The sequence below is a fragment of the Priestia megaterium genome, assembly GCF_023824195.1.
GTDB lineage: Bacteria > Bacillota > Bacilli > Bacillales > Bacillaceae_H > Priestia > Priestia megaterium_D.
On the sequence record NZ_CP085442.1, the window covers coordinates 3,857,833 to 3,914,662 of the forward strand.

The window sequence follows — 56,830 nt, forward strand, 5'->3', positions numbered from 1 at the left end:
TCAGTATGTGAGTGAACTTCATTAAAAACAAATTAAGCCATAACGAAATCATTCCAATTTAAAGTCGAACAAATGGAATAAAGGGACTCGTATGGATTGCTTGAGACACCGCTTCCGCTGTTGATTTCCGTGCCAGACTTCGCTTTCCGCGGGCGACGGTGAGCCTCCCCGTCGCGTACGCTCCTGCGGGGTCTCACCTGTTCCGCTTTTCCCGCTGGAGCCTTCGTCTTGCCCTTCAATCAACAGCTAGAAGCAACTAAACATACGAAACCTATATTTACCCTACCAATAAAAAAATCCGAATGCGTTTGATTCTCCCTCAAGAATCAAACGCATTCGGATCTTCCTTCAACTAAATAATTTTTGTCCCAGCCTCTTTATTCACAAAGGGGAAATTCAAGTGAAAAACACGTTTCTTTTCCTTTTATGCTAGACACACTCACTTTTCCCTTCATATAATGAATAATACTGAAAGATACCATCGTTCCAAGCCCCGTACCTTTTTCTTTTGTTGTAAAATACGGTTCTCCTAACCGGTTGATTTGTTCTTGCGTCATACCGCAGCCTGTATCGATAATATCCACAATAACAACCCCGCCTTCTTTTGCTACTTTAACGGTTAACGTGCCTCCATTTTGCATGGCTTCAATACTATTTTTAAATAAATTGATTAGGCACTGCTGAAGCTTTCTTCTTTCTCCCATTACGAAGAACTTCACTTCTTCATCAAAGGTAAAATCAATAGCGACTCCATTCATATTTGCAAGAGGCGTCATAATATGGGTGACGTGATGAATCTCTTCTGAAATATTCATTTTTTCATTTCGTTCCGGAGCAGAATTGGCAAACAGCAAGTAATCATCAATGATTTCTTTTGCACGATCTAGTTCATTAATCGCAATGGAAATGTAGCGTTTTTTAGCAGGTTCTTTTTCATCTTCTTGCAGCATTTGCATAAATCCTCTGCTTGCAGTTAGAGGATTTCGCACCTCATGAGAGATGCTGGCGGCCAAATGACTGACAATTTCTAGTTTTTCTGCTTTCATCAGGCGCTGCAGCACTAATAAATTTGCCCGTATCGCTTCCCAGAGTATGGTAATCACAAACATGCCTGCTACATCTAAAATCGCGAATTGAACCCACACGCTAATAGGAATGCTTGTTACGTGCAAGACAAAAATAGATACAAGCATAGCTAATAAAGAACCGACTACACTAAGACAGGTGCTCACGATAATTCTATTTTTTAATGAGAAATGTAAAAAGTATTTTGTTATGAAAAATAAAGGAATGGATAAAATCGGAAGAGCAATTAATGTTGATAAAAACCCTACATCGTACCCGCCAATTAGCAAGCGCAGCAGTAAAATAAAGACAAAAAGCAAGCTTCCTAGCGGCCAGCCTCCATATAACGTTCCTAAAATATAAGGAATTCTTCGTAAATCCATTCGATAGTCATCCGGGACATAAGCTCCGTTAACCGGAAACAAAAGGCAAAAGGTAATGGCTAAAATCGGAAATACCGCGATATAACGATCTTTCCACCAATGAATTTTTTTAGCATACTTGATTAAATAAAACATCTGCACTAAAAACAGCGCCAATAAAATAAATAAAAAATTAATTAACAAATCTTTCGTGACAAAACTCATGCATTCACCGGTCTTTCAAATGAGATAAAAATAAACTCTTTTATTGCATTTACATTTGTAACACAAATTAGAGCGTAATCATAGATAAATAAACGTATTCTATTTACTTTTTTATAACTTCCTATGACTTTATCGTCCGTTCCCTAAAATAGTGAAGGATAAGAAAACCTTTTCAACTTCACTAAAAATATTCAGAATTTTATTTACATATGAGCTACAATGCTCTATAATCAGATCAATGTACTTGGTTTTGAGAGTAGGAGGACGAAATATGGAACTATCAATTACCTTAATGGGATTATTCGTTGGAACCCTTGTAGGCTTAACGGGGGTTGGAGGTGCCGCTTTATTAACACCTTTACTGATTGTACTCGGCATTAACCCTTCCATTGCCGTAGGAACAGATCTTGTCTACAATTCTATCACAAAATTATTCGGAGTCGCTCAGCACTACAAACAGCGAACCATTAACTTTAAATTAGCAAAATATTTAGCCTTCGGAAGTATTCCGAGCGCCGTGCTGGCTATTGTCACACTTCATGCATTCCCATCTTTTCACGAGCATCAAGAAACGATTATTAAGCACGCTCTTGGATATGTCATGACGCTGGTTGCCATTTCAATTATCTTTCGCGTCTTTTTTGATAAATTAATTCGCCCAAATCGGTTTCAGGAAATGGACTTAGATCAGAAAAAAGGATTAACAATCGGAATTGGCGTAGTCTTTGGATTCATTGTCGGACTAACATCGATTGGTTCGGGCTCATTATTTGCGATTGCGATGCTGTACTTATTTAAGCTAAAAACATCTGAGCTGGTTGGAACTGATATTGCACATGCGTTTCTTCTCGTTACGGTGGCTGGTATTTTAAATGCAAGCTTTGGAAGCGTGGATTACATGTTGACTGCTAACCTATTAACTGGATCTATTCCAGGTGTGTTACTCGGAAGCCGTTTATCAACGAAAGTGCCTTCAAGACCGCTTCAAGCCATCATGGCAACCATCATTCTAATTAGCGGAATTAAATTAATTTAACAAATAAAAGCACATGCCTTTGCATGTGCTTTTTATTAGTTTCTTTAAATATCTACATTAAAAATAATAATGTTTTAAACCACTTCCCTGCTCTTCTTATACACTTCAACTAATATTTTTATTGAATTTTAGTCAAAGAGACCAATGACACCTCAAACAACCTTACGTTAAAATGTAAAAAAACATAACATCTATTGTGATATTTAAAAAAATTGTAGGACGAAGGGAGAACACATGACAAAAACAGCGGCAAAAAGTAAGAAAAAACCTTTTTATAAAGGTCTTTTCTTTCAAATTATGATGGCAATTGTGCTTGGCATAGCCGTAGGATATCTATGGCCAAGCTTTGGAAATGCTGTGAAACCGATTGGAGACGGTTTTATTAAGCTTATCAAAATGCTGATTGCTCCTCTTATTTTTGGAGTAGTTGTTGTTGGAATTGCCAAGGTTGGAAACATTAAAACAGTTGGGCGTATCGGTGGAAAAACCATTCTCTACTTCGAAATTGTCACAACATTCGCTCTATTAATCGGTCTATTAGTAGCAAACGTAATGAATCCCGGCACCGGTATGAATGTTGATCCTTCAAGCTTAAGCACAAGCGAAGTGGACGCGAAGACAAACGGCTCCGAACTTCCGAGTGAAGGTGATTTTTTTCTTAATATGATTCCAGACAGTGCAGTTGGTGCTTTTTCAAGCAACTCTATGCTTCAAGTGCTTTTAATTTCTTGTTTGTTTGGCATCGCGCTTGTCCATATAGGCGGAAAAACAGCAGAGACCCTTTTAAATGTATTGGAAAAAGTAAATGATGTGTTGTTTAAAATTATGGGATACATTATGAAATTAACGGCTCTTGCCACGTTTAGCGCCATGGCATTTGCAGTTAGTCAGTACGGTCTTGGAACACTTGCTGCATTTGGAAAGCTATTTATCGCTATGACAATTGCTTGTCTAGCATTTGTTCTTGTTTTAGCTGCTATTTTACGAATCTATTTAAAATTAAGTTTATGGAAAGTCATTCTATATATACGAGAAGAAATTATGCTGGCATTTGCTACGGGTTCCACTGAAGCCGTTATGCCGCAGCTCATGGATAAATTCGAACAAGCAGGATGCAACAAAGCAGTCGTTGGCCTTGTTGTGCCTACTGGCTATTCGTTTAATCTAGACGGTGCTTCCATTTACTTGTCTCTTGCCCTCGTCTTTTTAGCACAAGCAACGGGCATAGACTTGAGCCTCACTGATCAGATTTTAATGCTTGGTGTCCTGCTTCTTACATCTAAAGGAATGGCTGGCATTCCAGGCTCAGCCTTTGTTGCTCTCTCTGCGACCGCAGCAGCAACCGGATCCATTCCGGTAGCAGCCGTTGCTCTGATGCTCGCTCCTGATCGCTTTATGGGTAATTACCGGACTACAGTTAATATTATTGGTTATGCGGTAGCTGCTTTTATTATCGCAAGATGGGAAAATTTATTAGACCTACAAAAAGCAAATGATGTGCTGGATGGAAAAATTGCGTATCAGCCCAAAAATGCTGAAATTTCTCTCCCAGAGAGTATTCCAGCAGCCAATGAAAAAGCATTTTAATAAAAAAATTTCCTGCCCGAGACAAGTCTATTTTGCTTGTTTTTCGGGCAGGAATTTAATTGTTACGTGAAAGGCCTTTTGCTGAAACTTATTTTCTTCCAGTATTTTATATACCATTTGTTTAATAGTTTCTTGCGTTTTGGCATCAGATGAAACGGAAGGCTCCATATACACATCCAGCTCTACTCTGTCTTTTGAGTAAAGGGAAGAATTCACGCCTCTTGATTCATAGCCCGCTTCAGTTAAACCGCTGCTGATTTTATGCCAAATATCCAGTTTGTCCATTTGTTTAATAACAGGCTTTGCTTCTTCGTACACTTGTGCTTGCTGAGTCTTGGAAACTTCTTCTTTTTTAGTAAAAACTGCATACCCTGAACCTACTACTAAAAACGTCATAATAGCAAATGCTCGCATCCTTTTCATTTTCTCACCTCATTTAGAGATATAGATTATAAATATGCGAATAATTGCTGCAGTATGACGGCTTGTATATCTACTTCTTTTCCACTATACTCAGCAGTCGTTTAGAACCGACGTGCACTTCTTCTATCATACTGTCAAAAAGCTCTTGCACCGTTGGGATACTATCAATCAGTCCAACGACTTGGCCTGCCCATCCATAGCCTTCATCGATTTTATTTTCATAAATATACCGGCAGTTTGCCCCTCCGCTAATGACGTCTTTTAACTCTTCGTACCTCTCTCCTTGCTGCTCACGCTCAATAATATCAAGAGTGTAATGAGACTTCAATACGCGTCCAGGCGCTCCGAACGAACGTTTAATAACCACAGTATCGGTTTCTTTTGCTTCTACAATAGCTTGTTTATACGCATCGTGGGCATCTACACATTCTTTTGTCGCGATAAAACGCGTTCCCATTTCAATCCCTTCAGCGCCTAATGATAACGCTGCCAATAATCCTTGTCCGTTTCCAATCCCTCCGCTTGCAAGGACCGGAATTGACACAGCCGCAGCTACTCGAGGAATTAACACCATTGTGCCGAGATCCTCACGTCCGATATGTCCTCCTGCTTCTTGCCCCACTGCCATGACGGCATCTGCTCCTAACTTCTCAGCTTTCTGAGCTTGACGCACGTTGGCTACCAGCACGAGCGTTTTAATTCCCGTTCCTTTTAATCTCTCAAAAATAGGTGCGGGATTTGCTCCTGTTATGGAAACAACCGGAACGCCTTCTTCTACTGCTACGTCGAGAAGTTCTTTATAAGAACCTTCTGTTTGACCTCCAACAGCAAAATTAACGCCAAAAGGACGCTCAGTTAAAGAACGTACTTTCTTAATTTCAGCTCGAAGTTTCTCAGGTGTTCGGAGCGTCATAGCTGTAATTTGTCCAAGCCCTCCTGCATTTGAGACAGCAGCAGCAAGTTCTGCGTACGCTAAATACGCCAGACCTCCTTGTACAATTGGATATTGAATTTCTAATAAATCTGTTACCCGTGTTTTCATCTATGTATCCCCTCTCCTTTTATTTTCTTATTTATGAATACTTATTCATAATCATAACAAGAAAATAACGGATTTCCTACGAAAAAATTCCAACATTTCTGTTTGCTTCAACTTTTGATAGGGTACACATTTTGTAATGATTATTAATTGAAGGTCAAGGAGGAAGACAGGTATGACAAAAAAGCACCCTGTAAATGAAAAAAGCAAGCAAGAACAGCTCGAGCAGTTTAAAACAGATGATCGAAACCAAGCGCTCACAACCAATCAAGGGTTAAAGCTTTCCGAAGATGAATTTTCTTTAAAAGCGGGTGAACGTGGTCCAACCCTTATGGAAGACTTTCATTTCCGTGAAAAAATGACGCATTTTGACCACGAGCGCATTCCTGAACGCATCGTTCATGCGCGCGGCTTCGCTGCTCACGGAGAATTTGAACTGTATGACTCTCTCAGTGAATATACAAAAGCTAAATTTTTACAGAATCCGTCTGTAAAAACACCTGTATTTGTCCGTTTCTCTACTGTAGCAGGTTCTAAAGGTTCAGCTGAAACGGTGCGCGACGCCCGTGGTTTTGCAACAAAATTTTATACAGAAGAAGGAAACTATGACTTAGTTGGAAATAACATTCCCGTGTTCTTTATCCAAGATGCGATTAAATTCCCGGATTTAATTCACGCTGTTAAGCCTGAGCCACACAACGAAATGCCGCAGGCGGCTTCAGCACATGATACGTTTTGGGATTTTGTCGCCAATAACCAAGAGTCTGCTCACATGGTCATGTGGTCAATGTCAGACCGTGCAATTCCACGCAGCTTGCGTATGATGGAAGGCTTCGGCGTACATACTTTTCGCTTAGTTAATGCAGAAGGAAAAGCTCATTTTGTCAAATTCCACTGGAAGCCTGTGCTCGGAACGCATTCCCTTGTTTGGGACGAAGCTCAAACCATTTCTGGGAAAGACCCTGATTTTCATCGCCGCGATTTATGGGAGTCGATTGAAAACGGAGATTATCCTGAATATGAGCTAGGGCTTCAAATCATAGCTGAGGAAGATGAATTTAAGTTCGACTTTGACATTCTCGATCCAACTAAGCTTTGGCCAGAAGAAGACATTCCCGTCAAATTGGTTGGAAAAATGACCTTAAATCGAAATGTAGACAACGTATTTGCCGAAACGGAACAAGTCGCATTCCATCCGGGGCATGTGGTACCGGGAATTGATTTTTCCAATGATCCTCTCTTACAAGGGAGATTGTTTTCATACACGGATACCCAGCTTATTCGTCTGGGCGGTCCGAATTTTCATGAACTTCCAATCAACCGTCCAGTATGCCCGTTTCATAACAATCAACGAGACGGCTACGGACGTCAAACGATTAACAAAGGGCCTGTCAGCTATCACAGAAACTCTCTTGCAGCCAATACGCCGGCTCCTGTCCCAGAGTCAGAGGGCGGTTATGCTCACTATCAAGAAAAAGTGGAAGGAAGAAAAGTTCGAAGCCGAAGCGAAAGTTTTAAAGACCACTTTTCACAGGCAACGCTATTTTGGAATAGCATGAGCGACCCTGAAAAAGAGCATATTATCAGTGCTTTCAGCTTTGAGCTTGGAAAAGTGAAAAGCAAGTCTGTTCAGCAGCAGGTCGTTGATATGTTTGCCAACGTCAGTACAGTGCTAGCTAAACAAGTAGCACAAGCGATTGGTGCAACGCCTCCATCAGGAGAAGACGCGCCAGTGACCAAGTCATCTCCGGCTCTTAGTCAGGAACAGACGATTAAAAAGCCGAATACGCGTAAAGTAGCTGTCATTCTAGCTAATGACTTTAGCAGTGACCTACCACAAGTGTTAAACAGTTTAAAACAACAGGGCATTCAGCCTGAAATTGTAAGCACAACCCTCCAAAACGTAAAAGGAACAGACGGGTTAGAACTTGAAGTACAGCACACGTTCTTAACAAGTGATTCTGTCTTATTCGATGCGGTTTATGTTGTCGGAAGTTCGTCAGCTGATGAGAAGTTTCGTAAAGAAGCACTGACGTTTGCTCAAGAAGCATTCGAGCATTTTAAACCAATTGGCGCGACAGATGAAGGTGTTAAGTGGCTGAAAGCTTCTGGCTTAGATAGTAGTCCCGGTGTCGTAACTGGAGAAACTACACGCTTTACAGATGAGTTTATTGAAGCTATTTCAGCTCACCGCCACTGGAATCGTCACGTTATATAAATAAAAAAAGCCTTTGAAATCAATGATTTCAAAGGCTTTTTTTATTAAACTGATTTTCTAAATGCCATAACGTGCAAATCTTTTACCGGATAAAAATCGTTATCAGGAAAGCGAACGTAACCTCTTTTAGTGTACAGCTTAATGGCATGTTCCATTGAATTATCTGTATGTAAACCTAAATAAGAACACCCTAGCTCCCGAGATTTTTTTTCACACGCTTCAAGAAGCGCATTGGCGACTCCTTTTCGGCGATGAGACGGAGCAACTGCCAGCAGACGAATTTCAGCCCATGGAAATGGCTTTAACAACCCTCCATATACATCCGTATTCGGCGGATAAAACAAAACGCTTCCTGCCATTTCTCCATCGATTTCAGCTACAATGCACTCAAATTTCTTTTCTTCACTCAAGGTATGTAAAATTCCCTTTCGATATCTTTTCCAGTGTGCTTCTGATTTTACAGCTGCATATTGCTCATAGGCAGCAAGCGTCACTGTTTCAATAGATGATGTTTCTTCTTCTCTAGCTTTTCGAACGATCAATTTTTTCTCCTCCATTTACCTTCTTCGTTAATTCTTATTGTCTATGGTGAACCATGTTTATGCAACACATTTGCATCTTAAAACAGCTTCCTTTGCATATATTTAATCCGTTCATTATGGTTTCTAAAGCGGTCTTTGTGCTGAAACTCTGCTTGTCTTCATATACATATAAAGAGATTCATAGACAAGGATGAGACAGCATGTATAAAAAATTGATTGCAATTGGAATTGGCAGTGTGTTTGTTAGTATCGGAATTAACGTTTTTATTCTTCCGCTTCAGCTTGTAACAGGAGGCATTACGGGAATTAGCTTAATCATTAATTATTTACTTGGCTATAAAGTAGGTGTGATGATTTTTTGCTTAAACTTGCCGATTTACCTTCTCGCCTTGGGTTTTAACCGCTCTTATTTTTTAAATGCTATCTATGGCATGGTTCTCTCAGCCGTTATGATTGATTTGCTGTTTCCGCTTCACGGGATTTTTCACCTTCCCATTATCTTAAGCGCTTGCCTTGGAGGTGTTTTTAACGGAATCGGAACCGGCATCATGCTCCGGCAGCACGCAAGTCAAGGCGGGGTCGACTTATTTTCTCTGATACTTGCGAAATGGTTATCTTTAAACCCCGGCATCATCATTTTAGTGATTGACGCATCTATTATTATTTCAGGTATTTTACTGCTTCAAAACGATACAGCTATTTATTCATTATTCATTGTTGTATGCTCCGGTATAGTGACCAGTTTAATTACATCATTCAAACGCATCATCGTCTATGTATAAGGAAAAAGCCTCGAGACATGCGTCTCGAGGCTTTTCTTTATTTGTCATTTAAGAATTCTTGCAGCGCCTCTTTATTTTTATCTAAATCAATATCAAGCACCATACCAACACCGCTATACGTTTTGTTTTCAAATGATCCGTCTAACGGCAGTCGCAGGCTTTGAACATCTTTCATGTTTCCTGTTACCACATCTTTAGCCAGAAGCATCATGCTTTTTGTATCTAAATTTGTATCGATGTAAGGATCCATTACGCCGAGAAGCTTCGGTATTTTAAACACGCTGTTTAGGCTTGCTACTTCATCTTTAAGCTTTAAAACGACTTCTTGCTGGCGCTGAACGCGTCCAAAATCACTCATGTTATCATGGCGAAAACGTACGTAGCCAAGCAGCTGTTCACCGTGTAAAACTTGGGTACCTTTGTGAAGCGTCATACCAATTCCCGAAGACATATCGTGAGGCACGGTTACTTCAATGCCATCAGGCGCAATCGTATCTACAATTTTTGAAAAACCTTCGAAGTCCACAACTGCATAATAGTTAATATCGATATCAAAATTTTGTTTAATCGTTTGACGCAGCAGCTCAGGACCTCCGAACGCGTAAGCAGCATTCAGCTTTTGCTTGCCGTGTCCTGGAATATCCACGTACATATCCCTCATAAGGGAAACAATTTTCGGGTGCTTGCTTTTAGAATCGTAGTGAGCAATTAAAATAGAGTCTGTACGAGAATGCTTTTCCCCGCGCGAGTCACTTCCTAACAGCAGCATATTTACTTCTCCGTTATTTGGGAGACTGCCTTGAAACTGTTCAAATGTCGTGCCGTCATCCGCAAATTGACCATCACTTGCCATCGATAGCCCTTGCTTATATTGGAAATAGCTGTATATGCCCCCAACGATAATAAAAAGGAACAACAAAGCAAAGAACACTCTGCCCCATCGAACTCTTCTTCTTCTTTTGCGTCTTGTTCGCTCCACGTTTCTGTCACCAGCTTTCTTTTTCAATGAAGTTCTCATAAAACAAGCAAGTAGCTAAGCTTTTAAAAAGCTCCTCTACTTGCTTGTTTGGATTGTATGGTGTGAAAGCTTACATTACTTTTCTGTTTCTTGGTCTTTTCCATACATGTATTTTGATGGATCGACCGGTTTAAAGTCATCTAATTTATTAAATCGTAATAAATCACCGTATAACACTTTATCAGAAAGTTCTAGCTCTCTTCCAACTTTCTTTTTATAAGCTTTCGCTTCGTCTGTTACTGTGATTCTTTCTCCTGTGTTTGTATCGTAATACTTGCCGTCAATTGACGTGTATTTCGGAGAAACATAATCACCATTTCTAAATGCTACTACCTGATCATGGTCTTTTGATAATAAATCTGTACCGAATTGAACATACTCTTTACTATCAATTCCCACTAAGTGAAGAAGCGTAGGTACTACGTCAATTTCACCGCCGTACGTATGGTTCACTCCACCTTTTACACCTGGTACGTGAAGGAAGAACGGTACGCGTTGAAGCTGAGCATTTTTATATGGCGTAATTTTCTCGCCAAGAACTTTTTCCATTGCTTTGTTATGATTTTCAGAAATACCATAGTGGTCGCCGTAAATCATAATAACTGAGTTGTCATATAAGCCTGAAGCTTTTAGCTCTGTAAAGAATTCTTGCAGTGATTCATCCAAATAACGAGCCGTTTGGAAATAACGGTCTACCGTTCCATCTCCTGTGTTTGCCGGCTCAATGCTAGCATCGCCTTTATCAAGGACAAATGGGAAATGGTTTGTTAATGTAATCATATGCGCATAGAACGGCTGCTTCAATGACTGTAGCATTGGCATAGATTCTTTGAAGAATGGCTTATCTTTTAATCCATAGTTTACTTTGTTATCACCAGTCATATTGTAATAACTTGCGTCAAAGAATTTATCCACACCGAACTGCTTATAAATTTCATTACGGTTCCAGAACGTTTTATAGTCTCCGTGTAAAACGGCACTTGTATAGCCACCCTCTTGATCTAAGATCGCTGGTGCTGCTTGGTACGTGTTGCGGCCTTTTAAGCTAAATGCTGATCCTTGAGGCAAGCCATATAATGACGTATCCATCATAAGCTCTGCATCAGCTGTTTTACCTTGTCCTGTTTGATGGAAGAAGTTATCAAAATACATAAATTCATTTCCATTTGCTAATGAATTTAAAAACGGCGTTACTTCTTGCCCGTTTAACTTATAGTTAATCAGGAATGACTGAAATGATTCTAGATGAATTTTAATAATGTTTTTCCCTTTTGCTTTACCGGCATACTCAATATTTGGAGCTGCATAGTGACTTGTACTGAAGTTTTTCACTGTTGTTAAGTCATCACTGCTTGCGAATGCTCGTTGCTTTGAGTTTTTAAACGTTTGAACTGCATCATACACCGTGTAGTTGTATGCTCCTAAATATTTCACTAGGTAGTTGCGATCAAATGTTCTTGTTAATAATTCAGGGCGATCTTTTTCAGCATAGTGCAAGTTAATTGCAAAAGCGATAGCTCCTGCCGCTAGTACCATGAACGTATAACGGAATTTAAGACGTGCTTTTGGCCATTCGATTTTTCTAACAAACAATAGCGCAATCAGTAAAATGATATCTACAAAGTAAAAAATATCGTGAGCTTTTACTAAATCAGCGATACTGCCTCCCATATGACCCACATTGCTTGTTTGCGTTAAAGTAGGCAATGTCACAAAGTCATTGAAGAATCGATAATATAAAATATTGCTGTACAAAATGACCGTCATGATTGTACTAAGAATAAGCGTCCAAACGATGGATCTTTTTCCTTTTGCAAACAATGCTAACCCTAAAAAGATCAAAGTTGAACTAATTGGATTAATAAACAATAACGTTTTTTGCATTGAGTCACTTATATCTAAGTTGAACTCCACTTTGTAAGACATGTAAGACTTGATCCACATGAATAAAACCGCTATAAAAAAGTAAAACAACGGCTTTGAAAATAGTTTTTTCATTTTCAAATTCCTTTCACTAAAAAGTAGAGATTTCATGTTCAGCTAACCTCAGGAAAGTCCCCTACATTAAATCGTAACGGTTACGTCCTGCAAAAGATTACCTGAAAATGATTCAATTTGTCAAACAATATCATCTTCATCTCTTTTTTTAGTCATCTACAAAATTTACATTTTAACTTGTAATCTCTTATTTTTTATCGTGATGTTAATATTACACAATTGTTAATTTGTAAATTTTGTTCTCCCTATATTGCATACATATTAATTTACCACATTTCTGCTCTGCAATAAAAGTATTTTTATTTTATTGATCATAATATTTCACTTACTGAATGAAAAGGTACTATTGTACTGGACAGTATTCTTCGCTTACTGTTAGGACTAGTAAAAATGGACTTATCTATGCTTAGTCTTCATCTTCATCAACAGCTATGCGGTCTCCTTGTGCAAAGGGCTGTGAAATAACAAGAAACTCAATCTCTTCGCTCGAACGATTCATCATTTGATGAAGAATAGACGGAAGCACTTCTATTCCTTCATGTGCTTTTACATCATAAATAATTCCGTCTACTTCTAGAGCAGCTGTTCCTTTTAGCACAAAGAAAAATTGCTGTGCTCTCGTGTGATAATGCCTTACCTCTTTTGTATGAGGAGGCATGCGCTCATGAATAATACTTACGTCTTTATTTTTCACTAGGTGCCACCCGTCGCATTTTCCTCCCCACACGTAATGTTCTGCGTTTTGCTTACTAACTTTCATGACAGCTCCCCTTTTCTAATGAACGAGCACCAACAAATTAAATGGAAAATTCTATATGTTTTTTTGAACCTTACTATTGGAAATGTTTTTTTCAGATTCTGGTTTTCGCTTTAAGGTAAACAGCATTCCTAAAAAGATCAAAACGATGCCTGCAAGCTGAAGAAACGTCGGGCGGAAGCCTGTGAATGCTGTATCTAATAAAATAGCAACAGCTGGATCTAAAAACACCAGAACTGAAATTACCTGAGTTTTTAAATAGCGCAGGCTGTCAAAAAACAAATAATACACTAAACCAGTATGTACAAAGCCCGTTACTAAAATTGCTGTCCAGTTGGCCGTTGTTAGGAAATGAAAATCACTAAAATGAACAAACGGCAACAGTAGAAAAATTCCTAAAAAAGTCTGAAGAAATGTAACAGCATAAGCACTCATATGAATAATTCCTTTTCCAAGCAGCGTCGTGCATGCATAAAACAAAGCGGCTAAAAGCGCCCAAAGTATTCCTGAAGACATGAAGCCCTCAATCGTAAGTTGCTCCACTCCAATAATTAGAAGTGTTCCTATAAAACAGATTGAGATAGACATAACGCCAAGAACCGTTATTTTCTCCTTAAACATCAAGCTCCCCAGAAGCAATACTAAAACGGGTGCAAGGTGATAAATAGAAATGGCAACCGTAACGGACATCATTTCAAATGCTTTAAATAAAAACACCCAGTTAAACACTAGAAATACCCCGCACAGTAAAATCTGCTTTATCTCTTTGATATTCCACTTTTCCCTTTTGTACTCCCCCGTTATGAACCAGCACATTCCAAGAAAAAGCGTTGCACAAATACAGCGAACAAATACTAAATCAAAGGAAGGCAGTCCAGTTTGTGTGGAGAAAAATCCAATTGAACCAAAAATACTCATTGAAACCATCATTTTCACCATTGGACCTGCTTTCATTTTTCCACCTCACTTTCAGAAAACTATTACTATTCAAACATAAAGAAGTCCATTTGTAAATTAATGGTTCAAAAGCACGATTCCATAAAAAAGCAAAAAAGCGTAAAGACATGGGGGCAGTCCCATCGTCTTTGCGCTTTTCTGTCTTTCTTTTAATCTTCAACCGGGAACCAGCCTGGCGTGTTAATAACAGCTTGCCAAAGCGGGTCAGGAATCACAAGCTTTTCCTGATCGTTTTTGCTTAATGTTGTTACAATTTCATTTTCGCGGCCTTCTTTGACTTTTTGAACCCAGTCTGGATCCATAATTAATTCGCGGCCAATCGCAAGCAGTGGAATCCCCGTTTCAAGAGCTGCTACTGCTTCGTCTGCTGTATGAATAGAACCTACGCCCATCACAGGCACGCGGCTTCCTACTCGCTCTTGAATAATTTCAATACGTGAACGAGTATCTTCTACGCCTCGGCGCGGTTTTGACCAGAATTCCATTAGTGACACGTGAAGGTAATCAAGGTCTTTTTCTGCTAGTGCATCAACTAATTTCAATGTGTCAGCCATTGTAATTCCAGGTGTTTCAGGCTCTTCTGGAGAGAAGCGGTAGCCTACTAAAAATGGCTCTTTTGCATGTTTAGAAACGGCTTGCTTTACTTCGTCTACGATTGCTAGCGGGAATGTTAAGCGTTTTTCTACGCTGCCACCCCATTTATCTTCACGGCGATTAGAATGCGGAGAAAAGAACTGCTGAATTAAATAGTTATTTGCTCCGTGGATTTCAACTCCGTCAAACCCTGCTTCAATGGCACGACGCGTCATTTCACCAAAATCGTGAATAATGTCTTCGATTTCTTCATTTGTTAACTCTCGAGGCACCGGTGCTCCTTCTTGTTCTGCAGCAACAGCGCTTGCGCTAACAACCTCTCCATTTGGAACCAGTTCAGGCGGGCACATGCGGCCTCCGTGGAAAATTTGAAGAACTGCTTTTGCTCCTTGATCTTTAATTGCTGTTGCTAAACGGCGCAGGCTAGGAATCATTTCATCGCTGTCTGCAGCAAACTCTCCGTGAAATCCTTTGCCGTTCGGCGTCCCGTATGTACATGCTGTAATAACCATGCTGACACCTTTTGAACGTCGCACATAGTAGTCAACTTCTGCGTTTGACACCGTTCCATCTTCATTTGATGAAAAGTTTGTCATAGGTGCAAGAATAATACGGTTATCTAATTTGATGCCATTTGAAAAAGCAAATGGCTGTAAAAGCGGCTCATACTTTTTATTTGTCATTTTATTTCCCTCCAAAAATGATACGGTCAAAAATATTAGCATATTATAGGTAGAAACTGTTTTCCTTCCTATAACATGTGTAATTTAAAACTGTAACTTTAAAATATACTGTGATTTTAATCTGTACAGTTTTGCCTGTCAAAGAATAAGACTTTCTCATATAAAAAAGCACTCATATACTGAGTGCCTTTTTATCATTGCGAAAGAGGTTCCTGATTATACATGAATGCTTTCACTTTTACATATTGAGCTTCTAACTCTTGAAGTGTCAGTTCGTATAAGTGCCGATTTCCTTTTTTATAAATACCAAAATTCAATAGCGCATTAATAAACCAATTTTTCTTATGTTCCGTTTCAGGCTGTGTGTGTTGTTTCACGATTTCCACCACCTAAGTTTATCTCATATTAATTTTGCAAAGCGTTTGCTTTTACATAAATGATTTTACTTCTGTACGATGAAAAAACAGTGAAATAGATAGCTTTTTTATTTAAATTTCCGCAGCCGGACCCGCCATTTTTTTACGTCTTTTCACTTCCGTTAATATTTTTTCAATATAATAAATAACAATAATAAAAACCGACATAATAGCAAAATAAGTACCGATTACAACAAAAGGATTCGGACTTTCAAAACCGCCTTCTTTTCCTTTCATTCCTCTTTCCGGACCTCCGCCATCGTGATCAAAGTTCGGAGGTTCGTGACCAGCAGATGCCGTCGCAGAAGATTTGTTCTCGCTAAATGAATGGCGATCAAAATCCGGCTTTCCACCGCCTTTTTGCGGCATATCTGATGAACTTAAATTTAGTACTCTCGCTACTCCTCCAAGCTTTCCAAGAAAACCCGTCTCATTTATTTCGTATATGCCAACGACTAACAGTGCAACGGTTGCTAGCTTAGCTACTATGCTCAAGCTTTTCTTTGACTTTTTGAATTTCGTCATGTTTTTACATACATTTATGACCCATTGCCAATGAAGACCTATGTGAGCGGCTACTAAAATTAACACTAAAAATGATACCGAAATATGCGAAACCTTAAACCACTGTTCATTCCCAACATTAATATTTGGAAATACTACTCTTGAAATAAAAATACCGCTTATCATAATAAATGACATCGTAATCAACAGCATGATATTTAAAAAGTAACCGAACTTTGTTCTGCGCGGAAGCTTGCGGTCAAATAATTTAACCGTAACTTTCTTTACCCACTGCCAGTTTAGTAGCACGTGGGTAAAAAAGGCGGCGGCAATCGCTAGCCCCACAATTTCATGAAACGTTAACCCTCCCAATACTTGTTTGTTGAAAAATAAAACAAACGTAACGGCCATTAAAAGATCCAGTCCAAACCGGACGTACATCATCTTTTTCACTCTATTCATTCTCCTCACCTATGTATTTGTCAAAACAACCTCTCTTTCATATTTCTTAATGTAATCAGAGTTGGTGAAAATTAGGTGAAACGACTGATTTTTTTACCAAAATAACCAGTCCTGAGTTCTATAAAAAACAGAGTTCAATCATTTTTACTTTTTAGAAAATAGCTGTTGACAAAGAAAAAAGAAGCACGTATAGTAATGGTTATTCATCAAGAACTTTCAGATTTTAATCAAAAACACAGCGATTGGGAGTAGTAGAAGCTTATTATTCGGTCAAGAGAGCTACGGGTTGGTGCAACGTAGTCCAATAATACTTTGAACTCGCCCAGGAGTGGTAATTCAGAAAGAATGCAGAAGTATTCTCTAAGTTTTAACGTCTAACCTTCGTTATCAGGTTTTAAGCAGGGTTCTTTAAGAGCCAACAAGAGTGGTACCGCGGTCAGCTAAAGCTTATCGTCTCTTCTCTCATTTGATAATGAGGTAGGAGACGATAAGCTTTTTTTATTTTATAAAAAAGTGGAGGGAAAAGTCATGAAGAAGGACAACCAAGGTTTGCAGCGAACAATGACTTCACGTCACATTATGATGATGGCGCTAGGTGGAGCCATTGGCGCTGGTTTATTTAAAGGAAGCAGCTCAGCTATTGATATGGCAGGACCATCAGTTATCATTGCTTATTTAATTGGCGGAATTATTTTACTATTCATTATGCAAGGTCTTGCTGAAATGGCGGTTCGAAACAGTGACGCACGAACGTTTCGTGATTTAGTTCAGTCGATTTTAGGAAGCTATCCCGCTTATTTTTTAGACTGGATTTACTGGAAAATGTGGGTGTTAAACATTGCCGCTGAAGCCGTTGTAGCAGCTATTTTTATTCAGTACTGGCTTCCTGATTATCCAATTTGGATGCTTGCTTTAGGCGTATCCGTTATTGTCACAGTTATTAACTTGCTTTCAGTTAAAGCATTTGCTGAAACGGAATACTGGTTAGCATTAATTAAAATTACGGTCATTGTAATCTTTATCATCGCTGGACTTCTGTTACTATTTGTATCATTTGGTCACCATACCGCAGCGGGTTTTTCAAATTTAAGCGATCACGGCGGTTTCTTTCCAAAAGGACCAACTGGGTTAATTACGGCGATGCTAGTTGTCATCTACTCTTACGGTGGAACTGAAATCATCGGGGTGACGCTAGCTGAAACAAAAAACCCTGAAAAAGTAGTACCAAAAGCCGTGCGCAGCACATTAACACGCATCATTGCTTTTTATCTGTTCCCGTTTTTTATCATCGTGAGCTTGATCCCTTGGAATGAAGTAAACGGCGTTTCTCAAAGTCCTTTTGTGATGGTATTTAAAATGATTGGAATTCCCGGAGCAGATCATATTATGAATGCTGTGATCTTGTTAGCCGTTATTTCTTCAATGAACTCAGGACTTTACGGTTCATCACGTATTTTGTATACCCAAGCAGTAGACGGTCGAGTGCCGAAGATATTTTCGAAACTTTCTGTTAACAAAGTTCCCGTCTATGCAATCTTAATGTGTACATCATCCCTTTATGTGGGCGTGTTGATTTCCTTATTTGCAGGAAGTAAAACATTTGATTATTTGATGGGATCCTTAGGATATACCGTGTTGTTTATTTGGTTGATTATTGCGATCGCACACTTAAAGTCCCGCAAAGTTCAGCCAGAAGCATCGAGCAGCTACTCTGTTAAATGGTTTCCTTATACGACGTGGGCTGCCCTAATTGCACTAAGCGCTATTTTAATTGGTGTTATCTGTACAACCTCCGTTGTTATTACGACTATTACACTAGCTATCTATTTATTTATTACAGCTACCTATATCTTTAAAGGCCGATTTTATCGATCATCAGCAGTCAAGCACGCTAAATAAAAAAACGCCTCCTCTGATGACTCAAAGGAGGCGTTTTTTTATTTAAAATGTTAAGTACCAATAGCCAAGTGCAAAGCCGATATAGTTACCAATAATATAGCCAAGCGTTCCCACTACCAAAATAGGACCAACCAAACTTCCCCATCCTTTAGCAATCGCCATTGCACTTGCTGTCGTAGGTCCCCCTACCGTTGCATTGCTCGCCAGTAAAATATGCTCTAAATCAATTTTAAATATTTTTCCTAAAAGCAGTCCCACTATTAAATTACTCATTAAAAAAAGCTTTCCACTCTAAAAGTGAAAAGCTTTTTTTCATTTACGAATTAGAACCGGAATCTGCTGCTGAATCTGCTGCAAAGGAGCGCTTGTTTTCTCTGTTAACGAACGCAAGATTCCGCCTTCTATCAGACAGTTAATTACAACTGCGAGCTCTCCTGCTTGCTTCTCTTGAAATCCGCTCTCTATCATTTTCTCTCTAAAAAGTCTTTCCCAATCTTGAAACGCTGCATAGCAGACTTCGCGAAGCTGCTCATTAATAAGCGCCGTTTCTCCAGCCAGCAGCCCAACAGGCATACCAGCAATACTTTCTTCGTGTTCAAACTGCTTGGACAATTCTTCAATAAAATACTGAATAGCCTGCGCTGCATCAGAAGATTGATTTAAGCTTTCTTTAATTTGAACTTGGACGTATTTATTCGTATATTGAACAGCGTGAATCGCCAGTTCTTCTTTCCCTTTTGGGAAATAATAATAAAGAGACCCTTTTGGCGACCCACTCTCTTTAATAATTTGATTTAATCCTGTTGCATGATAGCCTTGCAGCTGAAAAAGCCGCGATGCTGTTTCTAAAATCTTATCGCGCGCATTTGCTTTCTTCACAAAGACGATGCCTCCCCTATATAATAAGTGGTTTCTATAACACTATTTATCATATAAGGAAATGAAATTTTTGTCAAAATAAAGTGAATATTTTACCATTTATTTTTTCTATCTTTCATTCCTTATGACCTAATAATTGTTTTTCTTACTTCTTCCGCTAACGGTTGAAGAGGCGTAATAATACGGTCGCTTACCTCCGCCGCCGCTTCTACCATCGAGAGCTGCGCCACTGAAACAACAGTGTTATGCTCTTTTATTAGCTCATGTAAGACATGTTTCACCTTCTGTTTATACTTCTCTAGGTTTCCAGTCATTACTAGTTCAAAAGCACCTTCTATCACAACAGGGCGAACCTTTATCTTTACATTTTGATAAAATGCAAATTCGTCTAGACGCTTCATTGTTCCTTCTACGGTCTCCGGATTTGTAAATACGATAAGCTGCGGTTCTTCTATTTCACATATTCGGCGAAAATAAGGCTCATCGATTTTAATAATTGGAACATCGCTTGTAAATGCTTCTGGTAAAAGAGCAATGTAATTCGTACACGTAAGTAAAATGGCATCCGCTGAACATTCCTCCATCCACTTTAACTGCTTCTCTACTTCTGCAGCTGCTGACTCCGCTGCAAACTTAGGGTCGGTTGTTACCCGATGTACAAGTCCAGGGTCTACGAAATGCATACAGTTCGCAAACGGCAGCGCTTTTTCTATATAAGAGATGTTCGAATGATGAGCGTGCAGGCAAGCAATTTTCTTCATAGTTCTCCCCCCGTATGATGGTCTTTGAAATACTGAATTAAAAATTCCTGGAACTTCTTCGCAACAGGAGTTAAATATTTATCCTTGTTCCACGCAATCCCAATTACCCTTGAAGCTGTGTCTTCTTTGAGCTTTATTTTTTTAATGCCTCGCAAGTCCACTCCCTTTATTTCAGGAAGCAAAGCAACCCCTAAATGAGCCGCTACAAAACCAATCACCGTCAAAAATTCTTCTCCTTCAAACGTAATATTTGGCACAATTTCGGCTTCTTCAAACAGCTGATCAAAAATTGTTCGGCTTCCGTATCCTTTTTTTAACGCGATAAACGATTCATGAGCCAACTCTGAAATCGAAAGCACTTGCCTTGAGGCAAAAGAATGCGTATCAGGGACATACGCGTACAGCTCGTCTTTCCATAAATATTCCCACTGAATTCCTGCCCTAGATTCCGTTACGGAAGACATACAAAAATCAATTTCCCCCGTTTGAAGCTGATCGAGCATGATGTTCGTGGCGTTCTCAAAAATTTGAAATTGAACGTTCGGATACTCTTGTAAAAAAGCATGAACTAGTTTTGGGACAGACGAAGCGCCTAATGATTTTAAAAAAGCAAACGAAATACTGCCGCGGTGAGGGTGGATCAAATCTGAAAGCTCACGTTTAGCTTCTTCCATTTCGTTTAATACTTTAGCCGTTCGTTCGTAAAAAAGCCGTCCGTATCGATTTAAAATGACTTGTCTTCCTTTTCGTTCAAATAGCGGCACGCCAAGCTCTGATTCTAATTTAGAAATTGAGCGGCTGAGCGTAGGCTGTGCGATTGATAATTGTTCCGCAGCCTTTGTGAAATGTTCCGTTTGAGCTACAACATTAAAATATTCGAGCTGCTGCCATTCCATTTTTTCACATCCTTTACTCATTACATAATACTATCAATTTCATATAAATTATACATTGGACGTCATAAAAAATTCATGTTTAAATGAAGAACGTAGCACTTGCCGAAAATGTTATGTGTCTGCATAGAATAAGTGTTGAAAGAAGGAATTAGTTTATGGATGTTTCAATTGTTTTAACAATGTTAGCCGTCGGACTGATCTTAGGGTTTGTCGGAGCAGGCGGATCAGGTTTTATTATTTCAATTTTAACGCTGCTGTACGGCGTATCTGTACACGTTGCACTCGCAACGGCTCTTACCGCAATGATTTTCTCTTCTTTATCTGGCGCAGTCAGTCATTACCGCGAAGGTAACGTATCTTTAAAATCCGGTATCTCTGTTGGTATCCTCGGTGCATTAGGCGCTTGGATTGGGTCTAACCTTTCATCCTTTATCCCAGAAGGCGAGCTAAAATGGCTCACAGCCGGTATGCTTTTATTATCTGGCGTTTTACTTTGGCTGCGAATGTTTTTATTTTCCCGTCAGCAAAAAGAACGTACGATTCCAACAGGAGCTAAATTTGTCGTTTATTCTTTACTAATTGGCTTAATTACTGGTGCGCTGTCAGGAATGTTTGGAATTGGATCAACTCCATTTATCCAGCTTGGCCTTATGATGGTGTTAGGCTTGTCTATTCGCCAGTCGGCTGGAACGACTATGCTCGTTATTATTCCCATTGCCATCGGCGGAGGAATGGGCTATTATCAGCAGGGTTTTTTAGATATTCCGCTGTTGATCCAAGTAGTAGTCGGCACAATGGTCGGTTCATATATTGGAGCAAAGTTTACAAATCGCGTACCTGCTCCCGTATTAAAAACGTCCCTTGTAGCGCTGCCTATTTTCTCTAGCTTCCTACTTGTTATATAAGAAAAAAGCTTGAACTCTTGTTCAAGCTTTTTTTATGTCCATCTGATAAACAAACTGCTTTCCTTGGCTTCCAAAAATATGCCGGTTTGTATCCACAAAGCCGCTTCGGATGTACAGGTGCTGCGCGGTCGTGTTTTTATAGTTCACCCCTAGCACCACTTCATTTTTAGTCGGAAAGTGATGGTTGATAAAAGCAGGAAGAAATTTCAATGACTTTTTGCCAACTCCCTTTCCTTGATAATCAGGATGAATGGAATACGACCGTATTAAAAGCGCGCCGGAGCTTTTGGTATATTCTTTAACGGCTTCCCCTGCGTCGAGCACGAAAAAGCCGGCTAGTTTGTTTTCTGCCAAAATCAAAACGGGCGTTCTGTCCTTTTCCTGCTCACACTTAGCTAAGGATTCAGCGGGAAGTGCCGTATAAATAAGCTGCTCTTCAGGCAGCGTATAGCTATGTATAGATGACTCGTAGGCTTCACTATAAAACGTTAGTGCTACGTTTACTGTATTATCCATTCTATACCTTACTCCTTTTTCCATAGTATAACATGCACAAAAAAAGCCGCATAAAGCGGCTTTTCCTTTATCTAGCGTCGGATACAACGGTAAAGCGTTCGTTTACATGCTCTCCTCGCTCAATTTCATCAATGACTGCAATGGCATAATCAGCATAGCTGACATGGCTGTTTCCTTCTGAGTTTAAAATAACATGATCTTTCCCTGTTTTATAAGCATCCGTTCGTTTTCCTGAAGGATTAAAAAATGCTGCTGGGCTAATAAACGTCCAATTAATATCGCTTGTACTTTCTAAGTCTTTTAAATTTTGGGTTTGATTGTCAGCTGTCGCTTTGTATTCTTTTGGAAAATCAGGCGTATCCGCTAGACGCGTCGTTTTCTCTTCATCAACAAACAAACTGCCTGCTCCTCCTACAACAAGAAGACGAACGTCCGGAGCTTGTTTAAATACATGAATTAACGACTGCCCCGCTTCTACATGCAAATGTTCTTTTCCTTCAGGAGCTCCAAACGCATTCACTACTGCATCGAAACCTTCAATATCGTTTGCCGTAATATCAAAGATGTCTTTTTCCAATGTACGAACATCTTTTTCTTCTACTTTGCTCGCATCACGTACAATTGCCGTTACGTCATGCCCCCGATTTAAAGCTTCTTTCACGATAAAACTTCCTGCTTTTCCTGTAGCACCTACGACTCCAATTTTCATTTTAAAACCTCCAGTAAAATTCTCTATATTTAGGTATTAGCCTCTTTTTGCTCTGCTAAAACACGGCGAAACGGTTTAAGTAAGATAGTGAACGAATAAAGAGATTGAGACATAACGAAATCACTCCAATCTAAAGACGAACAAATGGGATAAATGAGTTAGTATGATCGTTTGTTACACCGTGGTTGATTTCCGTGCAAGGCTTCGCTTTCCGCAGGCGGCCGCTGAGCCTCCTCGTCGCTTGTGCTCCTGCGGGGTCTCACCCATTACGCTTTTCCCGCAGGAGTCTTTGCCTTGCCCTCCAATCAACCGCTAGAAGTACCTACATACACGAAACCTACGTCCTCCATCACCATAAAAAGATCCGAACGTGTTGGATTCTCAACTAAGAATCTCCATTCATCGTTCGGACCTTCCTTCAACTAAAATACGTTTGTCCCAGTCTCTTTTGAAAAAAATAAATGAGTGCTTATTCAATTTCAATAAATAACACGTGAGCCATAGAGTGAATGGATTTAATCAATTCTACTTTATTCCCTTTCTTTTTTGCCTTTCCTTTTATCTCTACAAAATAGAGCAGCTCACCTTGATGATGATCTCGGTGAATTTCGTAAGATGAAATCATAATATTTTCTCTTTCAATCTTATCAAGCAGCTCATAAATATCCTCTTGATTTGCTGCACGAAACTTAATTAAAATGGAATGAGTAGAAAGAGATGTAAACATTACGTTCAATATTTCTAAGCCAATCAGCACTAATATAGTTGCGCTAATGCCGACTGTATACATACCCGCCCCAATGGTTAAACCAATTCCCGACGTGGCCCATACGCCTGCGGCTGTTGTAAGCCCTCTAATATGCTGCTTTTGAATAATAATCATACCTGCTCCTAAAAAACCAATACCGCTTACTACTTGTGCTGCAACCCGGCTCGGATCAAGGGCCATATGATCTTGATGAAGCACATCTGAAAAGCCATATTTTGAAATTAGCAGAATCAGCGTGCTACCGACAGCAACTAAAAAATGAGTTCGAAAGCCCGCTTCTTTTGCTCTAAATTCTCTTTCTAATCCAACCAAAGCTCCTAACAGACCTGATAGGGCTAGACGACTAATAAAAGCTGCGGTCATTTTTCCTCCCTCCTTTCTCTTCATCTTCATTTTTTCATAAATGCACCTATTAACTATTTCTATTTTTGTTATAATTTACTATAACTAATTTTTGAAGTGGAGGCTAATCAAAGTGGATAAAGTTATCGATTATTACAGCAGGTTTGATGAGTGGGGGAGATTAGAACGCGAGCCTATTGAGTTTCAAGTAAACTGGCATTTTATAAAAAAACACCTTCCTCCTAGCGGACATATTTTAGATAACGGTGCCGGACCGGGAAGATATGCCTTAAAACTAGCAGAAAACGGCTACGAATTAACTCTAACTGATTTGACGCCTCATTTAGTTGAAACAGCTAAAGAAAAGGCTTTAGAACGGCAAGTATACAATGCATTTCGTGATTTTCACGTGGCAGATGCTCGGAACCTTCAATGTTGCCTGGATGAACAATTTCATGCGGCACTGATGCTTGGACCAATGTATCATTTGCAGAAGAAACAAGATCGCATTCAAGCTGTCCGAGAGCTGTATCGAGTCACAAAGCCAGGCGGAACTGTCTTTATTTCGTTTATGCCTCGTGTTCAGCACGTCATTTCTTCTTTAACGTCCCCGGAGCGTTTAAAACCAAACAACACGGCAAAAGCGCTTCATGATTTCTATGAATCTGGCTGTTTTGATCATGCCGAAGAAGGACGGTTTACTCACGCTTATTACACTAAAATTGAAGATGTTATTCCTTTTTTAAAGGAGCATGGCTTTCAATGCGTCGAGCTAATTGCCTCCAACGTCGCTTCATCCGTTAACTCAGAGGAATGGACGTACTGGCAGAAAACGTCTCCTGAAGAAATGAACAGCATCGTTCAGCTGCTTATTAAGCACGCATCGAGTCCTCATCACCTTGGACTGTCTTCTCATTTACTTTATATCGGGCGAAAAAATTAATAATCACCTCTACCTATCATAGGATAGATAGAGGTGATTATTAATGAACCGTTTATTCAAATGGAGTACGAGCATTTTGCTATGTTTGATGTACTGCTTTGTGATTCCCCTTCCCTCTTATGCAAGCGGTGACTCTTACTCTTCCTATGCAGAACTGCAGCAGCACGAGATTCTCCATCAAGACTACGATATTCGCTACGAACAGCGCTTTAGCTATTTATCCATTATGGCCATTCACGGCGGAGGAATTGAACCAGGTACATCAGAAGTTGCCAAAGAACTCGCCGATCGCTTTTCCGCTTCTTATTATTTATTCGAAGGCATCAAATCAAGCAACAACGGAGTTCTGCACATAACCTCAGAAAACTTTGACGAACCCACTGCTAGAGGAATGGCTCAGCAAAGCATGTCCGTTTTGACGATTCACGGCTATAGCGGCAGCCAGCCTATCGTATATGTAGGCGGAAAAAATCAGCTTTATAAAGAGCTGGTGAAGCAAGCGCTGCGCAAAAACGGCTTTACAGTCCGTGACGCTCTTTCTGACATAGCTGGAACAAGCGAACAAAATATTGTAAATGATAATCTGCTAAAATCCGGAGTGCAGCTTGAACTTACAGCCGAACTAAGAAAATCTTTTTTTATAAACCACGACTGGTCGAGAAACAACCGCATGAATGTAACGCCGCTTTTTCATACATTCGTATCTTCCTTACAAGAAGCCTCTTCTTCCTATCAAACTTTTCTTTACCTACAGATTCACTAATTTTCACAAGCTTTCGATTTTCAGACAAAAAAACCAGCGCAGTCTGTGTAATCAAACGCGCTGGTTCTTATCTATTTCTCTTGCTAAAATAGACCGTTTAAAGCCTTTTTGTTTAAAGAACTCTTTAATTTCACTTGGACTTTGATAAGAAAGACGGACTCGATAGTAGTTGATATACTCAATCCAAACAAACGCATAAAGGCCAAGAAAAAACGCTAACCCTTTTAATCCATAGCGTATGCAGTGATAGATAAATACACCTAGACCGATCGCGAGAAGGATTTTATTTACTTTCTTAAAAAATAGAAACAGCTGAATGTAGCTGGAAGGCAAATGAGAATCTTTTTTTTGGCTCAGCCGCTTCCATTTCCAAAACCAGTACAGGCTTCCTTGAAGCAGTATAAACTCAAGAAAGATAAAGACATACAGAGTAGAGAAGATTGTTAAATAAAAAGCAAGATGCGGAAACGCTTTTATATACCATATCCACAGTACGGCGAACAGTAAAGCTGACGTCAGCTCTCCCGTCCACAAACCGAATAGCTTTTTTTTGACTTTCATACAGATACCTCCACCCTATTCTTAGTGGACGAACCAAGCTTTAAACAGCGAGTCTACGCCCGTTTTTATCTCTTCGTCAGACAGTCCCGCAAATCCAAGCAATACATAAGGCGTCTTGTTTTCATCGGTACTATGATAATAAATCGACGTTGGATAAACCGTTACCTCTTGCTTGGCAGCTGCTTCAATTAGTTTCTGTTCACTCATGCCGTTTTTTACCTTCAGAAGAATATGCAAGCCAGAATGTTCTCCAATAACATCTACACGTTCTCCCATAATAGTAGTCAAGCAATCTAGCAGCAGCGCTTGTTTTTTGCGGTATGTTGTTCTCATTTTATTCAAGTGACGCTCCCAGTGTCCTTCTTTCATAAACAGAAAAAGCGTATACTGATGAAGTCTTGAAACAGGCTGTTTAAAAAGTCCACAGTGCTTCACATAGCTTGCAAGAAGCCGATTTGGCAGCACGGCATAACTTATTCGAAGAGAAGGCATCAGCGATTTTGAAAACGTACCTGTATAAATAACGCGATCGTCCCGGTCAAGTCCTTGAAGTGCCGGAATGGGTTTTCCTTTATAGCGAAATTCTCCGTCATAATCATCTTCTATAATATAGCCGTTCGTTTCCTTCGCCCATTCTAATAATTCAAGCCTTCTTGCAATCGGCATGACCATACCAATAGGAAATTGATGAGACGGGGTAATATACACCGCATCCGCTCCGCTTTCTTTCAGTTCCTTCACTTTCAAGCCAGAATCATCAAGAGAAATAGGGACAACCGACATACCTTGTTTTTGAAAAACGTGCCTCGTTCGGTGAAAGCCTGGGTTTTCGAACCCAATTATTTTTTCTTTCCCCAGAATGACAGAAAGCAGCCACATGAGATACTGCGTACCTGCCCCTATCAGAATCTGCTCTGGTGTACAGCGCACTCCTCTTGAATGGTAAAGGTACGCTGCAATTTCTTGGCGAAGAAGCAGTTCTCCCTGCGGATGTCCGCTATAAAAAAGCTGGCTTTCCTCATGATAAATAGCTTGCACCGTTAGCTTTTTCCACGTGTTATACGGAAATTTTTCTACATCTATCTTTCCATGGCTAAAATCAATGGCAGCCGTTTTCCGTTCTTCTTGCGGCAAAGAGAAATAGGCGGGAGGCTGTTCTTGAAGCACTACTTCATTTTTTATCTCTTTTACAAACGCTCCTTTTCTAGCTAGTACCTCGATATAGCCCTCTGCTTCTAACTGTATATAAGCTGCTTCAATTGTATTTTGGCTAATGCTTAAATGAAGAGCCAGCTTTCGTTTAGAAGGCAGTTTTTCATGAGGCGGAATGGTACCTTTTTGAATTTGTTTCTTTATGTAGATATAAAGCTGCATGTATAAGGGATCTGCTTTTCTTTTATCAAGCAAAGGCATTAACTCTAACATGGTGTTCTTTCCTTTCTAACTGATACTATCAAATTTACTATTTCTGACACTTACTTTCAGTTCAGTTTCTTCCTATACTGGACTATATCTTATAACTTAAGGAGATGACACAATGACCATCACTTATAAAACCAACGTCGCAATCCGTGCCCAACAAGCCGCTGAAGTGTTTGTACATTCAGGTATTAAACGTCCTGCACAAGATCTTAATCGTATTCAAAGAATGCTTGATCACGCTTCTCTTACCATTACCGCTTGGAGCGACAGCGAACTCATTGGCATAGCCAGAGCGTTAACAGATTTTAGCTACTGCTGCTATTTATCAGATTTAGCGGTCGTAAAAGACTATCAAAACCAAGGAATTGGTACACAGCTCATCAAGCATGTTCAATCAGAAATCGGCGAAGAAACCGCGCTGATTTTACTTTCCGCTCCTTCTGCTATGAACTACTATCCAAAAGTCGGCTTTCATCAAATTGATAACGGATTTAAAATTGACAGAATTCGATAGAAGCGAAGAAATGAGCTTCTCCTTTCTTTTTATCCAATAACTCATGAGTTCTCCTTTATAATTAAATAGTACAGAATAAATAGAATATTTTCTACATTATTTATACGTACCAATGATCCCTTAAAATAAACTAAGCCTTCGCGTATAAACTGATGATAAAAAAAGACCTCTTTCCAAGAAAGAGGTCTCTTCATTTATTTCACTAGCTTTTGCTCAGCTGCAGCTGAACCTTGACTTCGTTTGTGGAATCCTTTTGCATAGTACGCGATAATAAGACCGATAAACCATAATGGTCCGATGACAACTGCAATTCTAGTATCTGGATTATATGCCATGAGAACCACCACCAGCGCTAGAAACGCAAGTGACACATAAGATGTTAACGGAAATAAAGGCATTTTATATTTCAGCTTTGCCTCTTCGCCTTTTTTTAACTTTTTGCGATACTTAATTTGAGAAAGCAAAATAATTCCCCATGTCCAAATCGCACCGAATGTTGCAATGCTTGTTACCCACGTAAATACTTTTGCAGGCACAATGTAGTTTAACGCTACTCCCACTAATAAAGCACCCGCTGATGCTAAAACAGCTTTTCCCGGTACGCCGCCTTTTGTAAGCTGGCCGTATCCTTTTGGCGCTTCTCCGTGCTCTGCTAAGTTAAACAGCATACGGCCTGTACTAAAAATACCGCTGTTACAAGAAGAAAGAGCTGCTGTTAGCACGACAAAGTTAATGATACCAGCCGCCGCTGGAATGCCGATTTTTTCAAATGTTAATACAAACGGGCTTCCCTGTGAACCAATTTCTTGCCACGGATAAATCGACATAATGACAAATAATGCACCAACGTAGAAAATAAGAATACGCCAAAAGACAGAATCAATTGCTCTTGCTAGAGATTTTTCCGGATTTTTCACTTCTCCCGCGGTAACGCCGATCATTTCAATTCCTAAATACGCAAACATGACCATTTGAAGGGACAGCAAAATACCTTTGAATCCGTTCGGGAACAGTCCGCCGTTGTCCCACAAGTTTTTAATACCAGTCGCAACGCCGCCGTTGCCGATTCCAAACACAATCATTAATAATCCAACGGCAATCATTAACACAATCGCTAAAATTTTAATAAGTGCAAACCAAAATTCCAGTTCACCATATGCCTTAACAGCTAAGAAGTTAACCGTTGTCATGATAACAAGCGCCGATAACGCCCAAATCCAGTTTGGTACATCCGGATACCAATACCCCATATAAATACCAACGGCTGTAATTTCAGCCATACATGTTACAACCCATAAAAACCAGTAGTTCCAACCTGTTAAATAACCAGCAAGCGGCCCTAAATAGTCGCGCGCGTACTTACTGAATGAACCTGCAACAGGTTTTTGAATCGCCATTTCTCCAAGTGCTCTCATAATAAAAAACATAATCATTCCGCTAAATCCGTACGCCAATAATATTCCTGGCCCTGCTAATTTAATAGCAGATGCAGATCCAAGAAACAGCCCTACCCCTATGGCTGCTCCTAAGGACATCAGCGTCACATGTCTTTCTTCTAACCCGCGTTTCAATTCTTTCCCCTGAGTTTTCCCCTGCATAAACGTCTCCCCTTTTTCCAATCTGTCAAAACGAGATGAACACAGCCTTTTTGTTAGCGCTTTCATATGAGTTTGTGCTAAAAGACAGCTAGGCTGTATATTTGTATTCTATCACCTTTCTCTCACTTTTCTTTTGTCGAAAAACAAAAAAATTATCTTATCATTTTGTTTAAATGTACAATTAGACGTAGACACTGCTATTTTAATATGTATTTATTATTGCACCTAAGTAATAGTATTTTAAAAAAATAGAAAAACGCCGACTCAACTCCGTCAGCGCATCGTTCATTTTATGCTTTTTATAAAAACTAGCATTTATCTCGCGGGTTCAAAAGTTTTACAGCCAGGTTCTTCCGTTTCAGAAACATGGTGACTACTTTCAGGACTCACAACGTAAATGGACTCTGCACTGCATTTATTTCCAGATTTCCAATACATGCACTCATTCACTTCACATAATACACCTTGGGCCACTGTTATCCCTCCTTTGCTTGTCTTATCTATTTACTACCCGAAATATAACGATTCTAACATTTTCACGCAAAAAAACCGCTTGTTTATCAAGCGGATCTTTTTATTGCGTGTGTTCAACATACTGTTTTTTAGCTAAATATAACTCACGGCTCAGCGTGATCCGCCGTTCTCTCAAGTGCCTTAATTTAGCCTGAAATTGTTCGTTAGTTGGCTCTTCTTGAATCAAGCGATACGTAAAAGAAATATCTTCATTTAACTGTTTAAAATCTTCCCATATCTCTTGAACTAGGGCGGATTGTTTTTCTTCAAATGAACGATTTTGCTGCGTTTTTAGCGCGGCTAAGATTTCCTGCTGCCACGTTTCGTCTTTTATTTCTTTTGCTAATAAGTATAGATCTAAATAATCATCAATGCATAAAGCCGTTTGTATATTGTTCAATGTCATCACCTTTTCTATACGAAATGTTTCTTCCTAAGAAGAGGGTTTCATCATAGAAAAAGATTCCTCTCCTTATCTGTCAGAGCTAGGCTATGCTGGAATTAGCACCATTCAATAATTGTGGTTGCTGAGGCTTCAAAGGGCCAGTCCCTCCACCTCTCTAGATAAGAATATTTCGTTTTTAAATTATTTCTGACTATTCTAATATGTTTTATAGGTTATGTCAATAGCTTTTCAATAAAAAGAAAAAAGAAGTAAAATATGGTATGCTTTCATAAAGGATGGTGAGCACATGAAACGATATATGTTATCTGCTTTTTTGGGAAGCTTGCTGCTGCTTCTCAGCATTGCCTTTTCATCTACTTTCCATATTGCAATTGTCAAAACAACCGGAAGCATTGGAGGGATTATTTTAGCAGCGGCGGCTTTGATTATGAACGCGCTTGAAGATCCCCCCTCCTCCGATAATACAGGTGGAGGAGCCGTTGAAGTACTAGATAAAGGCGCCGTTTGGGCTACTTATTTACTTTTACTTTCATTACCAAACCTCATCGCATGTATAACATCTTATGTTTTATGGACTCGCTGACATTCACCAACGTTACGGACGTTTTACCACCTGCAGGCTCATTGATATTTGTTTATCTACAAATCCAAGTTCACGATACACATGCTGTGCAAAATTCCCAGCATGAACGCTGAGTCTGATTTCAGGATATCCTTTGATAGACAATTCATTGATTGCTTTTTGCATTAACGGCTTGGCTAGACCTTGCCCGCGGTATTCTGTTACAACATATAACTCGTAGATAAAGCCAATTTCTGCTTTTGAAAAAAAGTCGGCAGATGGACCGACAAGAACCCAGCCTGCGAGTTTATTTTCTTGTCTAGATACTAAATAATAACACCCTTTTTTAAGGGCATCATCAATTAGTTCATTTACGCGTTCAGTTGACGGTTGAAACTGATGCGTTGTTCCTTCAAACAGCGCATCAGCAGATTTCATCCGAATTTCCTGTATTTCTTCTTTAGTAGCTTTTGCAATCATTACGGATCTCTCCTTTCGTGTTCGTTTTCTACATGCACAAATGAATTCCTGCAAAAAAAGATCTGGGACATAACTACATCAATCCACTCGAAAGATGAACAAATGGGATACATGATCTCGTATGGATCGCTTGTTATACCGCTGTCGATTTCCGTGCAAGACTTCACTTTCCACGGGCGGGCGGTGAGCCTCCTCGTCGCTTGCGCTCCTGCGGGGTCTCATCCCTTCCGCTTCTCCCGCAGGAGTCTTCGCCTTGCCCTCCAATCAACTGCTAGAAGCCACTACATACATGAAATCTACGTTCGGATTTCCCTTCAATAAAACTACTTTTGCCCCAACCTCTTTTATTTAAATTCAAAATGCTCTTGATGATTACCTTGTTTGTCCGTCCAGTTAATCATGATGTCTAAGCTTGCTGCTTTTCCAGGAACAGCAAAATTCGCATAGCGAAAACGCTGACCGCTTTTGCTTAAATTAGACCTTTCAACAGGAGAAAACAAGCTGTATTTCGCCTTATTTTTTCCTTCGTGCCGAAAAGCTTGAACCTGCACGCGCTCTACGTCTTTTCCAATATTTTCAACGGTTAATCCATATGTATGATAGACGTTATTTTTCCACTTTAGCTGATTATCTCCCGTCATGCTCGCTTTTGTCAGTTCAACCGACCATTGTTCAGATGATTTCTTCATTGGAAGCTTCTCAATCGAAAGAGCGCTGACATGAATGGCTGCAAAAGCAAGCCAAACAAAACAAAAAGTGCTGACTGTATAAAATAGTCTTTTCATAGATTTTGATCTCCTTAGAAATTTTAGTAGTAGCATCTCCTGTTCACTTAAAAATTATGATAAACGCCTTAACAAAAAAAGCCTCTCCATTTAGGAGAAGCTTCTTAAATTAATGCATAAGCAAATCTTTTTGTTTGTCTAATGAGTGTTTTGTATATAAATCTCTTTCAATCGCATATTTAGGACGCTGTTTCACTTCGTTGAAAATCTTGCCAATGTATTCTCCGACAAGACCCACTCCCATTAGCTGCAGGCCGCCTACAAGCCAAATCGATAAAATAAGAGACGTCCAGCCGATTTGCGTATGATCTAAATATTTTTGAATCAGCGCATAAATACCAAACGCAATACTAAAGAGAAAAGAAGCTCCTCCAAGCAGCGTCAATAAGCGTATCGGCGCTACGCTAAAAGATGTAATCCCATCAAATGCAAAAGCGAGCATTTTCTTTAGCGGATATTTTGATTCGCCCGCCGTCCGTTCTTTGCGGTCATATGTGACTTCCGTGGAGCGAAATCCTACTAACGGTACAAGGCCTCGTAAAAAAACGTTTCCTTCTTTATATTTCATGAGTTCGCCAAGAGCACGTTTGCTCATGAGACGAAAATCAGCGTGATTTTGAACGAGCTGAATTCCCAGCTTATTCATAAAACGGTAAAACCCTACTGCCGTAGTTCGTTTAAAAAATGTATCGGTTTCTCTGCTGTCTCGAACACCATATACGACTTCATACCCGAGCCAATATTTCTCTACAAAAGTACGAATAACGTTGATATCATCTTGCAAATCTGCGTCAATGGAAATGACGCAGTCAGATTGCTTATGGGCTGCTTCTAGTCCTGCCAGCAAAGCATTTTGATGTCCTACATTTCGCGCTAGCTTTAACCCTTTTACAAATAAATTACTGCAGCTTTCTTTTTCAATAAGCGACCACGTGCTGTCTTTGCTTCCATCGTCTACAAATAGAATGGTACTTTCACTTGATACAAGACGTTCATTTATCAGTTCTTTTACTACAGTAGTTAATTGAAAAGATGTTTCTGTGAATACTTCTTCTTCGTTGTAACATGGAACAACAATCGTTAAAATAGGTCTGTTCATGTTATTGCCCCCTTACTTTGCTTCATATACATACACTTTCCAAGCGGACTGTTTATCGTTAAACGCTTTTAAAAAGTGCAAACCGTCCCCTTCAGCATTTTCGATTGGCACAGCTGAAAAGATATAGCGACCGCCCATTTTTTTAAATTGGCTGATATTAAGCTGCAAATGACGGATTTTTTTCGTTGAGTCTTTTCGGTAATCATATTTTTTCCCTAGCTGGCTAACAAACACATAGCAGCGGTTGCCCCAGTGATCATAGTAGCTTTCTAACTTTTTATTCTTATCAAGCTCTTTGGCAATGATTTTGCGAAACTCATGTTTATACGTTAACGGATAGAAGTTGTTATACGTATCTAGCGTATAAAAGCCGTTATACTGAGCAATTGATGGATGAAGCCCAATGCTTGCTACCCGATAAGATGATTTAGGTTTTCCTATATATCTGCTGATTTCATCGAATTGATGGACAGCATAAAATTCTTTAAACGACGGCTCGTGATTGTAGCGATAATAAAGCTCAGGGTTCGCTATAAATAACACAAGCAGCTGTAAAACCAAACACACCCACACAAACTTTTTCCACGTCTTGCCCCGTTTCCATAAAACATAGCCGCCAACTGCAAACATCAAATAAATAATGAGCGGGCGTAAAAAATGAAATCTAGCAAAGTTAAACGTATTTAAAAGCTGAAATTTTTCTTTTAGCGGCTCCCATCCTTTATAAAACCAAAACGCATACCAAATCGACAGTAGTAGATTAAGAATAAATAACTGCAAAAACGTTTTTTCAAGCTTTCCCTTCTGATTCCGAGCGACAATCCACAGTACAATAAAAGAAAGCGGTAAAATTACAAAGGTATGAAGCGTCATTACATGTGTATGCCCAAGCGTATAGTTCTTTAAAGCAAGGCGAATGGAATGTCCGAAACTTAGAGTAGAGCTTAAAAATTCATTTCGACTCGTCGGGGCCTCCGGAAATAAAAGAGAATCAACAAGCCGGTATTCAATGAGCAGAAAGACAGCGGTCATCGCTGCAATACTGCTTAAAAAAGGAATATTCCACGCTCGTTTTTTAACTGCATCTCTTAGCCATAGCAGCCCCATCGCCGCTAAAAAGAAGAAAAAACCTAGCACAAAACTCGCGTAAAACGGAAGCAATAAAAGAGTAAGCCATTCCTTCCACGTTCCTTCACGGTTTCGAATGGTTAAAAACGCCCACAGTGCCAGCGGTTGTCCTAATGTACTCAGCATGCCCGAAGGCCAAAAAGGAGTAAGTGCAAAAGCAAGTGATACAAGCACTCGAATCGCATAAGCATCCTCGCTTTTGAGAAAATGCTTTTTTAATAATAAGTACATTCCAATTAAAGCAAATACGCGCGTGATCGTTTGACTCAGGCTGTACGCAAGCATGGTCGGGAATAAACCATACAGCCACTGAATACCGCTAAATTCTGTTCCAAACGTATTCCTCGGCAATCCGTTAATAATTTGAGGTAATACGGCATGACTGGAGCCAAACAGCTCTCCGCTTCGATGCAGAACTTTATACCACGTAATATTTGAGTCTAAATTATCGTGCACGCGTATATGTGAATTTTCCCCGAGCAAAAACATAGGGGATACATACGCAAGCAGCAAAAGGAAAGCGATAATAAGCAATGTTTTTTCTTTATTCATAGCTGTTTCTTTCTTCATAGCTGTTTCTTTCTTCATAGCTGTTTCTTTCTTCATAGCTGTTTCTTTCTTCATCTGTTAACACCTATTTCCATTTCATAATTGCTAGAAGCTAATCGTGTATGACGACTGCTTCTTTGTTTGCATTGAATACAAAGTATTTTTGACCCGTATAATTTAAAAGCGTGTACAGACCTGTTCCAATTAATATACCGACGTCTTTTTTGAACGGACGCACAGCAGCAGGAAGTTGGTGCAATAACCAGCTGGAGAACTGCAGTCCAATATAGTAAGATAAACCGTAGCAAACGCCAATAACCAAAATAAAACGCAGTATGCTTTTAGATAAATGAACTCCGCTTTTAAACGTAAATATTCGATTTAATACGTAGCTGACGACTGCTCCTGCTGCGTTTCCGATAAACGTTGCTGCCCAGTAGTGATGAAAAATATGAAGCAACACATACATAATGGAAAGACCTACTGCTGTATTGACCAGCCCTACTACTAAAAAACGTAAAAAAGATCCTTTCATACAAACTCCTTTTGATTTTTGATACTTTCATTAAAATTACATATTATGACTTTAAATACAGTTTCAGTGTAGCAACTCCACTTAAAAATCTAATGAAAATAACATTAAAAACAGATGAAAAAAAGCTAAAAGAATAAATAAAAATCAGGATTCTTTTAGCTATTTAGTAGAGCCTTCAATGATTAATTTTTGGTCGCTTTGATTGTCAAACGCATCCACTGCCGCTACTTCTATTTGATACGCAGTATGAGGCTGCAAACCCGATAATGGAAGACTTAGAACATCCGGAACAGGATCGCTGTAATATTGAGAAAATGCATTGTATGTTTTGACCGCTTCTCCAGTTTCTTTATTTTTGACGGTAATGCGATAAGAGTGAACCATCAGATTATCCACAGCTTGCGTAAACTGGATATAAAGCTGATTCGATGAAGCTTTTTCTTGTATAACAGAAATAGTAGAGCTTGGAAGAAAAACCGGTTTTACTAAATCTCGTTCATTCGTGTAGTGAAACTTTTTTGAATCTGCAGGTATGTCAATTTCCCACGCTTCTCCCGTCCACTTATTTGCGTGAAAATCCCGCCTTTTAACGACTACTTTTCGATTATAAACCTCTACAAGAAGACCTTGACTCACGTCTCTGTAGCCAGGAGGAAGTTCACCTTGTAAATATCCGGCACCAGGCCATATATACCGAACAGAAGACGTTGCAAGAGATGTAAAATCTCTTTGAAAAATAGTACGAGGATCGTCCAACGGATGGTGGGTATGACCAGAAAATGTAATGACTTGCGGATAAGGTTTTAACGTATTGTAAAGAAGCTGTTCATTCACTTCTATCCCCCATCTGTTTTTCCCGTACAGTGTATTGTTAATAGGCTGATGAATAAAGACAAAAATCGGTTTTTTAGGATCGTCTCGCTTTGCTATCTTCAGCTGTTCTCCAAGCCAGTTAATTTGCTTGATTGAATAATCACCGGCGGTCAGACGGCTTTCTGTTCCAAGCATGATAAAATGATATCCTTTTATCACTTGATGAAAATAAAGAGCTTTCATTTTGGTTTTAGATAAAAAACGCTGCTGCGCTTGCTGATTGGTTACACTGTCCCGGTATTCATGATTGCCAATTGTAAAAAGAGATACGGCCTGCGGCTGTTTATTTTGATTATAAATAGAAAAAAAGCGGTCGTATTCTTTTAACGCGCCGGTATCAGCCAGATCTCCTACTACTACAAATGCATCTTGTTTCGGTGCCTGTTCATTTAATTGCGTTAATGCATGTTGAAAAGTACGCAAATCAAGCGTTCCTGTTTCCTTAATATGAACATCACTGATCACAGGAAAAACTAGCTTTGGTTCGATGTATCCGCTTCGTCCGCTCTTCTCTTCGGCTCGTACGTTTAAGGTAATACCGCATATAAGAACACTTATTAATACTAAAGCGAGCCAGTCTTTTTTCAGCGTTTCCATAAAACCGCCGAGCATGATGCTTCCTCCTTTCTTCACTGCTGCGTCTCAGTCATTTTCTCTACGTGTATGAGCTTTTATTTTATGTAATTTCAAAATATCTAATCGTATAGTTTCAATATTTCTTTTCGTGTTTGCACACACTATGTTCACAATCAATTCATTACACTTTTCCTAGTCATAGTGGTATGATTTTCGTATATTACAGACTAATTGTTGAAAATGTAGGAGTGAATATTTTGAAAACGGTCGCTGTTATTGGAGGAGGAATTACGGGCTTAACCACTCTGTACTATTTGCAGAAACTAAAACGAGAACGTAATCTCCCGCTTAAATTATTGTTACTAGAGAAACATTCCCATTTAGGAGGGAAAATCAATACGCGTGAAGCTGGGGAATTTATCATGGAAACAGGGGCAGATTCTATTGTAGCTCGAAAAGAAAACGTTATGCCTCTGCTAGAAGAGCTGTACTTAACAAACGATTTAGTATATAACGAAACGGGCAAATCGTTTATTTACTCTGCTAATGAGCTGCTACCCATTCCTGAAGATACCATGTTCGGTATTCCAACAAGCGTAGAATCTCTTTTTAAAAGCGAGCTGATTTCTTCAAAAGCTAAAATTACAGCTTTAAAAGACTTAATCACTAAAAATACAACGTTTACGAAAGACAGCTCAATTGGACTCTTTTTAAAACATTTTTTAGGAGAAGAGCTAGTAGAAAAGCAAATTGCACCTATTTTATCCGGCGTCTACTCTGGCGATTTAGACAAACTCACGATTTCTTCGACTCTCCCGTATCTGCTCGACTACAAAAACACGTACGGCAGCATCATCAAAGGAATGGGAGCCAATGAAAAGAAATTTAAAACGGCAGGAAATAAAAAATTCATTTCGTTTAAACAAGGTTTATCAACGATTATTCACCGCTTAGAAGAAGAGCTTTCTGATGTAACGATTTTAAAAGATACGCCAACCACCAGCATAAAACGGGACGGTGAACGTTACCAAATCAGTACGCCGGGGCAAGCCTATTCAGCAGATTACGTGGTGTTAGCTACACCGCACACGGCTGCTCAGCACCTGTTGAACGATCCTGAATTAAACGAAGACTTTGAGCAGTTAAAAGATTCTTCTCTAATTAGCGTATACATGGGTTATGACGTTCCAGACGAATGCCTTCCTGCTGAAGGCACTGGATTTATTGTCTCTCAATCAAGCAACTTAATCGCTAATGCCTGCACGTGGACGAGCAAAAAATGGGCTCACACTTCTAAGCGAGGGAATTTGTTAGTTCGCCTGTTTTATAAAAGCACGAGCCACCACTTTGACAGACTGCGGATGATGTCAAAAGAAGAGTTGCTAGCAGTGGCACAAAAGGACATTGAAAACAGCTTAGGCATCAAAGAGCAGCCCATTGAAAGCGATGTAACCAATTGGGATAAATTGATGCCTACCTATCACCTTAAACACGGTGAACTCGTACGCAGCTTGACTCAAAAATTGCATGACAAGCACCCCGCTATTACATTAGCCGGCTGTTCTTACTATGGAGTAGGCATTGCAGCGTGTATAACAAACGGCAAACAAACGGCTGAAGCTATCTCTCAACAGTTGACTTAAACAAGGTTTGAAAACAATAAAAGGCCTGAAAATAAATATATTATTTTCAGGCCTTTTATTACCTTTTCGTTAGCATATAAAGCTACTTTCCTTACTATTAACAACTCTTTTATCGCTTTTCTTTTTGCAAAGCAGCAGTAGCAAACAATACAAGATAGCGCTCATTTGAAGTTAATCTAAGCCAATGTTTCACTTTATATCTCACAGGTTTCCGCTCCCTTCCTTCAAGGTTTTATATGAAAAGACTTTATATAAAGATTCAATAACAATAAGAAATGATGCTTGATATGTATTTTATTCCCACGCCCGCTTGTTTACAAACTTTTTTAAACGTAAGACTCTTCGTTTATTTCCCTGAAAATAACACCGTTTTCGCCATTATCATCTTACTATTTGAGAAAAAAGTGTACATTTCTTTCCTATTTTGACGAACATTGCGATAAATAAAAGCTGCCAATTGCGGCAGCTTTTATGTTAAAGGACTAATCTAATTATATTACCTGATGGATCTTTTGTGATGAAATCTTGGTTTTCTTTAGACACAGCTGCTCCGATTTCACGAAGCTGATTTATTGCCTGCTCCCTTGCTTCTTCAGCTGGAAAAACAAGTGTAAATGACTCTAAACCAACGCTGCTTTCATGAGGACTAGGCGCTCCAATTCCATTCCAAACGTTTAGTCCGATGTGATGATGATAGCGCCCAGTTGAAATGAACAATGCTTGATTATGGTAATTGCTCACAACCTCAAAACCTAACCCATTTCGATAAAAGTTTTCCGTTTGCCCTAATTCAGAAACGTGAAGGTGAATATGTCCCATTAAGGTAGCCGAAGGTAATCCTGTCCATGGTTTACCGTTTCCTTCAGCTAATATCGCTTCTGCATCTAAAGGTTTTGTAGCCATTACTACTTCACTGTCATTCCATTCCCATGTACTTGACGGACGATCTCGATAAATCTCTATGCCGTTTCCATCTGGATCTGCCAAGTACAGCGCTTCGCTCACTAGATGATCAGACGCCCCTTGAAGCGGATAACCGCTATTTAACAAATGCTGCAGAATACTTCCTAAATCAGAACGAGTCGGCAACAATAGAGCAAAATGATATAAGCCTGTTGTACGAGGCTGTTTTGCTGTAACGTTTTCCGGCTGTTCAATCGATAACAGCGTCGTGCGTCCATCAGCTGTTAACAGAGCTTTGTTCTCTTTTCTCCCTAAAAGTTTAAACCCGATTATTTGCTGATAAAAAGCAAGTGAACGCTCTAAATTTTCTACTTTTAAATTTACTTTCCCAACAAATACATGAGGTGCACGGTGAAAGTTCATGATTATTTCTCCTTTTGAGTATATCATTTTTTAATTAACTTACTTTATGTAACTTATTATATTTTTATAACTTTATTTCGTCAAGTTATTTATTTTACTATCATAACTTAAAGCTTATATCACAGCACAACCAATTGAATAAGCCCGCCTGCTCATAACATAGTATGAACAGGCGGGCTTATTTATCATTATGCATAAACTATCAAAACAGTTCTCTGCTTTTGCGTTTGATATTTCCATTAACAAAATACTGTATTCTCTCTTTTTGCTCATTTGTTGGCTTTTTATACGTTTCACACTCAAACTGAAAACATGCTTTTTCTAAATCGACTTCATTTCCTACAATTTCTCCAATCGCACTCAATTGGTTTAAATCTCGCCAAAGTTCTTCAGGAGTTTCAGGGTCAAAATGAGATGAGAGATAATACTGCGCATCATATTTTTTAAGCTCTCTCTGAATCCGCTCAAAGTCTTCTTTATCATAACTCCAGTCACCGCTATAAAAATCTGGACATAGACAATCACCTAAAAACAGGACTTTTTCTTGGGGTATGTAGACAATGGACGAGTCCTGCGCGTGTACTCCTCCAATATGCTGAATGCAACAAGTGATTCCACCTAGGTCAACTTCCATATGATGATGAAACGTTACGTCCGGCTCCTGTAAAATTAACGTCTCTCGACTCGGCATTTCTTTCTTTATCATATCCCGGCAAAATTCGATTTCCTCCCCCTCCTGGACGCGTTTATCCAAGGAATCATCGTCCCAGCGCAGTGTCTTTAAATAGGCCAGCTTTTTCTTTGTTAAATGATGGCTGATTGTATACTTATTCATTGCATGAATGCCAAATGTATGATCCCAGTGCCAATGCGTAATAGCTACTCCTTTGATTGGAGGAACGCCCATTTTTTCCACTTCTTCTAAAAATGATGATGCATGCGCAGGAGAATTCCCGGCATCTACGATGAAACTATACTTCTCCCCGCATATAAGCCCGAGCACCGGCCGATCCGTTTCTTCAGAATGAGGAAAGTAATAAACGTAATCCGTTAGTTTTTTCAGCATATTTACACCCGCTTTATGTAGTTTAATAAAAGCCTCTTTACCAAATGGTAAATAATGATAAATAAACTGTATCATACTCGGTGCGGCTTGCCTATCCAATTAGCTGATATTGGACTTTTCTTGAAGAGCCATGACTTTTTTCGGCTCTGCTGCTTTGTGCTTTAAGAAGATCATCACACTAATCATCACAATCATCCCTCCCACTAGCTGAGAAACAGTTGTCATTTCTCCAAGCAAGAAATAAGCGAGAATGATGGCACCAATTGGCTCGCCTAAAATAGCCATTGAAATCGTTGTAGCACCTACGTACTTTAACAGCCAGTTAAATAAGGCATGACCAAAAATATTAGGAATAAGCGCTAAAAGCAAAAAGATCCACCAGTCTTTTGTGTCATACTGAGTCAACGATACGTTTGTACAAATATTGTAGACAAATAGAACCAGGCCACCGATTAAAAAAACGGCGAAGCTATAGATGATTGGAGGCATTTTCTTGCATAATTCTTGCCCCGCCAGCATATGAACAGAAACAGCTACTGTACCTAAAATAGAAAGTAAGTCTCCGTAAAGAGCCGTTTTAGATACTCCGATATCTCCCGATGCGATAATCACCGAGCCGCTAACAGCAATTAAAATGCTGATGATTCCTACTTTGCTTGTTTTTTCTTTAAATAAAAAATAAGCTCCTGCCACTACGAAGACCGGCTCAAGCGCAGTCAAAATCATAGCGCTAGCAACTGTTGTATGTGAAAAAGACTCCATCCAAAACAGAAAGTGAAGCCCTAAAAACACGCCTGATACAGCTAGCATTAGCCATTCTTTTACCGTGCTGTTTTTAAAAAGAATTTTCATTTTCCTCCATGGTAAAAACGGTAAAAATAAAAGGACCGTAAACAGCAGTCTATACATTCCTAAAATAGAAGCAGGCGCTTGCGACCATTTAATTAAAATAGAAGAAAAAGAAACGGCTAATACACCGATTAAAAGAAAGACAGGAGGCGGTAAAGGAAGAGTTGATTTATTCATGCCATTACTCCTTTTAGAATCTCTTTTTTCATATTTGCTACAGGAATATCCACTCCGTCTCTATGTACGATTTCTTTTTCCTCTATGTAAAAGCCGATTGATTCATACAAAGCTATATTACGAGAAACACTCATTCTCACCTTGCATGATAAACTTTCCTTGCCACACTCTTTGGCGTATGTTTCTAACCATTGAATAAGCTGTTTAGCCATTCCTTTTCCTTGAAAAGCAGGAATAACAGACAGGCGGTAAAAATATAAGCTCGTTTCTTCTAGTGTAAAACGCGCCATCGCTACCGGCTTATTTTCGACGTATAAAATGACAGCTTCTTTTCCGTGCTTTAACGATTGCATAATAGATTCTATCGTTTCATCAAGAGCACTGGACGGGGGGACAGAATCGCGATATACGGAGAAGGCTTGCAGCATAAGATCGTGAACTGTAGCAGCGTCCTCCGGCTGTGCTAAACAGTACTTCATAAATTTTACCCTCTTTCTATAAAAATTAAGTATATCGAATTATTATACAATAACACCTATTTTTTTCCTACATCTTTTATTGATTTTTATTAGGGAGAATAACCTCTTTTTATGCTTTTATACCTTCTTAACTTTACTCCATTAATCTATTAATTCATTAGCACACACTCTTGAGAACTTTTTGTCGAAATGGTTAAAATTCTGTTGGGAGGGAATCATCATGACATTTTCTTGGCTTATACCTTACATAGCCGTGTCACTTATCATTGTCTTAATACCAGGACAAGACATGATTTTTGTAATGACACAAAGTATTGCTTCAGGGGTCAAAGCAGGCATCAAAACCGTATTGGGATCTATTACGGGAACATTTGTACATACTCTTTTAGCCGCAGTGGGGCTATCTATTATCTTTCAAAAATCAATTATTGCCTTTACGATTCTAAAGGTTGTAGGCGTTCTGTACCTGCTGTTTTTAGCATACCAATCGTTTCGAGAAAAAAGCGGTCCGTTGGAATTAACAGAAAACGTTCAGCAGCACCATCACTTTAGAAAAGGATTTGTTAGCAACTTAACCAATCCAAAAGTAGCTATTTTCTTCATCACGTTCTTACCGCAGTTTGTTAATTCGTCTCTTGGACATGTAAGTTTGCAGATGATTTTGTTTGGTATCATCTTTATCGCCGAAACGCTTATCATCTTTTCACTTATTGCGCTATTTGCTTCTGGCCTTGGGAAAAAAGTCAAAAAAAGCCGTATCTTTCAGCACACATTAAAATATGTAAAAGGAACGGTTTTTGGCGTACTTGGCCTAAAACTTTTATTTTCTAGCAACAATTAAGTAAAACAAAATGAAATTTCTTTCATCCCTGCTGTTATCGCCTTTTCATACCCGCTTCATTTGTCATATCACCCTATTTTTCCATGTGAGGTTAGTTGACAAAAGACCAAAATTATTATTTTATATATATATAAGGTTCAGATTTAGCAACAAGATTCGACAAGGATAATGAAGAAAAACAGCGGGGAAATAGGGAGATCTATCTAAATAGAGGGAAAATTCTATAAATTCACGTTTTTTATTATTATTCTACTATAATTCATGAAGAGGTGAAACTATGCAAGAAGTAGTTCAAGGTTTTGTTAGTTCAATCAACGAATTTCTTTGGTCCTACTTACTGATTGCGATGCTGATTGCATTTGGTTTGTTTTTTACATTCAGGTCAAAGTTTTTACAAATTCGGTTATTAAGAGAAATGATTCGTGTATTAAAAGAAGGTGCGGATAGCTCTTCTAAAGACGGAATTTCGCCATTCCAAGCATTTTGTATCAGTATGGCAGCCCGCGTTGGTACGGGGAACATTACAGGTATTGCGATTGCGATCGCTTTAGGGGGACCTGGTGCTGTATTTTGGATGTGGGTGCTTGCCGTTATCGGTTCAGCTTCAGCATTTATCGAAAGTACATTAGCACAAATATACAAAGTAAAAGACAAAGACGGCGGCTTCCGAGGCGGACCGGCTTACTATATGGAAAAAGGTTTAAAGAAGCGCTGGATGGGCGGACTGTTTGCTGTCTTAATCACTTTATCATTCGGCTTAATTTTTAATGCTGTACAATCGAACACGATTACTCTTGCTTTTGAAAATGCGTTCGGAACAAATCGTTTAGTGTTAGGAATTATTATGACAGTGGCTTTCGCTGCCATTATTTTTGGTGGAGTTAAGCGTATTGCAAAAATGTCAGAATATATTGTGGTAGTACTGGCTGTTGCCTACATTGGCGTAGCACTCTTTATTATTATTATGAACATTCAAGAGATGCCTTCTCTTATTGCGTTAATCGTAAAAAATGCATTTGGTTTCGAGCAAATTGCCGGCGGTTCTCTTGGAGCAGCTCTTATGCAAGGAATTAAACGCGGCTTATTCTCAAACGAAGCGGGTATGGGTAGTGCACCGAACGCCGCAGCGGCTGCAACAACAAGCCACCCGGTAAAACAAGGATTAATCCAAGCATTTGGTGTATTAACAGATACGCTTATTATTTGTAGCAGTACTGCCTTTATCATTTTGCTTTCAGGTGCTTATACAAATAAAAATTTAAGCGGTATTGAGTTAACACAAGCTGCTTTAAGCACTCACATCGGTTCTTGGGCTGCTGGTGCTCTTGCGATTATGATTTTCTTATTTGCTTTTAGTACATTAATTGGTAACTACTACTATGGAGAAACAAATATTGAGTTCTTGAACACAAATAAAGCTTGGCTGATGACTTATCGTATTGCTGTACTTGCAATGATTGTGTTCGGTTCTATTTCTCAAATTCAGCTTGTATGGGATTTAGCAGATCTGTTTATGGGCTTTATGGTAGTAGTCAACTTAATCGCAATTCTCCTGCTGTCAAAAGTTGCCTTTGCCGCACTCAAAGATTATCTTGCCCAAAAGAAAGCTGGAAAAGACCCTGTCTTCTATCAAGACAGCATTTCTGGACTTGATAATATTGATGCGTGGGATCATTCAAAAGATAAATCCAGCTCGAAAAAAGCGATCTAACAAAAAAAGCCGTGAATATTCACGGCTTTTTTTATTGTGCATATTTACTTCTTTTTCTTTCTTCTAGTGAAGCAGTCTAAGACTAACCAAATACCTATAGTATAAATAAATCACGCTGTACGGAATCCAGTAGGAAAAAAATGTCCAGCCGAGATTCCATCCGTTTCCGTATATAACTCTTTCCATATGCACATACGTTCCTTCTAAAAATGTTGTAAACAGCGCAATAAGAAAAATAAAAAAATAAGGTTTTCCGATTCGCTGGATTAAAAAAATCATATAGCTGGCCAATACAGGATAGACGCCTAAATTAAAAGGCAGCGCCTCTAATGCTTCATTTTCTAAAGAAGTGCGGAGTTTCCAAAAGCCATAATAACTCCCTAATTCATTGATAACGATTGCTAAAATGCAAAAAGCAGTTCCTACTAAAGGCATTAAACGACGATTTTTAGGATGTAAATAGAGTGTGCCAAAAATCCAAGGTAAAACAAAAGCCAGCGCTATATTGATAAGCAAGAATATCCGACCTTTTTCTTTCTATTATGCCACACCGTTTCTTTTTCTAATCATCTCTTTATCTTGAACGCAGCAAGCGTAAAAGCACCTTATCTCTCATCATTAAAACAGAGTGCTTACTTTATGATTACTGTGGTTCGTCCCTTGCTTCTTCCATTTATTTTAATGAAACAAATTCAGCGTCTTTTTTCTGGTAATAGTTTTGAACTAAACGCCCTGATAAAGCGGCTAATACCTGCTGAAATAACATCCCTAGTACGACGGGTACAGCAACGGGAGCTGGAAAATAAGATACGGCTAATACGGCTCCGGCGCTAATATTTCTCATGCCCCCGCAAAACGTAAGCGTCACAACTTTTGCTCGGTCCCACTTTAGCCATTTACCAATCATCCAGCTGAAGAAATAACCAGCTGAACTCATTAAAAAGACGATCACGATGATAAACAGCAGTTTTTTATCGATATGTTTTAAATAAGGGGCAATCACTCCCCCGTTTACCATGACCATCACACTTAACCCTATTTTTGAAACAGGTGCCAGCTTTGGTCCTAATGTCTGCTTAATTGTTCCTTTTGTATATTGATTTAAGCACATGCCTAACAGAGATGGAAGGACAATCATAAAACATAAATCTTTGACTAGCTTTAGCGCTTCCAAATGCACGGTGTCTCCAACCACCAATAAAAGCGTATAAGGAACGATAAGCGGCGCTAAAAGAGTATCAATTAAAATAATGGACAGCGCAAGAGGAATGCTTCCTTTGTAAATAGAGACCCATATAAAACTAGTCACTCCGGTTGGAATAATCGCTGCTAGCAAAAGGCCCGTGCTTGTAAATACATCATGCGGAAAAATCACTTGGCCAACGCTCCAAGCCCACGCTGGCATAAAAATATGTAAAACAAACAGGGCCATAACGATTGGAAATGGACGGTGTATGGTGGCGTTTAACTGCTGAAAATTTGAGTTTAAACTTCCAGCAAACGTCATTAATGCAAAAAGCCATGGAATTAAAAAGGTATACTGACTCAGTGACGAACCAATAAGCACTCCTATAAGTAAGCTGACCGGCGTAATAAAGGGCATCAATTTTTCTAGCATTCTATTTAATTGACTTAACAAAGCTTCTCCCTCCAACGAACGTTTTAAATAAATAATAAGATAAATCAATGTTTATAATATCACCTATTTATTATACAACTTATTTTCAGACTATTGTCTGTCTCTTTTACTAAAAAGAGATATATTCATAATTATCACTTAAATAGATTTACGGGTATTTTTATGCTATTTTAATAGGGAAGAAGCTTTTAAAAAGCATGAATTTAGGGTACAGTACACTCTACATAGAAATGCTTCAATTGACGGATATAAATGAACTGTAGCACAGTTTTGGTAACTAGGAGGATTGTATGGATTTTTTGAAGTCTCTGTCATCGTTAGATGATTGGAAAAAAATCGTGATTGCGATTGGGATCTTTCTGATCTTTTTAATTCTTCGCAAGCTGTTCACGACTTATTTGTTTAAGTTTATTATTGGTTTTGTCAAAAATAAAAAAATCAATTTAATTACGAGCGTTTTAGAAGCTTTTGAAAAGCCGCTGCGCTGGATTTTTGTGATTATTGGTTTCAAGCTTGCTCTTCCCTATCTTCCCTTTGATGTTTTAACAGCCGACACGGAAAGACATTTAGTTCGTTCAGCTTCTGTTGGCCTTGCAGGATGGGGCTTGTATAATTTAGCTGCTTCTACCAATTTATTTTTTGCAACGTTTGCCAAAAACTTTGATATCCAAGTGGATCGAATCATTATTCCTTTTATTGAAAAGTTCATCCGCATCGTTGTTGTTATGCTTTCTATATCCATCATCGCAGAAGAATGGGGTTTTAACGTAAACGGCTTTGTAGCGGGTCTTGGGTTAGGTGGTCTTGCTTTTGCCCTAGCCGCAAAAGACACCGTTAGTAATTTATTCGGCGGAATTGTGATTATTACCGAAAAGCCTTTTACCATTGGAGATTGGATTAAAACACCGAGTGTTGAAGGCGTTGTAGAAGATATTACGTTTCGAAGCACCAAAGTTCGAACGTTCGCTCAAGCAGTCGTAACGGTTCCAAATGCTACTCTTTCTAATGAGCCTATTATCAACTGGGCTAAGATGGGAAAACGTCAAATTGCCTTTCATTTAAACTTGAATTATAATACACCAAAAGAAAAGTTAGAAACAGTAGTGGCAAGAATTAAAAAGATGCTGACGGAGCACGAAGAAATTCACAATGAAACGATTCTTGTTAACTTTGACGGTTTCTATGAATCCAGTCTAAATATTTATTTGTATTTCTTTACAAATACAACCGTTTTTGCTGATTATTTAGATGTAAAAGAAAATATAAACTTCGAAATTATGGACATTCTTGAAGAAGAAGGCGTAGAATTTGCTTTCCCTACGCGCACACTCATCGTTGAGCAGGATGGAAAGCTTTCAGGCAATCCAAAAGAATTTCTAGAAAGTGCTCGAAGCTAAAAAAAGCTGACTACTAAGTCAGCTTTTTTCCTTTCTTTTTTAGTTTGAAATGAACATTTGAGTCCAGTAATGGCCGTAGCTCCCGCCTTTAGCGTAACCTACTCCGATTTCGGTAAATTGACTCGATAGTATGTTTTTACGGTGACCTTCGCTATTCATCCATGCGTTAACCACTTCTTTTGGAGTTGCTTGTCCAGCAGCGATATTTTCACCTGCTGTACTGTATGTAATGCCAAAGTTTTTCATCATGTCGAACGGACTTCCATATGTAGGCGATGTATGACTGAAATAATTTTTATCAATCATATCCTGCGATTTATAGCGAGCAACGCGAGCTACTTCCCAATTAGACTTTAAAGGCTTAAGCCCTACTTTAGCACGTTCTTGATTCACTAGCTGAACCACTTGCTCTTCGTATGAACTTCCTGCTTTATCCGTTGGAATAGTAATTTTCTGTCCCGGATAGATCGAATTAGGATTTTTAATAGCAGAATTCGCTTCAATCAGCTCGGAAACACCAACCTGATATTTTACTGCTATTTTCCACATCGTATCTCCCGATTGAACGGTATGTACGGTTGCTGCTTGCGCAGTGTTATTAAGACCAAAAGCTAGAGTGACAGACAACAATGTTACTAATAAAAGTTTTGATAGAGTTTTCATACTTTTATTAAAGCAAATTGATTTCAAGATTCATAGCGGTAATATTATCCCCTTGTTCCATCATATGCCTTTGCCATCTTCCCAGCACGCTTTTTTCATAAGAAAGGCGCATTGCTCTTTTGCAATGCGCCTTTTTGTTACGAAGATAAAGCCTGTGACTGGTTCATCTCTGACACATTAACCGCTTCATCCGTGCTTTGATGCACCTGACGTTTTTTGATCACATCAATATATTGAATGTGATGTCCTTCCATTTTCGTAACGGTAAAGTCATACTGATCAAAGCTAAGGCTTTCTCCTTGCTTGACGTCATATTTTTCCGTCAAGACCCAGCCTCCAATTGTATCAACATCCGTATCATCAATTGTTGTGCCAAGCAGCTCGTTAAGCTCACTTACTAATAATTTTCCATCTACAATATAATGATCGGGTTTGACTTTCTGAATTAATGGAAGTTCATCCGCATCAAATTCATCACGAATTTCACCGACAATTTCCTCTAAAATATCCTCTACTGTTACAATCCCTGCTGTTCCTCCGTATTCATCAATTAAAATAGCCATATGGATGCGTTCACGCTGCATCTTAAGCAATAAATCATGAATAGGAATCGATTCAATTACTTCAATAACAGGACGGATATACTGTTTTAAATCTATTTTTTCCTTGCTGTTGTTCATGACAATCTCGGTTAAAATCTCTTTCATATTGACCATTCCAATAATATGGTCTTTATCTCCATCAATGACCGGATAGCGGGTAAACCGCTCTTCTTGGACCATCTCAAGGATGTATTCGACCGTATCTTCCTGGTCAATCGAAACGACTTCCGTACGCGGCACCATAATCTCTTTGGCAACGCGATCATCAAAGTCAAAAATTTTACTTACATATTTAAACTCCGATTGATTGATTTCACCGCTTTTATAGCTTTCTGATAACAAGATGCGAAGCTCTTCTTCACTGTGTGCAAGCTCATTTTCTGAAGCAGGCTTTAGACCAAATAACCCTGTTATTAAACGAGAAGAACTGTTTAATAGCCAAATGAAAGGATAGGTTACTTTATAAAAGAGTATAAGCGGACGAACAAATAATAAAGTGACTTTCTCTGCTTTTTGAATTGCAAATGTTTTGGGAGCAAGCTCTCCGACCACAACGTTTATAAATGTAACAACCGCAAAAGAAATCGCAACAGATAGTACTTTTGTTAAAGCTCCGCTTATCCCTAGTTGATCAAGTAATGGTGACAGGAGATGCGAAAGTGTAGGCTCTCCTAACCAACCAATTCCCAGCGCAGTAATCGTAATACCAAGCTGACACGCAGATAAGTATTCATCTAAATTTGAAATAACTTGCTTCGCAGCTTTTGCATTGCTGCTCCCTTCTGCTATAAGCTGATCCACTTTGGAACTCCTCACGCGAATAATCGCAAACTCGGTAGCAACGAAAAAAGCAGTTAATGCAATCAGTACCGCTAGTAAAATCAAGTTAAATATGTCCAATCAAGTTCCTTAGCTCGTTTAAAAACGAGTAAGGACTCACCTCCTAAAAAATAAAAAATTTGGATAAAGAACTCTATCCCTGTACTGATCACTTGGAAAAGTGCATATAAGGAGGAATCACATGGTAAATGTATAAACATTTTTATATGGAGCAAAACTGCCAGTCTTTCTTCCTTATCTCACGTTTCACTCGTTAATGTAGCAGGTCATTCTTTATTCAGCTGTTCTAGATGTGAAGCAATGGCTCACATCGCTTCATTTCATGATGTTGCTTCAGCGCTGATTCTCTCTTCCAATTCATTTATAAAAAATTTAGTAGTTTACAATCTTTATAAAGTTAAAGTCTGTTAACGTCTTAAAAGAGCGATTATGTGATAAAGAGCGATATGCGTGAAGCAAATGTAGGTTTGTATAATACTGTATTGTACGCTTTGACACTGGTGCATATAATGCTACTTCGCCAACGTGGTACACTGCCCCATCCAATCACCTCTATTTCCGTATATCTAAAAAGAATAAGGAATAATTATCCTATTTCTTTTTAAACTTATTGACTTTATTTTAAATGTTAAAAACTTTGCAGTCAAACGTTTTAGTTAGTCTCCTGCCCTTGCTATTTACTGGTGCGGCGATTTTTAGCAGGTAAATAAAAGCTTGCTGCTACACAAAAAAAACCAAGAACAAAACAGATAATGGGGAGTTTCATACCTATCGCTTCAGCATAATAAGTGAGACTCCTTCCGTGAATAGGGACAAGATTCATTTCAAAAATCAAAGTCAAAACAGCTGTCACTTTGAGTGCAATACCAACAATGAAGAGACAAACTCTCAAGCCTACACTCATATGCGAAAACATCCCTTCTATCCATTAGCGAATGGATGATGTACTACACCATATGATACATCCCTACACTTTATCACTAAATGCTAAAAAAGCGCTATGTCCATGCATAGACGCTTATAAATTTGCGACCACTTGTCCAATGGAATCATAGATAACCAAATCAAACAAATAATCGTAATGCGTAGGTTCTTTATTAATCATCACCATGTTTGTACGATTGTACCGGCTCACAAGCAGCGGAATCTGATTAATCGGTGCTACTTCAAGCGATGAACCAAGCACGATGAATAAATCAGATGACAGCGCTGCTGTAACTGCTTCATCGAACTGATGAATGGCATCTCCAAAGAGAACAACATTTGGCTTTAAAAGGCGCTCACACGCTGTACATTGTGGGAGCGCTGACTGATTTAAATACGCTAAGTCATACTCTTCTTTACAGTTCGGACAATGAGCTCTCTTAATGGATCCATGAATTTCAAAAACGTTCGTGCTTCCTGCATCTTGGTGCAAGCCATCAATATTTTGCGTAATAACATGCACGGTTTTGGCTTCTTCTAGTTCAGCAATAAAGCGATGGCCCGTATTTGCTTTATACTGATGCAGCATTTTAATATGAAAAATTTCTTTAAACAGCGGCCAAAATTCATGAGGATACTGTTCATAGAAGTCAGCAGCTATTATGTCCACAAAGCTTTTGTTTTGGCGATATAAGCCATTTTGAGAGCGAAAGTCCGGTATGCCCGACTCTGTGCTCATTCCTGCTCCCGTAAAAAAACAAATGTGTTTAGCATCATCAATGAGCTGTTTTAATTCTTTGTACTGTTTTGACATTGCATTTCTCTCCTATTTAACAATTAGCACAGGAATCGTTACTTGCTGTGCAATCTTAGAACTCACGCTTCCAAGCAGCATGCCTTTTACAGGATTTAACCCTCTGCTTCCTATTACTACAAGGTCAAATGAATTTTGATTAGCAAATTGAATCACTGTTTTAGCCGCGTCTCCATGCATAAACGTAATCTCATACTCCACATTTCCTTGTTTTAAAATCTCATCTGTTGTATGTATCCGACTTTCCCGTTCCTCGTCGCGGCTAAGTGATTTTAACCTTGAATCACCCTCTACTGCATAAATAACTTGAATAAAACTGTTTTCCGTCAGCTGAGCCAGCTGAACGGCTTTTTCTGTTGCTTTAGCCGCATGCTCTGAGCCATCTGAGGCAAGTAAAATTCGTTTAAACATCACGCTTCCTCTCCTCTTTTGTAAAATGATCTTCTCTCTTTACTATATCACTCGCTGTTCAAATGTAATCATTTTTTTGATTATTACTATAATTTTTAAAATTATTTGTCTACTTTTATGATAAACTGAAAGAAAACGTGTACAGAGGGGATGGAACGATGTTTGGTTTTGAATTAATTTGCACTTTTTGCAAAGGGCTCGGAAAGCTAGCCGTTATTCCTGGTATCGGTTACATGAAAACATGCAAACACTGCGAAGGGACAGGGATGCAATCAAAAAAAGACGAAACTCCTTCAATATAAGAAGTTTCGCCTCAGCAATACTGTGATTAGATTGAAAGCTCTTTAGATAAACGGTACATATCAGCATTGATATGGTGAGGCTCACCTAAAATTTCCATAATATCATAATCTACAATTTCATTTTTACGGATACCGATTGCACGGCCGCCTTTACCTTCTAGCAGAAGCTCGACTGCACGACCGCCGAAACGGCTTCCTAGCACACGATCTTGAGCAGTTGGAGAACCGCCGCGCTGAATGTGTCCTAATACTGTTACACGCGTTTCAATACCTGCAGCTTCATGCAGCTGCTTCGCTACTTCATTACCATTGGCTACGCCTTCAGCTACTACGATAATGCTGTGCTTTTTACCGCGCTCTTGTCCTTTTCTCAAACGATCAACCATTTCTTGGAACTCATCTTTTGCTTCTGGGATAAGGATTGTTTCCGCTCCGCCAGCAAGACCTGACCAAAGAGCAATGTCTCCTGCATTACGACCCATAACTTCAATAATAAACGTACGTTCATGAGAAGTCGCCGTATCACGGATTTTATCAATTGCATCGATAACCGTATGAAGAGCCGTATCAAATCCTAATGTAAAATCTGTTCCTGGAATGTCGTTATCAATTGTTCCTGGGATACCGATACAAGGGAAACCAAGCTCTGTTAATTTTACAGCTCCCATATATGATCCGTCTCCACCAATAACTACTAAGCCTTCAATACCGTGCTTCTTAAGGTTTTCAATACCTTTTAAACGCCCTTCTTCTGTTTTGAATTCTGGACATCTTGCAGAATAAAGCATAGTTCCGCCGCGTTGAATGATGTCACCAACATCTCCAACTTCTAGCTTTTTAATATTTCCTTCTATTAACCCTTGATATCCTTGATAGATACCGTAAACTTCCATACCTTCATGAATTGCTTTACGCACAACAGCACGAACCGCAGGATTCATACCTGGAGAATCTCCGCCGCTTGTTAATACACCTATTCTTTTCATTACTTTCACCTCATCAAAGTCACATACATGACTACTATATTATAGTTCTACATTTTACCCGAGTTCGAACTTTTTGTGTAGTAATTCACAACATATTTCTTTGTTAAATTTTAAATGTACATACTTTTTCATATCTTTTAGTTATTTACCGTCAAATATTCAAAGTTTTTCTAGCAATATTGCACATCTAAAGAACCCTTTTAATTACAGCTTTTATAAGACTATATTCACCTTTATATTTCATTTTTTTCATATATGTAATGAAATTGTAACGTAGAACACTGTCGAAAGATGATATGATGAATTTACTCAAATCAGGAAAAATTTTCAGGGGGTACTAGTTTTATGAAAAAAGTAATAGCAGCTCTTACGCTTGCTGGCGTTATTGTTTCTACTAGCCCGATTTTCAGCCAAGCGGCTCTAGGCGACCAAACGCTTCGCCAAGGCATGAATCACCAAGATGTTAAACAACTACAACAAACGTTGAAAAATAAAGGTTATTTTAAAGGGAATACGACTACATACTTTGGGACTGTTACAACTTCTGCTGTAAAATCATTTCAGCGCAAAAATGGACTAGCAGCAGATGGTATTGTCGGAAAAGGAACGTATGCTAAACTAGGCGTTTCAGCAAAGGGTAAATCGCCTTCTAGCTCAGCGCGCTATAACCCTAACGCAGTGATTAACAAAGGAAAACAGTATATGGGCGTTCGATATCGCTGGGGTGGAACAACGCCAAGCGGCTTTGACTGCAGCGGTTTTATTGGCTATGCGTTCAAACATGGCGGCGGGGTTCAACTTCCTCGAACAGTAGCTCAAATTTATCAAAAAGGAACGCGCGTCTCAAGTCCAAAAGCTGGAGATATTGTGTTCTTTCAAACCTATACAAAAGGGCCTTCTCATGCAGGAATTTATTTAGGAAATAACCAGTTTCTTCACTGCTCTTCATCTAAAGGTGTGAGCATCTCTTCTCTGAAAGAGAGCTATTGGAGCAAACGCTATTTAGGTGCTAAAAGAATGTAGTTTCTATAAAAAGGGCAAGCTGTGCGATTTTGATGCGGCTTGCTCTTTTTCTGCATGTAAAAGATTTGGTATAGTAGAAGCAGCACATTACATTGCAAAACCAAGCGTGTAGATGAATACTGTAAAGGAAGTTGAATAAATGCACACCCTTTTAATTGACATGGATTCTGTCATTTGTGATCTTATGACGGATTGGCATAACCAATATAACAAAGATTATTGCGACAGCTTATCGGTTGAAAAGTTAAAATGCTGGGAATCAGAAAAGTATGTAAAGCCGGAATGCGGCACAAAAATTTATGACTACCTCGATCAGCCGGGGCTTTTTTTACATTTAAAACCTCTGCCTCATGCTGTTGAGGTTCTTAAACGACTTTATGAAAGGTTTGCCATTTTAATTGTCACAAGCAGCCGTACCTATGCTTATACAGAAAAAGAGCAGTGGGTTGAAAAACACCTTCCGTTTATCGGAAAGTACAATATCGTGTTTACACACCAAAAAGATAAAATATACGGAGACTTGCTATTTGATGATGCACCGCATAATTTGAAGGCTTTTCAAGCTACAGGTCGCCATGCTGTTGCCATGAGCTACCCGTATAACGAAGAAGTAAAGGTCCCTCGCGTGGACGATTGGCTTCAGTTTGAACAGTACGTAAATACTTATTTCAACGAATGCTGAGCTTAAAAAAACACGTGGACTTTGTCATCAGAGAATGAATGCAGTGCGTTTGTTAGCACAGCTATAAGCATAAAAAAAACCGCCTTTTGGGCGGTTTTTAGAGGATATCCCCCTAAGGGTTATCCGCTTTTTATTTAAAAAAGATATAGTTTGTTAGTACTTATCAGCTGATGAGAAAAAGTCCATAATGGCATGGATAATTTCAACGGACTGAAAAGAGAACAATGATATGGCTGTTAATGAAAAGAAACCAATCATGGCCATACGTACAAGTAACATAGACTAATCGCCTCCCTGTTTTGAACTAAATGAACGCACCCAAAACAATTCGCTATCTGTCTTTGTTTGTACGACGTTTTCGCCAAGCAAAGGCAGCTCATTCACTGCGTGTAACAATGACAATGAATCTTCATCTTTGTTTTAAAAGATTAAGCGTATAGTTAGTATATCAAATGAAGCTTTTTCTTCAAGGCTATACTAGCGGTAAAAAAGGAAATAGTATGAAACGATGCGTTTTATCTTTATTTCATACAATTCAGTACCCTAATATTTATTATATTAAACCTTTTAGGAAAATTGCTACTATTATATCTTTTTTTATAAAAAAAGATATTGAGACATAGCTACATACAGTAAACCTACGTTCATCATCACAATGAAAAAATCCGAACGATTCATCGTTCGGATCCTCCTTCAACTGAAATACTTTTGTTCCGGCCTTCCCCATTTTATCGACACGTACTGTAATACTCATTAACAATGTCTAAAATGGTTGGGTATTCTTCCACCCATGTAAAATTTGTT

Annotated in this window: 61 protein-coding genes, 2 pseudogenes, 1 riboswitch and 1 other annotated feature (2 of these 65 running past the window's edge); of the genes and pseudogenes, 18 read left to right on the top strand and 45 right to left on the bottom strand. The window is 39.0% G+C overall.

Features of this window, described 5'->3' with window-relative positions:
* On the top strand, positions 1–25 hold the final stretch of the coding sequence (locus tag LIS78_RS20055) for a TetR/AcrR family transcriptional regulator (protein WP_209150571.1). It extends 878 nt beyond the left edge of the window; the window shows 25 of its 903 coding nt (coding positions 879–903); the start codon falls outside the window, past its left edge; it ends in the stop codon at positions 23–25.
* Positions 26–58: 33 nt separating this feature from the next.
* Here the strand turns inward: LIS78_RS20055 and LIS78_RS31720 are convergent.
* Positions 59–243 (bottom strand): annotated as a pseudogene (locus LIS78_RS31720) (hypothetical protein).
* A gap of 134 nt (positions 244–377) precedes the next feature.
* On the bottom strand, positions 378–1,652 hold the full coding sequence (locus LIS78_RS20060) for an ATP-binding protein (RefSeq protein ID WP_209150573.1): 1,275 nt from the start codon (positions 1,650–1,652) through the stop codon (positions 378–380).
* A 271-nt stretch (positions 1,653–1,923) separates the two neighbouring features.
* On the opposite strand from LIS78_RS20060, the gene LIS78_RS20065 reads away from it, so the two are divergent.
* Entirely contained in the window at positions 1,924–2,688 is a 765-nt protein-coding gene (locus LIS78_RS20065) for a sulfite exporter TauE/SafE family protein (protein WP_195782135.1), read from the top strand.
* A gap of 234 nt (positions 2,689–2,922) precedes the next feature.
* Positions 2,923–4,275, top strand: a complete 1,353-nt coding sequence (locus LIS78_RS20070) for a cation:dicarboxylate symporter family transporter (protein ID WP_209150575.1) — start codon at positions 2,923–2,925, stop codon at positions 4,273–4,275.
* A gap of 27 nt (positions 4,276–4,302) precedes the next feature.
* Here the strand turns inward: LIS78_RS20070 and LIS78_RS20075 are convergent, their stop codons facing one another.
* Together LIS78_RS20075 and LIS78_RS20080 are read right to left on the bottom strand one after the other, a co-directional pair.
* The gene (locus LIS78_RS20075) at positions 4,303–4,698 is read right to left on the bottom strand and encodes a hypothetical protein (RefSeq protein ID WP_016765232.1); all 396 of its coding nucleotides are present in this window, start codon (positions 4,696–4,698) and stop codon (positions 4,303–4,305) included.
* A gap of 70 nt (positions 4,699–4,768) precedes the next feature.
* On the bottom strand, positions 4,769–5,740 hold the full coding sequence (locus tag LIS78_RS20080; RefSeq protein ID WP_195782133.1) for an NAD(P)H-dependent flavin oxidoreductase: 972 nt from the start codon (positions 5,738–5,740) through the stop codon (positions 4,769–4,771).
* 172 nt (positions 5,741–5,912) lie between these two features.
* Between LIS78_RS20080 and LIS78_RS20085 the strand changes: the two genes are divergently transcribed.
* Positions 5,913–7,955 carry a catalase gene (locus LIS78_RS20085; protein WP_209150577.1) on the top strand — a complete coding sequence of 681 codons (2,043 nt, stop codon included), beginning with the start codon at positions 5,913–5,915 and terminating at the stop codon, positions 7,953–7,955.
* Between the two features lie 44 nt (positions 7,956–7,999).
* Here the strand turns inward: LIS78_RS20085 and LIS78_RS20090 are convergent, their stop codons facing one another.
* Positions 8,000–8,497 carry a GNAT family N-acetyltransferase gene (locus LIS78_RS20090; protein ID WP_195782131.1) on the bottom strand — a complete coding sequence of 166 codons (498 nt, stop codon included), beginning with the start codon at positions 8,495–8,497 and terminating at the stop codon, positions 8,000–8,002.
* 200 nt (positions 8,498–8,697) lie between these two features.
* Here LIS78_RS20090 and LIS78_RS20095 point away from each other — a divergent pair, with 200 nt between their 5' ends.
* Positions 8,698–9,279 (top strand): YitT family protein, encoded by a 582-nt coding sequence (locus LIS78_RS20095; RefSeq protein WP_013058630.1) that lies wholly within the window; start codon positions 8,698–8,700, stop codon positions 9,277–9,279.
* A 37-nt stretch (positions 9,280–9,316) separates the two neighbouring features.
* Here the strand turns inward: LIS78_RS20095 and LIS78_RS20100 are convergent, their stop codons facing one another.
* The 7 genes from LIS78_RS20100 to LIS78_RS20130 all read right to left on the bottom strand — a co-directional run bounded on the left by LIS78_RS20100 (position 9,317) and on the right by LIS78_RS20130 (position 16,668).
* Complete coding sequence (locus tag LIS78_RS20100; protein ID WP_252284257.1) at positions 9,317–10,285, bottom strand: LCP family protein; 969 nt, start codon at positions 10,283–10,285, stop codon at positions 9,317–9,319.
* Positions 10,286–10,372: 87 nt separating this feature from the next.
* Positions 10,373–12,295: a lipoteichoic acid synthase gene (gene ltaS / locus LIS78_RS20105; RefSeq protein WP_252284258.1), complete on the bottom strand. Its 1,923-nt coding sequence runs from the start codon at positions 12,293–12,295 to the stop codon at positions 10,373–10,375.
* A gap of 406 nt (positions 12,296–12,701) precedes the next feature.
* On the bottom strand, positions 12,702–13,055 hold the full coding sequence (locus LIS78_RS20110; protein WP_209150580.1) for a cupin domain-containing protein: 354 nt from the start codon (positions 13,053–13,055) through the stop codon (positions 12,702–12,704).
* 51 nt (positions 13,056–13,106) lie between these two features.
* A complete protein-coding gene (locus tag LIS78_RS20115; protein WP_252284259.1) occupies positions 13,107–14,006 on the bottom strand; it encodes a DMT family transporter in 900 nt (299 codons plus the stop codon).
* A gap of 152 nt (positions 14,007–14,158) precedes the next feature.
* Entirely contained in the window at positions 14,159–15,286 is a 1,128-nt protein-coding gene (locus tag LIS78_RS20120; protein ID WP_252284260.1) for an NADH-dependent flavin oxidoreductase, read from the bottom strand.
* 194 nt (positions 15,287–15,480) lie between these two features.
* Positions 15,481–15,666, bottom strand: coding sequence for a Fur-regulated basic protein FbpA (locus LIS78_RS20125; protein ID WP_013058636.1), 186 nt, complete (start codon positions 15,664–15,666; stop codon positions 15,481–15,483).
* A 108-nt stretch (positions 15,667–15,774) separates the two neighbouring features.
* Positions 15,775–16,668, bottom strand: coding sequence for a DUF4405 domain-containing protein (locus tag LIS78_RS20130; RefSeq protein WP_252284261.1), 894 nt, complete (start codon positions 16,666–16,668; stop codon positions 15,775–15,777).
* A gap of 229 nt (positions 16,669–16,897) precedes the next feature.
* Positions 16,898–17,129, top strand: a binding site (T-box leader).
* A 67-nt stretch (positions 17,130–17,196) separates the two neighbouring features.
* Here LIS78_RS20130 and LIS78_RS20135 point away from each other — a divergent pair.
* On the top strand, positions 17,197–18,567 hold the full coding sequence (locus tag LIS78_RS20135; RefSeq protein ID WP_013084610.1) for an amino acid permease: 1,371 nt from the start codon (positions 17,197–17,199) through the stop codon (positions 18,565–18,567).
* Between the two features lie 42 nt (positions 18,568–18,609).
* On the opposite strand, the pseudogene LIS78_RS20140 reads toward LIS78_RS20135, so the two are convergent.
* From LIS78_RS20140 to LIS78_RS20155, 4 genes and pseudogenes are all read right to left on the bottom strand, one after another.
* A pseudogene (locus tag LIS78_RS20140) lies at positions 18,610–18,840 on the bottom strand (DUF819 family protein); the annotation flags it as partial.
* 39 nt (positions 18,841–18,879) lie between these two features.
* Positions 18,880–19,446 carry a TetR/AcrR family transcriptional regulator gene (locus LIS78_RS20145; protein WP_195782123.1) on the bottom strand — a complete coding sequence of 189 codons (567 nt, stop codon included), beginning with the start codon at positions 19,444–19,446 and terminating at the stop codon, positions 18,880–18,882.
* A gap of 122 nt (positions 19,447–19,568) precedes the next feature.
* Complete coding sequence (locus tag LIS78_RS20150; RefSeq protein WP_195782122.1) at positions 19,569–20,207, bottom strand: hypothetical protein; 639 nt, start codon at positions 20,205–20,207, stop codon at positions 19,569–19,571.
* Positions 20,204–21,103, bottom strand: a complete 900-nt coding sequence (locus LIS78_RS20155) for a LysR family transcriptional regulator (protein WP_195782121.1) — start codon at positions 21,101–21,103, stop codon at positions 20,204–20,206. The genes LIS78_RS20150 and LIS78_RS20155 overlap by 4 nt, the downstream gene beginning before the upstream one ends.
* Before the next feature lie 155 nt (positions 21,104–21,258).
* Here LIS78_RS20155 and LIS78_RS20160 point away from each other — a divergent pair, with 155 nt between their 5' ends.
* On the top strand, positions 21,259–22,008 hold the full coding sequence (locus LIS78_RS20160) for a sulfite exporter TauE/SafE family protein (protein WP_013058643.1): 750 nt from the start codon (positions 21,259–21,261) through the stop codon (positions 22,006–22,008).
* A 21-nt stretch (positions 22,009–22,029) separates the two neighbouring features.
* On the opposite strand, the gene LIS78_RS20165 is transcribed toward LIS78_RS20160, so the two are convergent.
* The 4 genes from LIS78_RS20165 to LIS78_RS20175 all read right to left on the bottom strand — a co-directional run bounded on the left by LIS78_RS20165 (position 22,030) and on the right by LIS78_RS20175 (position 24,365).
* The gene (locus LIS78_RS20165) at positions 22,030–22,524 is read right to left on the bottom strand and encodes a GNAT family N-acetyltransferase (RefSeq protein WP_252284262.1); all 495 of its coding nucleotides are present in this window, start codon (positions 22,522–22,524) and stop codon (positions 22,030–22,032) included.
* A 67-nt stretch (positions 22,525–22,591) separates the two neighbouring features.
* Entirely contained in the window at positions 22,592–23,233 is a 642-nt protein-coding gene (locus tag LIS78_RS20170; protein ID WP_195782119.1) for an NAD(P)-dependent oxidoreductase, read from the bottom strand.
* A 174-nt stretch (positions 23,234–23,407) separates the two neighbouring features.
* The gene (locus LIS78_RS31490; RefSeq protein WP_286676933.1) at positions 23,408–23,542 is read right to left on the bottom strand and encodes a hypothetical protein; all 135 of its coding nucleotides are present in this window, start codon (positions 23,540–23,542) and stop codon (positions 23,408–23,410) included.
* Positions 23,543–23,702: 160 nt separating this feature from the next.
* Positions 23,703–24,365, bottom strand: a complete 663-nt coding sequence (locus LIS78_RS20175; protein ID WP_252284263.1) for an MgtC/SapB family protein — start codon at positions 24,363–24,365, stop codon at positions 23,703–23,705.
* A gap of 112 nt (positions 24,366–24,477) precedes the next feature.
* Between LIS78_RS20175 and LIS78_RS20180 the strand changes: the two genes are divergently transcribed.
* Positions 24,478–25,287, top strand: coding sequence for a class I SAM-dependent methyltransferase (locus LIS78_RS20180; RefSeq protein ID WP_195782118.1), 810 nt, complete (start codon positions 24,478–24,480; stop codon positions 25,285–25,287).
* 43 nt (positions 25,288–25,330) lie between these two features.
* Positions 25,331–26,050 (top strand): poly-gamma-glutamate hydrolase family protein, encoded by a 720-nt coding sequence (locus LIS78_RS20185; RefSeq protein WP_195782117.1) that lies wholly within the window; start codon positions 25,331–25,333, stop codon positions 26,048–26,050.
* Between the two features lie 51 nt (positions 26,051–26,101).
* Here LIS78_RS20185 and LIS78_RS20190 read toward each other — a convergent pair whose 3' ends face one another.
* Together LIS78_RS20190 and pdxR are read right to left on the bottom strand one after the other, a co-directional pair.
* Positions 26,102–26,611 carry a hypothetical protein gene (locus LIS78_RS20190; RefSeq protein WP_252284264.1) on the bottom strand — a complete coding sequence of 170 codons (510 nt, stop codon included), beginning with the start codon at positions 26,609–26,611 and terminating at the stop codon, positions 26,102–26,104.
* 21 nt (positions 26,612–26,632) lie between these two features.
* Positions 26,633–28,036, bottom strand: a complete 1,404-nt coding sequence (gene pdxR, locus LIS78_RS20195) for a MocR-like pyridoxine biosynthesis transcription factor PdxR (protein ID WP_252284265.1) — start codon at positions 28,034–28,036, stop codon at positions 26,633–26,635.
* A gap of 112 nt (positions 28,037–28,148) precedes the next feature.
* On the opposite strand from pdxR, the gene LIS78_RS20200 reads away from it, so the two are divergent.
* Entirely contained in the window at positions 28,149–28,547 is a 399-nt protein-coding gene (locus tag LIS78_RS20200; RefSeq protein WP_195782114.1) for a GNAT family N-acetyltransferase, read from the top strand.
* Positions 28,548–28,741: 194 nt separating this feature from the next.
* On the opposite strand, the gene alaP is transcribed toward LIS78_RS20200, so the two are convergent.
* The 3 genes from alaP to LIS78_RS20215 all read right to left on the bottom strand — a co-directional run bounded on the left by alaP (position 28,742) and on the right by LIS78_RS20215 (position 31,058).
* Complete coding sequence (gene alaP, locus LIS78_RS20205) at positions 28,742–30,145, bottom strand: alanine permease AlaP (protein WP_252284266.1); 1,404 nt, start codon at positions 30,143–30,145, stop codon at positions 28,742–28,744.
* 315 nt (positions 30,146–30,460) lie between these two features.
* Positions 30,461–30,619, bottom strand: a complete 159-nt coding sequence (locus LIS78_RS20210; RefSeq protein ID WP_016765258.1) for a DUF1540 domain-containing protein — start codon at positions 30,617–30,619, stop codon at positions 30,461–30,463.
* Between the two features lie 100 nt (positions 30,620–30,719).
* The gene (locus LIS78_RS20215) at positions 30,720–31,058 is read right to left on the bottom strand and encodes a hypothetical protein (RefSeq protein WP_195782113.1); all 339 of its coding nucleotides are present in this window, start codon (positions 31,056–31,058) and stop codon (positions 30,720–30,722) included.
* Positions 31,059–31,127: 69 nt separating this feature from the next.
* A riboswitch (SAM riboswitch) is annotated at positions 31,128–31,229 on the bottom strand.
* Between the two features lie 121 nt (positions 31,230–31,350).
* Here LIS78_RS20215 and LIS78_RS20220 point away from each other — a divergent pair.
* Positions 31,351–31,647 carry a hypothetical protein gene (locus tag LIS78_RS20220; RefSeq protein WP_075419375.1) on the top strand — a complete coding sequence of 99 codons (297 nt, stop codon included), beginning with the start codon at positions 31,351–31,353 and terminating at the stop codon, positions 31,645–31,647.
* Between the two features lie 12 nt (positions 31,648–31,659).
* Here the strand turns inward: LIS78_RS20220 and LIS78_RS20225 are convergent, their stop codons facing one another.
* The 6 genes from LIS78_RS20225 to LIS78_RS20250 form a co-directional block, all read right to left on the bottom strand.
* Positions 31,660–32,106 (bottom strand): GNAT family N-acetyltransferase, encoded by a 447-nt coding sequence (locus LIS78_RS20225; RefSeq protein ID WP_195782112.1) that lies wholly within the window; start codon positions 32,104–32,106, stop codon positions 31,660–31,662.
* 344 nt (positions 32,107–32,450) lie between these two features.
* A complete protein-coding gene (locus LIS78_RS20230; protein ID WP_195782111.1) occupies positions 32,451–32,891 on the bottom strand; it encodes a YozF family protein in 441 nt (146 codons plus the stop codon).
* A gap of 109 nt (positions 32,892–33,000) precedes the next feature.
* Positions 33,001–33,990, bottom strand: a complete 990-nt coding sequence (locus tag LIS78_RS20235) for a glycosyltransferase family 2 protein (protein WP_195782110.1) — start codon at positions 33,988–33,990, stop codon at positions 33,001–33,003.
* A 12-nt stretch (positions 33,991–34,002) separates the two neighbouring features.
* Positions 34,003–35,688: a DUF6044 family protein gene (locus LIS78_RS20240; RefSeq protein WP_252285362.1), complete on the bottom strand. Its 1,686-nt coding sequence runs from the start codon at positions 35,686–35,688 to the stop codon at positions 34,003–34,005.
* A 91-nt stretch (positions 35,689–35,779) separates the two neighbouring features.
* Positions 35,780–36,202 (bottom strand): GtrA family protein, encoded by a 423-nt coding sequence (locus tag LIS78_RS20245; RefSeq protein ID WP_252284267.1) that lies wholly within the window; start codon positions 36,200–36,202, stop codon positions 35,780–35,782.
* A gap of 159 nt (positions 36,203–36,361) precedes the next feature.
* Positions 36,362–37,687 carry a metallophosphoesterase gene (locus tag LIS78_RS20250; RefSeq protein ID WP_252284268.1) on the bottom strand — a complete coding sequence of 442 codons (1,326 nt, stop codon included), beginning with the start codon at positions 37,685–37,687 and terminating at the stop codon, positions 36,362–36,364.
* Positions 37,688–37,908: 221 nt separating this feature from the next.
* Between LIS78_RS20250 and LIS78_RS20255 the strand changes: the two genes are divergently transcribed.
* Positions 37,909–39,294: a protoporphyrinogen oxidase gene (locus LIS78_RS20255; RefSeq protein ID WP_252284269.1), complete on the top strand. Its 1,386-nt coding sequence runs from the start codon at positions 37,909–37,911 to the stop codon at positions 39,292–39,294.
* Between the two features lie 474 nt (positions 39,295–39,768).
* On the opposite strand, the gene LIS78_RS20260 is transcribed toward LIS78_RS20255, so the two are convergent.
* From LIS78_RS20260 to LIS78_RS20275, 4 genes are all read right to left on the bottom strand, one after another.
* Positions 39,769–40,620, bottom strand: coding sequence for a VOC family protein (locus tag LIS78_RS20260; protein ID WP_209150589.1), 852 nt, complete (start codon positions 40,618–40,620; stop codon positions 39,769–39,771).
* Positions 40,621–40,822: 202 nt separating this feature from the next.
* Complete coding sequence (locus tag LIS78_RS20265) at positions 40,823–41,686, bottom strand: MBL fold metallo-hydrolase (protein ID WP_252284270.1); 864 nt, start codon at positions 41,684–41,686, stop codon at positions 40,823–40,825.
* Positions 41,687–41,785: 99 nt separating this feature from the next.
* Complete coding sequence (locus LIS78_RS20270) at positions 41,786–42,712, bottom strand: DMT family transporter (RefSeq protein ID WP_195782103.1); 927 nt, start codon at positions 42,710–42,712, stop codon at positions 41,786–41,788.
* Positions 42,709–43,191 (bottom strand): GNAT family N-acetyltransferase, encoded by a 483-nt coding sequence (locus LIS78_RS20275; protein ID WP_195782102.1) that lies wholly within the window; start codon positions 43,189–43,191, stop codon positions 42,709–42,711. Before LIS78_RS20275 ends, LIS78_RS20270 begins: the two co-directional genes overlap by 4 nt.
* Before the next feature lie 220 nt (positions 43,192–43,411).
* Between LIS78_RS20275 and LIS78_RS20280 the strand changes: the two genes are divergently transcribed.
* A complete protein-coding gene (locus LIS78_RS20280) occupies positions 43,412–44,032 on the top strand; it encodes a LysE family translocator (protein WP_013058667.1) in 621 nt (206 codons plus the stop codon).
* A gap of 277 nt (positions 44,033–44,309) precedes the next feature.
* Positions 44,310–45,743, top strand: a complete 1,434-nt coding sequence (locus tag LIS78_RS20285) for an alanine/glycine:cation symporter family protein (protein WP_195782101.1) — start codon at positions 44,310–44,312, stop codon at positions 45,741–45,743.
* A gap of 63 nt (positions 45,744–45,806) precedes the next feature.
* Here LIS78_RS20285 and LIS78_RS20290 read toward each other — a convergent pair whose 3' ends face one another.
* Positions 45,807–46,259 (bottom strand): CBO0543 family protein, encoded by a 453-nt coding sequence (locus LIS78_RS20290; protein WP_061859438.1) that lies wholly within the window; start codon positions 46,257–46,259, stop codon positions 45,807–45,809.
* A 157-nt stretch (positions 46,260–46,416) separates the two neighbouring features.
* Positions 46,417–47,382 (bottom strand): bile acid:sodium symporter family protein, encoded by a 966-nt coding sequence (locus tag LIS78_RS20295; RefSeq protein WP_061859545.1) that lies wholly within the window; start codon positions 47,380–47,382, stop codon positions 46,417–46,419.
* A 290-nt stretch (positions 47,383–47,672) separates the two neighbouring features.
* Here LIS78_RS20295 and LIS78_RS20300 point away from each other — a divergent pair, with 290 nt between their 5' ends.
* Entirely contained in the window at positions 47,673–48,779 is a 1,107-nt protein-coding gene (locus LIS78_RS20300; RefSeq protein WP_025750169.1) for a mechanosensitive ion channel family protein, read from the top strand.
* 39 nt (positions 48,780–48,818) lie between these two features.
* Here the strand turns inward: LIS78_RS20300 and safA are convergent, their stop codons facing one another.
* The 5 genes from safA to LIS78_RS20325 form a co-directional block, all read right to left on the bottom strand.
* Entirely contained in the window at positions 48,819–49,442 is a 624-nt protein-coding gene (gene safA / locus LIS78_RS20305) for a SafA/ExsA family spore coat assembly protein (RefSeq protein ID WP_078082276.1), read from the bottom strand.
* A gap of 137 nt (positions 49,443–49,579) precedes the next feature.
* Positions 49,580–50,944: a hemolysin family protein gene (locus tag LIS78_RS20310; RefSeq protein ID WP_171843263.1), complete on the bottom strand. Its 1,365-nt coding sequence runs from the start codon at positions 50,942–50,944 to the stop codon at positions 49,580–49,582.
* A gap of 613 nt (positions 50,945–51,557) precedes the next feature.
* Positions 51,558–51,788 (bottom strand): YuzI family membrane protein, encoded by a 231-nt coding sequence (locus LIS78_RS20315; RefSeq protein WP_057233971.1) that lies wholly within the window; start codon positions 51,786–51,788, stop codon positions 51,558–51,560.
* A 114-nt stretch (positions 51,789–51,902) separates the two neighbouring features.
* Positions 51,903–52,622, bottom strand: a complete 720-nt coding sequence (locus LIS78_RS20320; RefSeq protein WP_061859440.1) for an NAD-dependent protein deacylase — start codon at positions 52,620–52,622, stop codon at positions 51,903–51,905.
* A gap of 12 nt (positions 52,623–52,634) precedes the next feature.
* Positions 52,635–53,033, bottom strand: coding sequence for a universal stress protein (locus LIS78_RS20325; protein WP_013058676.1), 399 nt, complete (start codon positions 53,031–53,033; stop codon positions 52,635–52,637).
* A 158-nt stretch (positions 53,034–53,191) separates the two neighbouring features.
* On the opposite strand from LIS78_RS20325, the gene LIS78_RS20330 reads away from it, so the two are divergent.
* Entirely contained in the window at positions 53,192–53,335 is a 144-nt protein-coding gene (locus LIS78_RS20330) for a hypothetical protein (protein ID WP_013058677.1), read from the top strand.
* A gap of 26 nt (positions 53,336–53,361) precedes the next feature.
* Here LIS78_RS20330 and pfkA read toward each other — a convergent pair whose 3' ends face one another.
* Positions 53,362–54,321 (bottom strand): 6-phosphofructokinase, encoded by a 960-nt coding sequence (gene pfkA, locus LIS78_RS20335; RefSeq protein WP_013058678.1) that lies wholly within the window; start codon positions 54,319–54,321, stop codon positions 53,362–53,364.
* Positions 54,322–54,666: 345 nt separating this feature from the next.
* On the opposite strand from pfkA, the gene LIS78_RS20340 reads away from it, so the two are divergent.
* Positions 54,667–55,344 (top strand): C40 family peptidase, encoded by a 678-nt coding sequence (locus LIS78_RS20340; RefSeq protein WP_061859441.1) that lies wholly within the window; start codon positions 54,667–54,669, stop codon positions 55,342–55,344.
* Positions 55,345–55,483: 139 nt separating this feature from the next.
* Positions 55,484–56,026, top strand: a complete 543-nt coding sequence (locus LIS78_RS20345; protein ID WP_013058680.1) for a 5' nucleotidase, NT5C type — start codon at positions 55,484–55,486, stop codon at positions 56,024–56,026.
* Between the two features lie 153 nt (positions 56,027–56,179).
* Here LIS78_RS20345 and LIS78_RS31495 read toward each other — a convergent pair whose 3' ends face one another.
* Together LIS78_RS31495 and LIS78_RS31500 are read right to left on the bottom strand one after the other, a co-directional pair.
* The gene (locus LIS78_RS31495) at positions 56,180–56,305 is read right to left on the bottom strand and encodes a hypothetical protein (protein ID WP_013058681.1); all 126 of its coding nucleotides are present in this window, start codon (positions 56,303–56,305) and stop codon (positions 56,180–56,182) included.
* Positions 56,306–56,754: 449 nt separating this feature from the next.
* Positions 56,755–56,830 carry the 3' portion of a hypothetical protein gene (locus LIS78_RS31500; protein ID WP_016765283.1) on the bottom strand. Its footprint extends 50 nt past the window's final position, so the window shows 76 of its 126 coding nt (coding positions 51–126); its start codon lies off the right edge, out of view — the gene reads right to left on this strand; it ends in the stop codon at positions 56,755–56,757.

Bases quoted from the DNA above. Each gene is read 5' to 3' on its own strand.
- LIS78_RS20130 (WP_252284261.1), bottom strand. From the start codon at position 16,668: ATGAATAGAGTGAAAAAGATGATGTACGTCCGGTTTGGACTGGATCTT.
- LIS78_RS20160 (WP_013058643.1), top strand. From the start codon at position 21,259: ATGGATGTTTCAATTGTTTTAACAATGTTAGCCGTCGGACTGATCTTA.
- LIS78_RS20155 (WP_195782121.1), bottom strand. From the start codon at position 21,103: ATGGAATGGCAGCAGCTCGAATATTTTAATGTTGTAGCTCAAACGGAA.
- LIS78_RS20315 (WP_057233971.1), bottom strand. From the start codon at position 51,788: ATGAGTGTAGGCTTGAGAGTTTGTCTCTTCATTGTTGGTATTGCACTC.
- LIS78_RS20340 (WP_061859441.1), top strand. From the start codon at position 54,667: ATGAAAAAAGTAATAGCAGCTCTTACGCTTGCTGGCGTTATTGTTTCT.
- LIS78_RS20250 (WP_252284268.1), bottom strand. From the start codon at position 37,687: ATGCTCGGCGGTTTTATGGAAACGCTGAAAAAAGACTGGCTCGCTTTA.
- LIS78_RS20245 (WP_252284267.1), bottom strand. From the start codon at position 36,202: ATGAAAGGATCTTTTTTACGTTTTTTAGTAGTAGGGCTGGTCAATACA.
- LIS78_RS20275 (WP_195782102.1), bottom strand. From the start codon at position 43,191: ATGAAGTACTGTTTAGCACAGCCGGAGGACGCTGCTACAGTTCACGAT.
- LIS78_RS20165 (WP_252284262.1), bottom strand. From the start codon at position 22,524: ATGGATAATACAGTAAACGTAGCACTAACGTTTTATAGTGAAGCCTAC.
- LIS78_RS20120 (WP_252284260.1), bottom strand. From the start codon at position 15,286: ATGACAAATAAAAAGTATGAGCCGCTTTTACAGCCATTTGCTTTTTCA.
- LIS78_RS20285 (WP_195782101.1), top strand. From the start codon at position 44,310: ATGCAAGAAGTAGTTCAAGGTTTTGTTAGTTCAATCAACGAATTTCTT.
- LIS78_RS20260 (WP_209150589.1), bottom strand. From the start codon at position 40,620: ATGAACTTTCACCGTGCACCTCATGTATTTGTTGGGAAAGTAAATTTA.
- LIS78_RS20225 (WP_195782112.1), bottom strand. From the start codon at position 32,106: ATGATTGCAAAAGCTACTAAAGAAGAAATACAGGAAATTCGGATGAAA.
- LIS78_RS20070 (WP_209150575.1), top strand. From the start codon at position 2,923: ATGACAAAAACAGCGGCAAAAAGTAAGAAAAAACCTTTTTATAAAGGT.
- LIS78_RS20135 (WP_013084610.1), top strand. From the start codon at position 17,197: ATGAAGAAGGACAACCAAGGTTTGCAGCGAACAATGACTTCACGTCAC.
- LIS78_RS20330 (WP_013058677.1), top strand. From the start codon at position 53,192: ATGTTTGGTTTTGAATTAATTTGCACTTTTTGCAAAGGGCTCGGAAAG.
- LIS78_RS20325 (WP_013058676.1), bottom strand. From the start codon at position 53,033: ATGTTTAAACGAATTTTACTTGCCTCAGATGGCTCAGAGCATGCGGCT.
- LIS78_RS20080 (WP_195782133.1), bottom strand. From the start codon at position 5,740: ATGAAAACACGGGTAACAGATTTATTAGAAATTCAATATCCAATTGTA.
- LIS78_RS20230 (WP_195782111.1), bottom strand. From the start codon at position 32,891: ATGAAAAGACTATTTTATACAGTCAGCACTTTTTGTTTTGTTTGGCTT.
- LIS78_RS20110 (WP_209150580.1), bottom strand. From the start codon at position 13,055: ATGAAAGTTAGTAAGCAAAACGCAGAACATTACGTGTGGGGAGGAAAA.
- LIS78_RS20115 (WP_252284259.1), bottom strand. From the start codon at position 14,006: ATGAAAGCAGGTCCAATGGTGAAAATGATGGTTTCAATGAGTATTTTT.
- LIS78_RS20270 (WP_195782103.1), bottom strand. From the start codon at position 42,712: ATGAATAAATCAACTCTTCCTTTACCGCCTCCTGTCTTTCTTTTAATC.
- LIS78_RS20300 (WP_025750169.1), top strand. From the start codon at position 47,673: ATGGATTTTTTGAAGTCTCTGTCATCGTTAGATGATTGGAAAAAAATC.
- pfkA (WP_013058678.1), bottom strand. From the start codon at position 54,321: ATGAAAAGAATAGGTGTATTAACAAGCGGCGGAGATTCTCCAGGTATG.
- LIS78_RS20320 (WP_061859440.1), bottom strand. From the start codon at position 52,622: ATGTCAAAACAGTACAAAGAATTAAAACAGCTCATTGATGATGCTAAA.
- LIS78_RS31495 (WP_013058681.1), bottom strand. From the start codon at position 56,305: ATGTTACTTGTACGTATGGCCATGATTGGTTTCTTTTCATTAACAGCC.
- LIS78_RS20175 (WP_252284263.1), bottom strand. From the start codon at position 24,365: ATGACCGCAGCTTTTATTAGTCGTCTAGCCCTATCAGGTCTGTTAGGA.
- LIS78_RS20085 (WP_209150577.1), top strand. From the start codon at position 5,913: ATGACAAAAAAGCACCCTGTAAATGAAAAAAGCAAGCAAGAACAGCTC.
- alaP (WP_252284266.1), bottom strand. From the start codon at position 30,145: ATGCAGGGGAAAACTCAGGGGAAAGAATTGAAACGCGGGTTAGAAGAA.
- pdxR (WP_252284265.1), bottom strand. From the start codon at position 28,036: ATGTTAGAGTTAATGCCTTTGCTTGATAAAAGAAAAGCAGATCCCTTA.
- LIS78_RS20065 (WP_195782135.1), top strand. From the start codon at position 1,924: ATGGAACTATCAATTACCTTAATGGGATTATTCGTTGGAACCCTTGTA.
- LIS78_RS20150 (WP_195782122.1), bottom strand. From the start codon at position 20,207: ATGAAGAAAATTGCTTGCCTGCACGCTCATCATTCGAACATCTCTTAT.
- LIS78_RS20345 (WP_013058680.1), top strand. From the start codon at position 55,484: ATGCACACCCTTTTAATTGACATGGATTCTGTCATTTGTGATCTTATG.
- LIS78_RS20265 (WP_252284270.1), bottom strand. From the start codon at position 41,686: ATGCTGAAAAAACTAACGGATTACGTTTATTACTTTCCTCATTCTGAA.
- LIS78_RS20190 (WP_252284264.1), bottom strand. From the start codon at position 26,611: ATGAAAGTCAAAAAAAAGCTATTCGGTTTGTGGACGGGAGAGCTGACG.
- LIS78_RS20185 (WP_195782117.1), top strand. From the start codon at position 25,331: ATGAACCGTTTATTCAAATGGAGTACGAGCATTTTGCTATGTTTGATG.
- LIS78_RS20220 (WP_075419375.1), top strand. From the start codon at position 31,351: ATGAAACGATATATGTTATCTGCTTTTTTGGGAAGCTTGCTGCTGCTT.
- LIS78_RS20200 (WP_195782114.1), top strand. From the start codon at position 28,149: ATGACCATCACTTATAAAACCAACGTCGCAATCCGTGCCCAACAAGCC.
- LIS78_RS20095 (WP_013058630.1), top strand. From the start codon at position 8,698: ATGTATAAAAAATTGATTGCAATTGGAATTGGCAGTGTGTTTGTTAGT.
- LIS78_RS20280 (WP_013058667.1), top strand. From the start codon at position 43,412: ATGACATTTTCTTGGCTTATACCTTACATAGCCGTGTCACTTATCATT.
- LIS78_RS20170 (WP_195782119.1), bottom strand. From the start codon at position 23,233: ATGAAAATTGGAGTCGTAGGTGCTACAGGAAAAGCAGGAAGTTTTATC.
- safA (WP_078082276.1), bottom strand. From the start codon at position 49,442: ATGAAAACTCTATCAAAACTTTTATTAGTAACATTGTTGTCTGTCACT.
- LIS78_RS20075 (WP_016765232.1), bottom strand. From the start codon at position 4,698: ATGAAAAGGATGCGAGCATTTGCTATTATGACGTTTTTAGTAGTAGGT.
- LIS78_RS20240 (WP_252285362.1), bottom strand. From the start codon at position 35,688: ATGAAGAAAGAAACAGCTATGAATAAAGAAAAAACATTGCTTATTATC.
- ltaS (WP_252284258.1), bottom strand. From the start codon at position 12,295: ATGAAAAAACTATTTTCAAAGCCGTTGTTTTACTTTTTTATAGCGGTT.
- LIS78_RS20060 (WP_209150573.1), bottom strand. From the start codon at position 1,652: ATGAGTTTTGTCACGAAAGATTTGTTAATTAATTTTTTATTTATTTTA.
- LIS78_RS20235 (WP_195782110.1), bottom strand. From the start codon at position 33,990: ATGAACAGACCTATTTTAACGATTGTTGTTCCATGTTACAACGAAGAA.